We start from the raw sequence: 57,671 nt of genomic DNA on the forward strand, positions 1-57,671 counted from the left end.
TGCGCCGCCGATAGACTGCCGGCAAGGCCTCGTCCTCGGACGCCGCCGGAATATCATCATCGATCAGATACACGATACGCCCGAAGATCTCACGGTGACGCTCCAGCCAATGCAACACCCTGTTCGGCAGGGTACGACACAGCACCAGGTTCGCCCCCAACTGGCGCGACAGCACCCAGCGCGCCAACCGCCAGCGCCAGGAGCGCACATCCAGCCGCCCCACGTCGTGGCCTTCGGAGCGTAGCTGGGGCGCGACCGACTCGAGGAAATAGATATCCTCGGTCGGCCGCGCCCCATCGCTCAGCAGCAACCAACGCTCACCGCTCATTGGCCATCCCGTCGACTCTCGTTTCCCTCATGCTGTCCATCCCTCTCCCATCTTCTTTCCTCGCTCATCTCCATCACCTCAAGGAGAAGTCCTCATGCACGAGCGTCAGGTTGGGATTGTACGCAGGGTCATGATCGAGTTCGCTCCCCCAGGTATTTCGCATATAGGCGGCTTCGCCGTGAGCCCTGGCCCGCTTCTTCGAGTTATTATCCGCGCCACGAGAAATCGACTCATGATGATAAAGCTCGGCATGCGGGGTCCAGAGGTTTCGATACCCTGCTCCCCTGACCCGGAGACAAAAATCCACATCATTGAAGGCGATCGGTAGATCTGCCGCGTTCAAGCCGCCAACCTCATCGAAAACGGACTTGCGCACCACCAGGCAGGCCGCGGTGACCGCCGACATGTTTTGCGTCAGGAAAAGACGAGAGAAGTACCCGGGCGAATTGCGACTGAAATACTTGTGCGCATGGCCAGCCACCCCACCGACGCCAAGAATGACACCACCATGCTGAACCGTATCGTTCGGGTAGTAGAGCTTGGCGCCCACACAACCGATCTCCGGCCGACAGGCATGGCTGACCATCTCCCGGAGCCAGTCCGGATTGATCGGCTCGATATCGTTATTCACCAGAGCCAGGATCTCGCCTTGCGCATGTGCAGCGCCAAAATTATTGATCGCCGAGTAGTTGAAGGGTTGGTTCCAGCGCAGTACACGCACCCTGGCGTCACGCTGCTCGACCTCCTCCATGTAGGCCAGGGTCTCCCTGCACTCGCTCTGGTTGTCCAGAATAAGCAACTCGAGATCGGGGTAATCCGTGCGCTCCAGAATCGCATCGACACAAGGCTTGAGAATCTCCACGCGGTCACGCGTGGGCACCAGCAGAGTGACCCTGGGAACGGGATCCGGCAACGGCCACAGCACGCGGTACGTATTCGGCAAGCTGCCATGTATCGCCCTCGCCTGCGGATATGACGCCGCCAGGGCACTCTGCACGGCCCGCAACCCAGCCTCGCTGGTATAATCCTTTTGCTGGCTCGCCAGTGCCGTTGACCCGGCACCGGCCCGCCAGTGATAGAGCACATGCGGGATATGGATGACCCGATCCGCGCCGAGTCCTGCCGTGCATCGCAGCACGAGATCATGGTCCTGGCTGCCCTCATAGCCTTCCCGGAAGCCACCGACCTCTTTTACCCGGTCGACACGATACACCCCAAGATGGGACACATAGTTCTGGGCCAGCAGGAGGTCCGGGTTCCACTGAGCCTTGAAATGAGGATCGTAACGCTCCCCCTCTTCATTGAGCTTATCCTCATCGCTGTACAGCACTACGGCATCCGGATGGCGATGCAGGGCCTCTGCCACTCGGAAAAGCGCGCGGGGCGACAGACAGTCATCGTGATCCAGCAAGGCAACGTACTGGCCCTTGGCCAGGGCCAAGGCACTGTTGCTTGCCGCACAGATATGGCCATTCCGCGGGCGATACACGACCTGGATCCGCGAATCACTCTCGGCGAACGACTCAAGAACCTCATGCACACGAGGGTCCGTCGAGGCATCATCGGCGATGCATAGTTGCCAATGCGGATATTGCTGCGCGACGACCGAATTCAGGCACTCGCGAAGCCAGTCCGGCCGAGGGTTGAAAACCGGCACCAGAATCGAGATCAGAGGCTTGTCAGGCAGCTTCTCGATCACCCGACGCACCTTGTCCGCCCCCAGCACCCTGCGATTTTCCAACCATTGCCGGTAGCTGCGGCGTGCGGTGAGGCGCTCGAAGGTGGCTTCGTAATCCCTCAGTGCTATATCTCTCCAATGGCAGCCTTGCTCACTGGCCTTGCGCTTGAGTTCAGGCAACACCTCCGCCTTGCCCATGCTGCGCCAGGCATGGTGCATGTTGGCCAGACGCTGAGCCAAGCGATCATGAGCAAACCACGGGGTCAACCAGGCAATCCGCAAATGGCGAATAGAGAAATGACCCGCCTGTTCCATGGGGTCAAAGCGTATCGCCTTGAGCCTGCCCGGCACAAAGAACAACCGCTTCGTCACCCGGCCACTCTTCAAGGGCAGATAGACGCTCTGTTCAGGATCGAACCCCTGACCAAAATTCATGTACAACCTGACCGCGGCACTAGGCTGGTCATGATCCATGGCGACTTCGAGCATATGCCAGCCCGGCAACGGAAGCTGCTTACGTGTATATAGCTGAGGATCGTTACCGGTAGCTCGCCAGGTAAACCTGTCCCCCCCTTCCGAGGGCTCGATCTGTTGACGGGGAAGTAGTGAACGTTCAGGAAAACGCACCCAAGGGGTAATGGATAACGACCTCGCTAACCCGCTCGACCCTTTGTCAATGCATAGACGCTTGAGTATTTTCATTTCGCCTCAGGCTTGACCACAGAGCGGGGATTGACAGGAAACAGTTGACCTGTACTGGCCACACGACACTGGACCTTATCACCGACGGCAAGCTTTACCGGAAGATGGAAGCCCACATACCCACCTCGAGGCGGAAGGTGTCGGCAAAGCGCAGGCCGAAACTCGATAGCCGAGACGGTATTCAGGTACTCACCATTAGCCCAGACTTCTATCTCAACGGGATCATCGCAATCGCCTTCCCACCATGCCCAGCCGGCAATACGACCTGGCTTGGCCTCTACCAACTTGGCATGAGCCCAGGCCTTTCCTTCGCAAAACATTTGATACCGCAAATCAAAAAGCGCTGAAGCCCGGTTATACAACGCAACATCATGTTTGTTGAGACGATTGAATTCTGCCACATCTTCTGAAGAAACATCATGAGAAGACTCAGACTTCTTCCTCCCTACATTATCCTTCCTTCCAGCTATCTCAATACTATAACGCGCATTAATCATTTCCAGGCTTTGCGAATAATGTTCGGTCAGCCCCAGGAAACCAATAGCCTCAATATCCACGCCCTGCAATATCTTGTTCTGGCGATTGTGCATGATCGGGCGGGAGTAAAAATCATGAAAACTTCCCTTGTAGGCATAGTGTCGAACAAAATGTGAATACTCCGACGCCATTCGTTGCAAGGGATCCCGCAGAAACGTCAATGTATTCTTGACCCCAAACAATGATAAAAACCGGTTAGCATTGACATGCCCGCCAACCATAGCCGCATTGTTTTCAAGACATGCCTTTTTGAAGCCCCAGAAGTCTTTTGGCTCCTCATAGAGAAATTGACTGACAAAAGATGTGGTCGCTGGAGACTTTATGCCATAATCATATACTATTCCCTCTTTATAGAAAAACTTTTCGGCGCCTAATCTGAAGCTGGTGCCAGCTGTTTTAGGTATATGAACAAAAAAAAGTGGAAGCATAAACATTTAAACACTCAAAAACCAATGAGGGAACTTAAAAATCATCAAAAAAACCGGTACTCACAGAAAAGCATGGATCAATACACAAACGACATCCATGAACGGGCATAAATAACACCACCCTGTCTTTTCAAAGGCCTCTCACTAGAAAAAATACACCTTCTAAATCGAATAGCCATTTCAGCGAAATTTTAACTTAACTTCACAGCCCTTCAAAACCCTAAAGAAAAAAATAAAAAATCAACAACTCTCCTTGCTCAACTTCGTTACATTAGATCTCGGCATTTCTAAACTACTAAAAACATGAACATCCGAAAGAAAATCAGATATTTTTTCGGGAGAATCTTTTTCGATATTATAAATCAAGAGCCTTCCCGGCTTGTCCCTGAAAAACCTCAACACATTAGCATGATGTTGGTAAAAATCTATGCGCCAATACTCCTTAACCTCTTCATCAGAAGTTAATCCATAGTGGTATTTGTACCACTTAAGGTACATTCCATTTGAATGCCTCGACCTACTATCAACCCACCTCTGAACATCTCTAGTATTCAATATGAACTTGGCATCAGGATTCCAGGCATACAAGTCTTCGAAGTACTTATAAGCTTCAATAAGTGGCTTGCTATAAGAATTAATGCATTCCATATCCAAAAAGCATCTATACTTTTCATAGCCAGATATTGGATTCTCAAAATTCCGAATATTTTTCAAAATGTCAGAGGCAAGCCTGCCTCGATTATAGTGTAATGACCTTAAGCCATTTTTATTAAAAAAGTAATTTAAGCTACTTGTTCCACACTTATTAAAGCCTATTGCAAATACTTTAATCTTGTCACTTTTTCTCATATCTAACACCCACCAAAAAATATCATCCACCAACTCTTTCGTAGGCAGATTTCAAAGCAACAATAAGATTCAAAATTGCATCATTAGCAGTCGCCTCGCTCCACTCATCATTAAATACTTCTGGATAAACATTAAAATCATCATCAAAGATAAATTCATTCCCGGAGACGCCGAACCTATCATTCAATTTTTTATTTGACTCTCTAAACTTCTCATAAAAAAGCTTGGCATCATCTCGAGATGGCAAGAGCTTTCCTTCATTGCTCAAAAAACTATTAACAAATTTTGAGAAATCTGACCGTGGATCGACTCCAGATTTATTCAAAATATGGTTGACCTTTGTCCTTTGCCAACCATAACTAGCATTTGACGGCTTAGACTCTTCAGGAATATCTGAAATACCAAGTAACGAGAAAAAGTGCTTAGTCAAGCTTCCACTTAAGCTAATGGCCTCATCCATAGCAGCTACGTGGACATTCTGATCTCCAAAGACATCGCCCCAGTTCGATATCCTTTTATTATAATCAAGATAGAGATATATGTTTTCAGTAATATATGGCAAAGCCTTTGCAGAACCAGTATAAAATTTCTGCTCAGCTATCGTCTTTGTGGCTTGTTGGTAATGGGATACAGCATGCACATCTTGCCGCCTGATATAAAAGATAACAACAATCTTGTCAAAGAAATTATCAAGGGATTCCTTTAAAGAAAGCAGTTCCTCTTTGCAAAATATCCAAGAAAAGCATTCAGATGATATAACTACATCTTTCCCCTTGGAAAAATCAGAAACTGAAGCAACAAATCCATTCTTAATTTTGGCACCTTCCATCGCCAGGGCAGAGTGATCAAACCACCATGATAGATTCCCGCGCCTTTTCCTTCCCTGTAAATCTTTTGAATAAACCCAAACATCGGACTCAGCGATTTTTCCCTGGTGGTCGTGAAGAAACCTTTGTATAGTAGTAGAGCCACTCTTATGGTTCCCCGCATGAACATAAAGAATCGCCATAACTTCACTCCTCGCTAACAAAAGAGACTATTTTTTCCATATTCTCTTCAGATAAAAGTAGATTCATTGGATGAAGAACAGGTCTATCATGCTCGTAATTTATAGTAGAAAAGTCCACATACTCACCATCAGGAGATAGTGCTTGGATACACAAATAATCAAACCCATTCTTTTTTGATATTTTATAGTACTCGGGAGACATATGAGCTGAAAAAAGCTCTACGATTTTTACTCGAGAGTTGCAAAAGACTATATTTGCCAAACCAGCACCATGCGGTGCGATAACGATTTCTGCTTCCGACATGATTTCAGCCACCTTAGTGACCGAGTGATCTTCGCAGTACAAAACTTCAAACCCAAGAGGAGAAATTTTCCTGACAAGACTTGCTTCATTTAAAACCCTTCTCGTCTCTCCCTTGGACCTAGATATATAAATCCGACGATTTTTTTTAACTTGATTATATATATTAGTCTCTAAAAAAATAGAACGGACAAACTCCTCAGCCCATTGAGGTGTATACAGAGCATTCCTACAAGCAGAAACGGTTGTAATTTTTGAGCACTTGAAGATTTTTGGGGCTGAAGGAAAATCCAGAACTTTTTCGACGGGTATTCCAAGCTTTTCGAAGGTCTCTTCTTTAAATTTAGAGTTATAATAATTTACATAAACATAATCAAAATCCTCAAGATTATACCCTGCCTGCTTCACAGCACTCAATTTGGGAAGCAAATCAAGTAACCAATGACTATATAGATTAGCTCCCGGAGACACCAAGTCCAGGATATGCCCTTTAATTTCTTTTACATTATTTTTTTTGTTTTTTAACTCACTGACTGCAGGCTTGGACGATATCTCATCATAAAAACGACCAGTTTCAGTACAATAAAAAGCCTTTTTGATCCCTATGCAAACAAGTGGGCTTTCAATAGTGTAAACATTTACATCAGGCTCAACCTCTTCACCAATTGAAACCCTTGGGTGCTTATAAGGAAAATCATTTTTGTAAGAGATGGATCTCTTTTTCTTGACAGGGGTCTTCTCAATATTCATGCTTCACCATAAATAAGCCTATTCTTTATAAGAGCACGTCTTCATCAAAGAAATCAACAATTCCGTTTGGACTGCCACCTGCCTTTTTAACATTTGTACCTCATCATACCCCTCCTCTGATGTAACAGTTGAAGAACTCAAAAGATCATTGGGAGTGGCACTTTCCATATAATTTTTGCATATCAGCCTTGCATCATTGCCAAACGAATGAGCAATTTTATCTGATGTTTCTTTTGAAACAAAACCAGGCATTTTTTCAAAAATCAGTGAATTTCTCCCAAGATACGACGACAACAAACCCTTTACGGATTCATCATGTATATCCTTAAACAACCCCGGAGAATATGAAAGAAGCTCACACAAAGCAGGACTTAGGCTAACATTGCTTTCACTTGATTTTAAATCCAGCTCACCAGGAGGGACGTCCAGCTTGTAGAAAAAGTCGTTCAGAAGACTGCCATCTTTCAAGAATTCTTTCTTAACAATAGTTATGCTAAGATTTTCTCTTCCATAAGTATAACTGAAAAACTCTGCAGCAAGCTTGAAGGAGGGATTGTTAACTTTTATAGCTTCATCTACAAAACCCTCAAATGACTTTCCCTTTTTATACCCCCATTGCTGCCATGCCGAAAGCAAAAATTCATCAAATGGCTTTATATAATACAAAACCTTCACTTCGGAAAAATATTTCTTAAGAACATTATGTATATTATAACCAGAAGGCCTTTTAAGCTGGTTGACTAAGTTTTCCGCCGACAAGAGTAAAGTCTTATCTGAAAACTCTTTCTTGGAAAGGATTCTGTCAAGTTTTACTGAAAGCTCACTAGTATCATTGGACTCCATCACCTTACGAAAGAAAGGTCGTGGCGTCTCTCCATTTGGATTAAAACCTTGATCTCCTCTCACTCTCATTTGAGGGTCTGGTATAACGTAACCAGACTTTTCCAATATGAGCCTATTTTTAATAATGGCTCTTTGTATGCTAGTAGAACCACATTTTGAATGACCGGGGTGCAGCACCAGTTTCATTTACCAACTCCAGCTAACTTCTCTAAATCTACACCAGGGGGAAGAACTTTTACAGGCTTATACGTACTCTTCTGAAAACTGGAAAGATCTATGCCATACGTATCAGACAGAAGTTTATTACCTTGCTTAAAATAATCCTCAAAGGCTTGTTGCTCGGGAACTGAAAACAACACGTATCGATCACGCTCCTCCGGAACCTGGCTAGCAAGGTGAATCACATCATTTCTGATTCTGGAAAAGCTTGCATTATCCGTTGCCTTTCGCCCTCTCGCCTGAAGCACAGCTAAACACCGTGTCGGAAGTGAAGGGTTAACCGTCCTGGAGGTTTCGATCTCTTGGTACTTTACTGGAACATTGAACTCGGAAAAGAAATCATCTACCACAGACTTGCTATAGGGAATAACCGTGACGTTTTTTGCGCCAACCATATTCCCCCACTGCTTAATATTTTGATAGAAATTAAGCCAGTTAATATTCCGCATCGCTAAAGAAAACAGTGATGCGCTATAGCGAACATTGGGGTCTTTAACCAACTGATTGAAAAGTGACAACAAGAGCTCTGACTGAGAGCGAACAGTAAAAACCACTCTCACGTTATCGAAATACTGGCTCACAAACTCTTTGAACTTTGGGTTGTTGAAATAAAAAGGTGAGAGCTCTGAAGACACCAAAACATTAGGAGATGGTGAGGCTTCCATCTCCAGCCGAAGAGTTTCTAAAGCCTCGGCAGGTGACATATCACTTTGATAAGCCCCGCTACCCTTGAATGAAAGGGCGAAGGGGTGGTGAGAATGATCCGGCCACTGCAGGCTCTGCGGATAAAGAATACCCTTTTCCAAAAAATCAGCATGTTGTTGCTGAATTTGCGACTGAATTGCAGAAGTACCAGTTTTGGACCAGCCAACATGCAAATAGAGAGTGTCTTTTTTCATCATTCACCAATAAAGGGGTTACGTCCAACCTGGCTGACCAGCTTGCCCCACTTGAGGATTTGGGTTTCATCGAGCGCATCATCGCCCTGCAGGACGTCGGGGAAACCCAATGCCTTCCACTTGTCCATTGGGTGCAGGATATGAAAGGTTTTAAAGCCCAGGTCGCCAGGTAATTGTGCGTCGGCTACCACGTTGTCGCCAATATGTAGATGCCGCTGAATGCCTTCATCAGCGAGATCCTGCTTGACCATGTGCCACATGGTGCCATTGTCCTTGCGTTTCTGCTCGGCGCTGGAGACCATCAGCCGGTAAGGAACACTGACCCCGGCTTTCTTGAGCATCAGGCCTACCTGGCCACGCGTGTAATAAGTGTCCGATATCACCCATAGCTTATGCCCAATACTCCCGAGGTGGTTGAATAGCTCGACCATCTCGTTCTTCGCCTGAATCATTTTTAGATCCAGTTCGAACTCTTCCTGCATCAAGCGCGTAGCGTCATGATCCGAGATACCGAGGGTCTTCCCGACTTCCTTGTATATATTGCGTATATCGACATCGCCCTTGAAATTCGCTTGCTTCCTGAGTGTCAGCTCTGCCTCGTTGCGAATATCCACGAAGGCTTTGGCTGAGCGAACACGGCCACTGTCGACCAGTTGCTGTCCGAGCTTGAGCTTGGCGTAGTCAGGAACCGTATACTCTCGCCTGACAAGTGTATCGAAGACATCGAAGCTGATACATTCATGCGCCTGAATGGCCGGTAAATGCTGCTCCAGCCCGGCCCCCTGGTAACTACTGAAGATATAAGAGTAGTCACGAGTAAACTGCCCCGTCGGAGGGTAATAGAAAAACTCTTTATATCCTCTTTTCTCGGCGACATTACCCACCACACGCTCCAGGGCATGCAGCATGGAACCATCATTGGGTAGAGGCTCTTCGGGGAAGTCCTCATAGGCCCAATGCTTCGACAGAAGGTCTTTCAGTGCGTGCGGGCGCGCCCAGAACATTCCGCCAGCGGGATAACTCAAGAAGCCGCTGTTGTGATGCAAGTCGAGTTCTTCTTCCCACTTGCGCATGTAGGGCGTATTCATGGTCAAGTGATTGACCCAGGTTGGCATCATCCAGAATGTCGTTGGGTAATAGACGCCAAGCTCATCGTCTTCCGCAAAGCTGTTCAAGATACCAGCTGCCACCGCCGGATCCCGCAGCAGATATTCTGTCAGGTAATCCGCCCACTGGGTCTGCTCTTTCCCCGAGTAAAGCGATTTCTTTGAATGCAAATGGCAGAAGAGATCGTACTCCTGGAGTATTTCAGCATATTCGACCAACATCGGGCCGAAATTACGACCGCGGTTGGGTACGACACGGATTTCCAGATTCTTGACTTTCGGGTGTTGCCCAAAGGTTCGCTTCGCATGCGCTACCAGCTCTTCACTGGCGAGCGTCAAGAGCACATCCAGCTCTATCGGAAACTCATTGAGCGCTTGAGCGAAACGGTCGATAAAATCGTCATAGAAAATATGCAGGCAAGCCGCTACCTTCAGCTTTCCAGCTTCAGGAGTGACTTCACGCTCTGGCCTCAAGGCATTCCGTGGCGCCCAGCGCGGCGCATAGGGTGCATAGGTTCTACCTTCTTGCTTGCCATGCAGTAAATAGTGGAGAAGCGGACTCACCTGCCCATGAAACACATCCATGTACGTGCGATGGTAGGTTTCGGTATCAAAGGCGGGTGAAGGGTTGACCGGCGCGAAGCGTGATTTGCGCACATAATCCTTGAAGGCTTCAACATTGCTGGAAAATGTTCGGCCGTAATGTTCTTCATACCAACCCGGGTTGAAAAGCCCCAATGATACCGCTTCATCAGTCAGCTTCTCGTAATTAATGCCTCGTGCAGCACCCGCCTTCAACCTCTTTCTCAGCGACTTAATATCCTTGATCATATCCATTCCCGATTAGATGCCGAATATCTGCAGAGGAGACACCATTCCGTTACCGGTAATATCATCATCGGCCGTGAACAAGTGCCAGGCGGCTTGAGGTATCGCGCCGGGGCGAGTAGAAAACACCTCGAATAAGGTCTCCACCTCATCCTTGGTATAGGTGACGTCATTCCGGAGGTTGTCTGTTACCGACTCCACGGCCCCTTCGAGAACAGCCTGAAGGTTCTGGTAGTAGCGCTGGCTCGATGCCTCCCGACCGTAGAAGAAGACATATTCACCATCCTGTGACTCTCGAACATCGACGACCTGACCATGTGGTGCCGTCATCATGCACTCCAGCAGCAGCGAACGTTCCAGCATGGTGTAATTCTGTTGCCAATCGACACCTTCACGGAAAACGCCGCTGAGCCGAGCCGTGTTATCGCCGATTTCTTGCTTCCCGGGCTTCGTGGCAATGAAATAAAGGCCTTCCGTATCACGACCCAGGAAGCTCGTGCAGAGCTTCTGAATAGAACCGGAGTAGCCAACATCCAGCATCAAGGGAACGGGATTTTCTTTACTGAGTCCCTGAGTATGGAAATAGTTTTCCACGGCTTCGCGCGTGTGCTCGACTTGCTTGCTCAACCGATCATTATGAGGCTCGAGCCATTCGCGCACATTATCAGCATCGTCCGGCAAGGAAACACCGAAACCCAATACCTCCTCGGGCATACAGGCGAAGGCCTCGTGCATCTGCAGACCGAAGCGCTTCATCAACAAATCGAGGACCGTTCCCTCGAAATCCATCTTCAGAGCAACAGTATACGTTAATGGCTCCCCTAGCATGGCCCGGAACAACAAGGTTCGGGAAAGCCTCAGGTAGACCGGGGGATGATCCAGGTGAATCAGCCTTTCCTCGGAAAGGCGCGTCAGCAGCTGATGGATCAACCAACCTTCCCTGGCCAGGCACACAGGCAACTTCCCCTCTGCATGCTTCTCCACCTCTCTTACATAAGCCGTAAGGGAGGGGCCCAGAAACGCAGCGCCGAATTCTTTCAGCGCAGTATAGGTTTCTTTCATATCATCCCTGTTATATGAAATGTGATATCAATCAAGCGAATTTCGCTGCGGCATCAAAGGTATCACCTTGAGCATCCTTTTCGGAAACGCCTGGTGGTTGACCATTTACCAGTGGCCAGTCAATGGCCAGAGACTCATCATCCCAGCGAATGCAGTATTCGTCGCCGGGATTATAGTAATCCGTACACTTGTACTGAAATTCTGCCTCGTCGCTTATCACGTAGAAGGCATGCGCAAACCCGGGCGGTACCCACAGCATCTGCTTATTGTCTTCGCTGAGACGAGCCCCCACCCATTGTCCGAATGTCGGGCTATTCTGGCGCAGATCAACCGCTACATCGAATACTTCGCCACGAGTCACGCGGACCAGTTTCCCCTGGGGTTTTTCCAGCTGATAATGCAGCCCCCGCAGAATGCCGTGGCTGGACTTGCTATGGTTGTCCTGCACGAAGGTGAAATCCCCACAGTGCTCCTCGAACTCTCTCTGGCGAAAGCTCTCCATGAAGAACCCGCGCTCATCGCCAAACACCTTGGGTGTGAGCAGTACCACCTCGGGAATATCCAGCCGAGTGTAATCCATCGTATATCATCCTCATCAGCAGCAAGGGTGGCCAAGCCACCCTCGCGATCGACGTTGACCAGCTTTAGGGGGGCTAAATCACCTAGGTCGACAATACATGCAGCAGGTACTGGCCATAGCCCGTCTTTTTCAGGGCCAGGCCACGCTGCTGCATGGCGTCACTGCTGATCCAGTCCTGGTGCCAGGCGATTTCTTCCAGGCAGGCAATCTTGAGGCCCTGACGGTGCTCGATGGTCTGCACGTACTGGCTTGCCTCCAACAGGCTGTCGTGAGTGCCGGTATCCAGCCAGGCAAAGCCGCGCCCTAGGCGTTCTACGACCAGATCTCCGCGTTCCAGATAGGCATTGTTGACGCAGGTGATTTCAAGTTCGCCTCGATCCGATGGCTTGACCGACTTGGCGATTTCCACCACGTCATTATCGTAAAAGTACAGCCCGGTGACTGCGTATGGGGATTTGGGCTCCTTGGGCTTCTCTTCGATCGAGATGGCTTTGCCGTTATCGTCGAACTCAACCACACCGAACCGCTCGGGATCTTTTACCAGATACCCGAAAACGGTCGCACCGCTTTCCTGGCTTGCTGCGCGTTTAAGCTGCTCCGAGAAGTGCTGACCATGGAAGATGTTATCGCCAAGCACAAGGCAAACCGGGTCATTGCCGATAAAGTCTTCACCGATCACGAAGGCCTGGGCCAGGCCATCCGGGGTGGGCTGCTCGGCGTACTCGAAGCGGACACCAAATTGTTCTCCGCTCCCCAGAAGATGCTTATACTGGGGAAGGTCTTCCGGCGTCGAAATAATGAGAATTTCCCGGATGCCTGCCAGCATGAGTACCGAGATCGGATAATAGATCATCGGTTTGTCATAGACAGGTAAGAGCTGCTTGGAAACGCCATGAGTAATCGGGTGCAAGCGGGTACCGGAACCACCGGCCAGAATAATGCCTTTCCGTGCCATATAAACACTCCTTATTTAGTTCTGATTGCAACCAGTCTCTCGACGCGGAAGGACCACGTTCAAACGCTCAAGTATACGCCTAGCACTTCAAAAATTCGTCGAGAGTGAGCTCTAGCTGTGCCTGCCAATCCGGCAGCGAAATGTCGAGCGATTGCTCCAGTTTATCCAGTGCTAAACGTGAGTTGAGAGGCCGTGTCGCCGGCGTCGGATATTCCGTCGTCGGAATACCGGCAACTTGTGCAGGGTCAATGGCGAGCGACTCCCCCGCCTCACTGGCCATGCGGAATATCTCGCTGGCGAAGCCATGCCAGCTCGTTTCCCCACGCGGTGCGAGGTGGTACAAGCCGCTTTCGACTTGCCCCCGCTGCAGGCCATGCAAGGCCATCAACGTCACATCCGCGATCAACCGTGCCGGCGTCGGTGCACCGATCTGATCATTCACGATCTTCAGTGCGCTACGCTCGCGAGCCAGGCGCAGCATGGTCTTCATGAAATTATGGCCACGGGCACTATAGACCCAACTGGTGCGCAGGATCAGGTGCTGGCAGCCACTGGCCTGTACTGCCACATCACCTGCCAGCTTGGTGGTGCCATAGACCGATGCCGGCCCGGTGGGGCTTCCCTCCTGCCAGGCCTGATGACCATCACCGGGATAGACGTAGTCCGATGAGTAATGCACCAGCGGAATGTCACGCTTGCCCGCGTAAGTGGCCAGTTGCTCTGGCAGCTCGGCATTGAGCCAATGCGCCAGCTCGGGCTCCTCCTCCGCCTTGTCCACCGCGGTGTAGGCTGCCGCATTGACGATCACACCCGGCGCCAGTTTTTCGAGGTAATCGGCCACGGCCTCGGCATCGGCAAGGTCCAACTCATTGCGACTCGGGGCGATCACCTCACCCAGAGTGGCAAGGCGACGCTGCAGCTCGAAACCGACCTGGCCAGATGCACCCAGTAACAATAGCGTCATGTCAGCACTCCCAAACGCTCACCACGATAGCTGCCATCCTGCACGCGCTGCCACCATTCCCGGTTCGCCAGGTACCAGTCAACGGTCTTGCCCATGCCGGACTCGAAGGTCTCGGCAGGCGTCCAGCCAAGCTCTCGTTCGATTTTTGAGGCATCGATCGCATAACGCACATCATGCCCGGGTCGATCGGCCACGAAGGTGATCAGATCCTCGTAGCGGGCCACACCCCCCGGCTTGTCAGGCACGCGTTCCTCGAGCAGGGCACAAAGCGTACGCACCACCTCGATGTTGGCCTTCTCGTTGTGCCCGCCAATGTTATAGGTCTCGCCGACCTGCCCCTCGCTCGCTACCTTGATCAGCGCTCGAGCATGATCCTCCACGTACAGCCAGTCACGAACCTGCTGACCGTCGCCGTACACCGGCAGCGCCTTGCCTGCCAGCGCATTGAGGATCATCAAGGGAATCAGTTTCTCCGGGAAGTGATACGGACCATAGTTGTTGGAGCAATTAGTGATCAGCGTGGGCAGCCCGTACGTTCGCTGCCAGGCCCGCACCAGATGGTCCGAACTCGCCTTGCTCGCCGAATAGGGCGAACTGGGCGCATAGGGGGTCGATTCCGTAAACAGCTCGTCGGTACCCTCCAGATCCCCATAGACCTCATCGGTCGAGATATGGTGGAAGCGAAATCCGGCCGCCTTCGCCGGGTTGCTGGCCTGCAACCCCTGCCAATACGTACGAGCCGCCTCCAACAGCACCGTGGTACCCACCACATTGGTCTGGATGAACTCGGCCGGCCCATCGATGGAGCGGTCCACATGGCTTTCCGCCGCCAGGTGCATCACCACATCGGGCTGATGGGCCTCGAGAGTGGCACGCATCGCCTCGGCGTCGTCGATATCCGCCTGCACGAAATGATAGCGCGGCTCCTTCTCGACGCTTGCCAACGATTCGAGATTACCCGCGTAGGTCAGCTTGTCGACATTGACCACACGATGATCGGTATTCTCGATCAGTTCGCGTACCACCGCGGAGCCGATAAAGCCGGCTCCGCCAGTCACTAGAAAGGTTTTAGTCATGGGTTACACATATCTCTACAGTGAGTGAGTCAGGATCGGCAGACTGCCTCAGCATTCTATAGCGCAAATAGCCTTCCGCTTTTCATGCCTGTCACACTGTGCTTTTTCTACAGTGTTTAAAAATAATCTCTGAAAATTACAATGCCTACACAGCGAGCCCGAAAGCTCATAAGATCTCTGTGTGAAATTGGCCAACATATGGTATAGCGCGTCTAGTTGTAATGCCCCTAGTTTCTACACACCCTACGCGACTAACGCCGGGTGTGATCGGGGTGCCACATAGTCCAGAGACTGATGTGGCTGCTCTTCGTTGTAGTACCGGATCCAGCGGTCAATCACGATTCTGGCTTTGCCCAGAGACTCGAAGCGATGGAGCCAGATGCACTCTTCCTTCAAAGAACGGAAGAAACGCTCGACGAACCCGTTCTGCTCCAGGGTATACGGCGTCGTGAACTCCTGCGTGAGGCCATAGGCCTTCACCGTGCCCGTCTAGTGGCGACTGCTGAAAACGAGCCCGTTATCTGACCGAAGGGCCAACGGTTGATACACACGTACCAGCGCCCCCAGCCGATAGATCAGCGCTTCCTCTAGCGCGGCCTCCGTGGTCTTGTGCTGCCATTGTCCGATAATCGCCAGCCGAGGATTTCTCGTGTGCAGCAGTCGATGATCACCGCCAGGCTGGCTCGCCGATCCTTTCCACACCACACGTCGGTGAGAGTGATCGCCCATCACTCATCAGGACTCGAGGCGACGGATGGAAGACTCCTGCCACGAGGGGGAAGCCCTGAGGCCGCTTGCGCACTTGCCGGCCTTTGAGTTGAAGAATGCGCTGGATCGGCTTGCGGCTCTCCCCAGGACGCACATAGCCATAGCTCCAGGGCCAGCTTCAACTAAGCCGCCAGATCGGTATTCATGGCACACTGCCGCGGTTTGGGCTAGTAATGCAGGCTACACCGGGGCAACCCCAGCCAGCGGCAGAGCTTGGCGAGCGATACCACATGGCCCTCTTGGACCAGTTGCACCTGTAGCGACCTTACGAGTTTTCGTCCTCATCGAGCAGGCGCTTGCATTTTTTAGCTCATAGATCTGCAGATGGACCTCGCCCAATGCCTCCTTGGTCGCCCGGAGCTCGGACTCACACGTAGTGTTTACCTTGCAAGACACCTATAACCACGAAAAAAGTTTTTCTTGGTGGCTCATCACTTAATCAAGTTATTTTTCTCCCCCCCCTTCCTTCTAGTGGCTTAATTATTACCTGCATCACTCGCAGGGGGGGGGGATATTTTATCTTGCCCAGAAAACTCTAAAAACTATATCCGAATATATAAAATTTTTTTCTCAAAATCTTTTTTCCTAAAGACAGACAAAAAATGTAGAAATGAGAATTATTAAAAAACTGCAACCAAGATCTTAATATCAAAAACAGCCATAGTCGAAAGCAATTAGCTATAGCACTTAAAAACCACAAGCATTCAACTTAAAAGTCAAAACTAAAAACTAACAAACTGAAATTCGACGAAAAAACTCTTCTCGGTACTTATCAACCCACTCAGAATTCACCGAACCAGACTGTTTCTGCAATTTAACATTAACATCTTCTGTCCTGATCAAAGGCTGCACTCCCAGGAAATCAAACACCTTATTCATCACACTAACTGGCTCATGATTTAAATCTTCATACATTATAGGGAGGAAGCAAAACCCCACACTTGACATGAAGGAAAACTGCTCAGATAGGGTTCTGGAAAGATTTTTAACAGTCAAGTTAACTGAGTCATAATCAAAATCATCACCAGAGACCGAAGCTCTACCCTCTACATTCGATACCCATTGTTTAGTTCTTTTTGCTATTTCAAAGGAAATTGCTTGGCGCAAAACATCTTTTCTGTATGTCAGCAAAAACTCACAACCTTCAAAAGAAACACCATTAGAAACCAACTCTTTAAGCTGAACTAAGCTTACTTTTATCACACTTCTTTCATGACACAGTGTGGCGACATAATCTTTAAAGCTTTTAACCCCTTCATTTTTAGCTTTAATCATGGGCCCTGGGTTAAAAACCTCCATGCCGCCGCTCAGATTAAGCGATCCTTTTAAGTACTGGACCAACAAATTAGAACCTGTCCTATTAGAAAATAAAACGACAACAGCATTCTGTATTTTAACACCATCATTCCAACTCCCTCCCCATATTTTCTCAAAATGCTCATACCTCATACCTTAAACCTCTCAACCAAAAGGAAAACTTAATAAGAAAATAAACACAACATTTTATTAAAAATAACAAGCCAAGTCGTTAATGGCCTCTAGTAACTACTTCCTTCTAAGAAGCTAATGACTAGCATAAAGGCAATTGAGGGTCATTACAGCTTCTGCGACTTAGGCCTCTATACAATCGGAAAAGCTTGATAAAAGGTGCTGCATTATCTTCCTCGGCTAGTTGCCCTTCAGCAACTTTCGAACCTTCATCCTTATTAATAATAACGCTTGATTTTTTTAGTACGTCGACCTGAAGATCGGGATTTGACTAGGGCTTCTTGGGATCTTCCAGTGCTTGAGCTCTCACTGCTTTTGAATATCCCTGAGATGCGCATTGCCTTCGCTCTCTATGGCTGCTTAGTCCCCCGTTAAACTCGCCTCTCGACTTCAGGCACAGCGAGATTATGGCAGCGAGCCTCATTCTCAAACGTGATCTTGCCTTTTAAGATATTCATAACCATGACGGCACTTATAATCATTTAATGGAATTGCCGTAGGCTAACCCTATCTTTTGGGTGATATACACTATATCTTTTACAGGTCTTTATAGATCACTTTAAATCAATCAAGAATGGAAAGCTAAAAATCATTAGTCGGCAGAAAAAGCCCATCATGCTTTTTCATCAACCACCAGTACAAAAGAAAGTCTTCTTGGTTATCATCTTTTATTTTTTCTAATGTTTTTGGAGAAATTTTCTCGATTATTGAGTCACCTTTAGAAGATCTATTCTTTGCAGGGTACTGATCCGGGATCAATAATGAGCCATTCTTTTTTGCTATCTCATTAAAACTCGAAGTAAAGCCTCCCAACTTGGAAACATCTCCGACTAAAGAAAAATTCTCTCTGATTGCCACCAGGGCGTCATAAAACCTCTTAGATTTTGAAAAATAAGAGCAAGAAATATTAACAAGCCCTGCTTTCACAATAAAACGATCATAAAAGACATCAAAACCAACTCCCCATTTATCCACTGAGCAAATTTCCTCCCGGAAAACCTCATTATCTCGATATGCCATTTCAAAGTAAGATATTATTCGTAAAAGTGGATTCCTCAATATCGAAACATGGGAAACCTCTACTTGTATCATATCTTTTACGTCAGGGAACGGAAGATGACCACCGACAAAATCATAATCATTGATATTTTTTCCTTCTAGAGCAGAAACCCCCTCTTGCCCTACGATAAGGGTTTTATCAGGATTGTTTTTAAAGATAGTGTCATTAATCGTTGTGCCAGCTGTTTTGGGTATATGATGAAAAAATATCATGCAAAACTCCTTAATAAAAGTAAACAAACTTATTATTGATTAAACACCAATAAATTTTTGCCAAATCAATCCCTTCCACAGTGAAACCGGACCTTCTAAAGCGATCTCCCTTTAGATTCGCTATATCTTCACGCTCATAAACATTGGCACAAACGGTTCTTTCCCCATCACAAACAACAAAGCTATTTAGAGGCTCATGGAAATCCACCCAACCAATAGCTTTATCACTCTCTTCCACATCAACATGAACAGGATCTTCCCCCCCCCCCTTCAACTCCTCCAAAGAAACCTCTTGGTCTTTTATTTCCGCAGCGACCTCCTTAACAGGAAACGCAGAGCTTAACGTTATCATAAATCCTGAAAAAAGTGCTTTTCCATAACTTTGGACATCAGGCCTAGGATAAGAAGAATAGAAAATGGGCATCAAACCGGATTGCCCACCAAGTATAACCTTAACCTCTGAAGGAGCCCCATTTGGTAACGGATCTGCCCAACCGCAAAAATGGCCGCTTTCATTTATATCTATATAGTAACTACTCATACACCACCTCAACTATTTTTTTTGCAGCTACTTCAACATAGTGGCCTTCAAAGGCATTATGAGCTATCCAGGATTGTTTTTTCAAGGAATCATAGCTCGATCTCATCTCTTCAATTTTATTTACAGATGATAAGATATCGCCATAATCACCTATTAAACATCCGGCATTACAATCTTTAAGTAACTTAGAGCTCCCCCCATTGGACCTATAAATCGGTACAGCACCACATCTTACACTCTCCATCAACAATAAGCCGAGGCCCTCATAATGGCTAGCATCTAGATAAAACTCCACCTTATTAAACAGGTCAATTTTACCCTTGTAATCTAAAAACCCTAAATTTGTACAAAAATTACTTACCGAATTTGACTTTTCAGCATCCCCAAAACTATAAAACTTATACCCATAAGGCTTAAGCGCCACTATCATTGCAGCAATATAGTCTGCACCTTTATCTAACCGCCCATTAAATTGGACAGCTACTGATTTTTCCTCCCTTCTAAACCCCATATCATAATATCTATCTTCCGCAGGGCCATATGGGACTACAATGGGGGCTTTATCACACCATGGCTCAATGATTTCTTTTAAGTATTCAGAAACAGCCCAAATATAATCAAATCCACTATACCCTTTTACTACTTCGCGCAAAGCCCTACCCTCTGAGAAAGAGAACTCTGGCCCCTGAACAAAATAAGCTGTTTTTAACGCTCTCTCATTTGCTGCTTTTTTTACAAAGGAAACGGTGTCACTTGATGTGGCGACTAAAAATTTGGTTTTATCAAGAGTAGCACCTAATAAGCTTTTATCCTCAACATGAATGCACTCACATTCATGTTGATGGAATCGTTGATATGGCTTACTAAAGACGATAACCCGTGCAGGCGTGCCTAATTCGCAGAGCTTTTCACAAAGATCAAAAACCGCCTTTACACCTCCAATTCGACGGTCATTGGTTGGTAGTACAAAAGTGACATACACTGACTCAACATTTAACTGCCAATACAACCTAGAAATTTTTTGTATTTCTTCTTTATTTTGAGTTATGAGAAAGCTTTTTTCTGATAGCCTAGAATCAAGCGCATTCCCCCACTTCCTCATAAATGCAGCAAAGTTATTCCTTTGATATACCTCGCGATCTCCAGTGTGCGAGAAGCTAGCACCATGCTCATGGTAGACACAGAGGTTATCTACAACTACTCCTCTATAGCCTTTATTTATAGACCTGTAGTATAAATCAGAATCATCACCATATCCATTATCAATAAACTCATCGAACAACTTTTCCATCTGAAGTTTAGAATTATCTATACCTAGTAAATAACCAACATTGGTCTCAGCATCAGGATACGTTGGCTCTATCATTGACAGTGCTCTATCGAAATCCCGCCAGTTTTGAAATATATTCTCTGGAGCTTCGAGATTTTCTCCGCCATAAGCATAGGGGGTAGACAAGGCAACTGCATCTAGCTCACAAAGTGGCTTTAACAGCCTATTCACCCCTCCACTAGGAACTTTTACGTCACTCGTCCATAAGATAAAAAAGCCATCTTGACATTCTTCAAACATTGAGTTGCAATTCCTAACAAACCCAACATTCTCTTTCTGCACCTTTACTTCTAAGGGAACCAAAAACTCTTCTGAAAAAATTTTTAAATGCTTTTTTGTCATCTCCTCATTTTGAAAGTCAATAGAAACAACTACTTTACAGCCTATATCATAAAGCTCGCGCTCTATATCCCTAAGGTTATTAACTATGCACCTTGAATAATAGGTGCTTCCATAAATCGGTATCCCCAGAATAACATTTCTGGCTTCAACAGGTGGGTAACTTGATATTCTTTCTTCAATGTTGACAGGATCTTCTTTTAATGGACTACCATTTTTATATGCAAAATCACACTTGCTTGAAGCTAGATAAAGATGCTGCTCTGAATCGACAAACTCATACTCACCATCTATGTCAGAATAATCCTTGCTCCTCCTGAAAAAAATTGTTGTATTCAAGAAATGAACAAGAAACTCTTTTTCCTCTGGGAAAGCGGACGCTAACGATGAAACATCCTTGTGCGTATAGTTATCGAAGGGGATTTTAAAACTTTTTACACTCACAGCACATCTCCACAGATTAAGATCATCATAAAGAAACAAGGGTAAATATGATTTAGGCTATAATATATAGGATATCTATTTCACATCAGCCTGCCACCTTGCGTATGGAGGGTTTTATCTTCCTTTTTTTATATACCCAAGTGAAACAGGGCACGACATTGGACTTCATCCCCAGATACTTATTTATTTGTACATTATCTTCCTACCGATGGGCTAAAACATCGAAACCCACGACCGCGAAGTTTCTCATAACTTTTCATATTAAAAGCATAAGCTTTTCATGCCAAGATTCCGGTGATAAATGAAGAGATATACTGGGCACTGACGCGCTCGGATCTAGTACGTTTCCCTCTTCTTACTAATGATGATAAATTGCAAAGGCCTGACATCAGTCTAATAAAGATGTTACACCTCCAAGCCCACGCCCCCCTTTAATCGCGGTGGTCACGAATGATCAGCACCAGCATGCTGAGAATGAAGGCCAGAAAGATGGTGACCAGGGCAAAGACGGTGGTGTTGTAGAGGCGATCCGGCTTGGTCGGATATTCCGGCATCAGCGGGCTCTGGAGGATGCTGACCTGCTTGAGCTTGCGGGCCGCTTCCAGGCGGGTGTTCTCCAGGGCCGAGAGTGCGCTGGAGTAGGTTTCCTGGGCGAATTGTGCCTGAAGCTCGAGGGTCTTGTACTCGGAGGAAACCCGGTTGAGCGATTCCCCGGTGGCCTGGGCCAGCCGGTCACGCTGCTTCTGGATTTGCTCGCGCATGGCGTCGATTTCGCTCTGTACGCGCTGCATATCGGCCGAGCGGCTGCTCTGGTAGCTGGAAATGGCCTTGCGCTGGGCCTGCAGCTGCGCCAGGTTGCCTTCGAGCATGGCCACAACCTGGTTGATGCTTTCCACCGTCTGCGTGGGTGATACCAGCCCCTCACGGTTCTGGAACTCCAGGAGGTTGGTACGTGCCTCTTTCAGCCGTTCGTTGAGGCGGTCGAGTTGCGTCTCCAGAAAACGCATCTGCTCCTCGGCAAGCCGCTGGCCCATGTCGTTCATGTGGCGCTCGCCGGCATCGAGCAGCAACTGCACCATTTGATGGGCAAACTCCGGCGTATAGGCCTGTACTTCGATATTCAGTACACCGGAGTACTCGTCCATCTCCACGCTGACACGCTTCTGGTAGTACTCGTGAAGCGATTCAATAGGGGCATCGGCATCACGCAGCCGAGCGAAAACATCACCGTGCTCGCTGTAATGGGCGCGGAAATCGAGCTGCTCCTGAATTTGCTTGAGCATATCCACCGAGAGCAGGTACTCGCGCAATAGCAGCAGGTCCGTATCGCTGGAGGTACCAGTGAGGATCGAGGAGAAGCTGACATCCGGCTGTGAAAGCTGCGGGCTTTCCAGCACCACAGTGGCACGCGAGACATAGCGGTCCTCGGCCCAGAACGCCCAGTAGAAGGCAACCAGCAAGATGGCCACACAGGCAAGAACCCACTGTGGCTGTTTCTTCAATACGCTTTTGATGTGATCTTTTGAGGCCATATGGTTAGCAACAAACCTGGTAACGTGAAGACTTCTGTACTCTTGAAGGCTGCTTCAGGGCATTCCATGGAATGCCTGAGGCCGCTTCATTGACAGACGGTGAGAGTACGCTTGGCGCTGCAACAGCTTTCGAATCAATAACCAGGGACCATCGGCGCCCTGCTATTCGGCACTCTTGTCCTGGTTGTTCTGGCGCTGTTTCTGAAATGCCTTGAGTCGCTCCTGCGCATCCTGGAGATTCTGCTGGGTGGTTCGAAAGGCGTCGCCATAGTGCTTTCGCTGACGAGGGGGCAGGTCCTCTTCCCTGGCTTCTTCGAACTTCGCCTTGGCACTCTGCAGCTCCTGGCGCCGTTTCTGCAGCTGCTGACGCGCCTGCGCGAGTGTCGACGGCTCGGGAAGGCGCTTGGGCCGTACCGGCGGGCCGAGCGGATGGTCTTCGCTATTGCCATCTGTTTCGGCATGGTACGCCTCGATGGCATCCTCCACGTCGTCATACCAGGTGGCTTCGCCGTCGCGGAGGTACACCCCGGCCTGGCAGAGATCCTTGAGAATGCCTTCGCCGTGGGACACCATGATCAGGCTCGCCTGGCCGACCTTGTCCTTGAAGGCCTTGGTCGCCTTGGCCTTGAAGGCACGATCACCGACGGAGGTCGCCTCGTCGGAGAGGTAGACATCGAAGTCGAAGGCCAGGGAGAGCCCGAAGTTGAGCCTTGAGCGCATGCCGGAGGAATAGGTCTTGATGGGCTCATCGAAGGCATCGCCGATTTCGGCAAAGGCTTGCACTCGGTCGATGATTTCCTGTTCCTTGTTACGCCCGCCATGAACGCGCGCCACGAACTTGACGTTCTGGCGGCCCGTCATCGAGCCCTGAAAGCCGCCGGCCAGGCCGATCGGCCAGGAAACGCGACAATTGCGCTCGATACTGCCCCGCTCGGGGTGGTCCATGCCGGCAATCAAGCGCAATAACGTCGATTTACCCGCTCCGTTACGCCCCACCAGGCCGACACTCACCCCTTGCGGGAACGAGAGGTTGATGTCCTTGAGCACCCAGGGACTGCCATGGTGATTGTGGTAGCGCTTGTAAAGATTACGAATTTCGATCATGAATTGCCTGTGGGGTCTAGCGCCTGGTTATCTGGCCTTCAGCCGGTCCTTGAAACGCATATGCATCAGCAAGCCCAGTGCGAGAGTGCTGAGCGTCCACATCCAGTAGTACGTCATGCTGGTGCCATGCACTACCTGGTAGCCCTCGAAAAAGCTGGCACGCAGCATTTCCAGGCCATGCACGATGGGGTTGAGCATCACATACTCGAGCAGCCAGTGCGGCAGGCTGTTCAGGGGAAAGATCACGCCGGAGAGAATCAACAGCGGCATGTTGATCATCCGAACGACCTTGGCGATTTCCGGCACCAGGCTGCCGGCCACCGAGACGATCAGGCCTAGCCCGAGGCCCAGGCACCAAAGGGCGAACCAGTCCCACATGGCATATAGCGCATGATCGGGAGTGAGATCCATCCCCAGCATCAGGGCGCCGGCGATGAACAGCAGGAAGATCAGGGTACGCAGCATCACTTCGAGGAAGTTGCGCACCAGCACCGAGTCCACCGGCTGTACCTGGCGATAGGCGAACAATGCCTGATTGGCTTCGATCGATCCCAGGGCACGCATCATGCCTTCACGGATCAGAAAAAAGCCCATCAAGCCGACGATCATCCAGGGGATGAACTCGGCCCCCACGATCAGGCGATCGCCGCGGATGAAGCCTCGGATGCCCACCATGATCAGGGTGAAGGCCATGGGCTCGGCAATCATCCAGAACCAGCCCATGCGGTCGGTCATGGTGCGCGAGATGGCCTCGCGCATGAACATGGCGTACCAGACGCTACGCGTGACCTCCCATGCCGAACGTTCGGTGCCATGGGCCCCGCGTGAGAATATTTGAAACATGGCTTAATCCACCGGTCGGAAAGCGGTCAAGCGGCGTAAACGCCGCTTGACCATTCGTGCTTCGTTGCCGATAGAGAACATCACAGGTCGAGTGCCACCTTGGTGGCCACGGCAACCTGATAGAGGATCTGCGTGATCGACTTGGCGAGCTCGAGGTTGCTGGTCGGTGCCCTCGGCAACACGATGATCTCGTCGCCGGCACGTAGCTTCGCATCGTCGGCCGGGATGACCGCCCCATTGCGATGCGCCACCAGGATCTTGTCGTCGTTGGCGCGCGGCGTGAAGCCACCGGCCTGATCGATGTAATCCTCGACGGACATGCCCGGGGTGTAGACCACGGCCTGGGGCATGGTGACCTCGCCACTGAGCAGGATGGCATCGTTGGTCTCGGGAATCTTGACGACGTCACCATCCTGCAGGCGCACATCGGCGATTCCGCTGTTCCCGCGAGCCACGACCAGCTGCCCGGAGGGCTCGACCTTCGAGGCCTTCTGCACGAAACGCTCGATCAACTCAGCCTGTTGTACCTGGATCTTGCCCTCTTCGGCGGTACGCGCCGGATAACCCAGGTAGGTCGTCTGCAGACGCTGCAGGCTCTTTTCGAGCGCGGCTTCCTGCTGTGTGGCGACGCTTTCACGCAGAATCGAGATGTCCCGAACACTGGTCATGTCCTTGGGTACGTCGATCGCATCGAGGAACTCGCCAAGCCGTGCGTTTCGCGGCAAGGCGTAACGGGAAGGGCCGTAAAAACTGCCTTCGAGCTCTACGACGATTGTCTCTTCGCGCTGGTCGGAACTGAACAACACTTCATCGCCGCTGCGCACGGTCTGGCTGCCGAAATCGTTGAGTGCGATGTACTCGGCAAAGGGACCATCGGCACGGTCGCCCCGCAACAGTACATGCGAGACCCCGCTCTGCAGGCGCGCCAGGCGAGTGACTTCCGATCCCGTCAGTTGTTCGCCCTGCAGCTCGTAACGGTATTCACGGTGTACGTCACCCGTCACAGCGATCGCCGGCCCACGCTCTTCGACCACGATGGTATCGCCGTCCTTGAATTGCGGGCGCTCGATTTCACCGTCGAGCAGGAAATCGTACAGGTCGACGTTGGCGACTACGCGACCATCACGCTCTACACGAATCTGGCGGTAGCTACCGAGCGACTTGTCGATGCCCCCCGCCTGATCGAGGAAGTAGAGTACCGAATCCGACGGGGTGCCGGCATAGCGGCCCGGATTCTCGACATAGCCAGTGACGAACACGCCCACCGGCTGGACGCCTTGCAGATTGGTGTAGACCTCGACGTCCTGGGGATAGACGTTCTTGATGGCCTGCCTGACCTGCGCATCCAGTTGCTGGCTGCTCATGCCCTGTACCGGCACCGGACCGATCGAGGGAATGTAAATGTTGCCCTGGGCATCCACCGGCACCGTCTGGTCGAGTTCCACGGCCCCCCAGGCGCGTAGCGTGACCTGATCGCCGGGCTTGATCTGATAATCGGCGTTGAGGCCATCGGCCATGGTGCCCCGAAAGCCGCCCTCGAAGAGATTGGCACCAAACGGCGACAGCTCTTCCATTTCGGTCTTGGGCGGATTGGCTTTCAGTCCATAATCCGGGTTGGGCACCGGGCCATAGTTGGCACTGTCCCAGTTGGCGCGGGGCGTCGCATCTACGTTGCTGCTTTGCCCTCCGCCCTGGGAAGCGGATGACTGCCCCTGGCTCTGTTGCTGTTGTGGCTGGACGGTCGTGCTTGACTGCAAGAAGCTTTGTGCACTGGCCAGACCGGGCAGCAGCAGCAAGCCCGCGACCAACGCCGCTCTCAATGTCGAGGTATCGCGGTTGATCACCGGCTCGTCCCCCCTGCCTGAATTTGTGTCACCAGTCGCTGCGAGACCCAACTGTCATCGGCCGTCTCACAGGCCACGGCGGAACGCACGTCACTACGCTGCAGATTCATGACCTGCAGTTGCCGGCAGGTACGACCACTCGCCGCGTAATAAGGCGCATCCGCCATGACTTCGACGGTGCCACCCCAGGGGCTCTGCTCCAGCACCACGGTCGAACCGGGAGCGGACTGACTGAGGAAGCCATTGAGATTCGCCCCCAACGGCGTGCCCTGCGACCCGACGATGACCGAGCCGGACGTACCCTGGCCCTGCTGGGCGGCACAGCCCGTCAGGCCAATCGCCAGAGCCAGCAGCAATACGCTGGCACCGCTTCTGGCTCTGCCGTTTCGTTGTTGATGTTCCATGATGGTTTCCTTGCGCTTTCAGCATGACACCGCCCGCCCGAGTGGCGCTTCATCGAAGCGCCACTCGAGGCCCCTGTTTGCAAGGCTCTGCCCGAAGGGCCGTTCTAGAAGGCCGCTCTCGAACAACCTTGCAACAAGGTTTTACAACGCCTTGAGCAAGTGGGTGATGATGTCCTGCTGACTCATGGTTTCGGTGTTGACCGTCACCTCGGCGTTCTTCGGCACTTCGTAGGGGCTGTTGATCCCGGTGAAGTCCTTGAGGCGCCCCTCGCGAGCCTTGTGGTAGAGGCCTTTCGGATCGCGCTGCTCGCACACATCCAGCGGTGTATCGACGTGGACTTCGATGAAGTCGCCCTCGTCGAACAGCTCGCGGGCTGCATCGCGATTGGAGCGGAACGGCGAGATGAAGGCGGTGATGACGATCACCCCGGCCTCGGCGAACAGGCGAGCCACTTCACCGACCCGGCGAATGTTCTCGGCACGATCCTCCTCGCCCATGTCCAGGTCCTTGCACAGGCCATGGCGGATGTTGTCGCCGTCGAGCAGCATGGTGTGGTAACCGCGGCGATTGAGCTCCACTTCCAGGGCGTTGGCCAGGGTCGACTTGCCGGAACCGGAGTAGCCGGTCAGCCAGACGCACTTGCCTTCGTGGCCGTTGAGCTGCTCGCGCATGGCCTGGGTGACGCTGGTGCGGTTCCACACCACGTTGGCCTTGCTGTCGTTGTCGCGGAACTCGTAGGGCAGCTCGCTTTCCAGCGGCTGGTGGATCATGCCGACGCCCACGGTGATGTTGGTGAGGCGATCGATGATGATGAAGTTGCCGGTGCCCGGGCTGGTGCGGTAGTCATCCACCGGCACCGGTGCGGTCAGCTCCACCTGGCAGCGCGCGATGGCGTTGAGGTCGAGGTGATCGGCATGGCGCTGTTCGAGGGTGTTGACGTCGACCTGGTAGTCGATGGCCTTGACCTTGCCGGCCATGTCGCGGGTGGCGAGCTTGAGGTCGTACAGCTTGCCGGGCTCCAGGGCCTTCTCGTGCATCCAGACGATGTCCGCCTCGAAGCTGGTGGCCAGCGGCACCTGGGCGTCCTCGGCGACGATCCAGTCACCCCGGGAGATATCGATCTCGTCTTCCAGGGTCACGGTGACGGCGTATCCCGGATAGGCGACGTCGAGATCGCCGTCCCAGGTGACGATGCGCTCGACCTTGGAGGTCTTGCCGGAAGGCAGGGCCCGCACGGCCTGGCCGGGCTGCAGGACGCCGGCGGCCAGCGTGCCGCAGTAGCCGCGGAAGTCCAGGTTCGGCCGGTTGACGTACTGCACCGGCAGGCGAAGGTCACGCAGGTTCTGGTCATGACGGATCTCGACGGTCTCGAGCAGCTCGAGCATCGCCGGGCCGTCGTACCAGCTCATGGCCTCGCTCTTGTTGACCACGTTGTCGCCCTTCAGCGCCGACATCGGCACGAAGCGGATATCCGGGGCATTGAGCTTGTTGGCGATGTCCTGGTATTCCTCGACGATCTCGTTGTAGCGCGCCTCGGAGTAGTCGACCAGGTCCATCTTGTTGATCGCCACCACCAGGTGCTGAATGCCCAGCAGATCAGCGATGAAGCTGTGCCGGCGCGTCTGGGTCTGCACGCCATGGCGCGCATCGACCAGAATCACCGCCAGGCTCGCCGTGGACGCCCCGGTCGCCATGTTGCGGGTGTACTGCTCGTGCCCCGGCGTATCGGCGATGATGAACTTGCGCTTGTCGGTCGAGAAGAAGCGATACGCCACATCGATGGTGATGCCCTGCTCCCGCTCGGACTGCAGACCATCCACCAGCAACGCCAGATCCACCTCATCCCCGGTGGTCCCGCTGGTCTTCGACGCCTGCGTGATCGCCGCCAACTGATCCTCGTAGATCATCTTGGAATCATGCAGCAACCGACCGATCAGCGTCGATTTACCGTCATCGACGCTACCGCAGGTGATAAAACGGAGCAGATCCTTGTTCTCGTGCTCCTTCAAATACGCTTCGATGTCGTCAGCGATAAGACTCGATTGGTGGGACATAGCTAAACATCCTAGCTGTAAGCTGGAAGCTGGAAGCTGGAAGCTGGAAGAACTTCCACCCCCGTTCGCTACACAGCAGATTTATTCATTGGTGATTTTACCTACCAGCCCGGAGAGCATGGAGGCAATTTCACGGGTTTCCTGTATCCATCGGTGACCAATAGCCTTGTCGATATAGCCAATGTCGATACCGATGTAGATTTGTGTTCGCAATTCGGAGCATGACCCTTTGGCGATCAACAGAAACCTGCATTTATCCCTCTGGGTTCCACGAGTCATGCCTTCCGCGATGTTGCTGGGAACTGATAGGCCGGCGCGCGTAATCTGATCCTTGAAACCAAAGTCACGTAAATTACGCATTTCCTTGTACAGCTCGGCCGATAACCTAGCCGACCGCTTCCACACTTGCAGCTTTTCGAAGTCCATCTCATTTCCTCGCCTCCATGGCTATCTTTGCAGACTAGCTCATATGGGGAGGTGTGAACTTCCAGCTTCAAGCTTCAAGCTTCCGGCTGCTCTAACGCGCCGGAGGCGCGTTAGAAGTAGCCCTCCCTCTTCTTCTTCTCCATCGAGCCGGCTTGGTCGTGGTCGATGGCGCGGCCGCTGCGTTCCGAGGTTTTGGTCAGGAGCATTTCCTGGATGATTTCGGGCAGGGTCGTGGCTTTGGATTCCACGGCGCCGGTGAGGGGGTAGCAGCCGAGGGTGCGGAAGCGGACCCATTTTTCCTCGGGGACTTCGCCTTCTTCGAGCGGCAGGCGGTCGTCGTCGACCATGATGTCGATGCCGTCGCGGTGGACGACCGGACGCGGGGCGGAGTAGTACAGCGGGACGATGGGGATGGATTCGAGGTAGATGTACTGCCAGATATCCAGCTCGGTCCAGTTGGAGAGCGGGAAGACGCGGATGGACTCGCCCTTGTTGACCTTGGAGTTGTAGACGTTCCACAGCTCCGGACGCTGACTCTTGGGGTCCCAGCGGTGGTGCTTGTCGCGGAAGGAGAAGACGCGCTCCTTGGCACGGCTGGCTTCTTCGTCGCGGCGCGCACCGCCGAAGGCGGCGTCGAACTGGTACTTGTCCAGCGCCATCTTGAGCGATTGGGTCTTCATCACGTCAGTGTACTTGGAACTGCCGTGATCGAAGGGGTTGATGTTGGCTTCCACCCCTTCCTGGTTGATGTGCTCGATCAGCTCCATGCCGGCCTCCTCGGCCATCTGGTCACGGAACTTGATCATTTCCTTGAACTTCCAGGTGGTGTTGACGTGCATCAGCGGGAACGGCGGTGTCCCGGGGTAAAAGGCCTTGCGGGCCAGATGCAGCATCACCGAGGAGTCCTTGCCGATGGAGTACAGCATCACCGGGTTACGGAACTCCGCAGCCACCTCGCGAATGATGTGAATCGACTCCGCCTCGAGCTGTTTGAGGTGAGTCTGACGTTCGGGGGTTATTTCCATATCGGTTGGTCCGTTGGGTCAGAAATATGTCTGTGAGCTTGAAGCTTGAAGCCGGAAGCTTGAAGCTGGAAGTAACCCCAAGGTCAAACCCGAGTACTTCGGTTTTGGGGTAGGTGTTGCTTTTTCTTCCAGCTTCTAGCTTCCAGCCGCGAAGCGGCGCTCTTCCAGCTTAAACCAGCTTCTAGCTTCCGGCTTTCAGCTCGCGCTGAGCGCTTCACTCAGTGCGCTCGTCCACCGTTCGTGGCGTTGTCCGCTGACGATGAACCAGGGGTTGAGGACGGAGTCCTGCTGGTTGCAGCGCAGGGGTTCGAGGGTTTCGGCGTTGAGGACTTCGCCGCCGGCGGCGATGACGACGGCCTGGGCGGCGGCGGTGTCCCATTCGCTGGTGGGGGCGAGGCGGGGGTAGAGGTCCGCCTGCCCTTCGGCGACCAGGCACAGCTTGAGCGAGCTGCCCATGGAGACTCGCTCGTGTTCCGGCAGGCCGGCACAGAAGGCTTCGAATGCTTCGGCGCCGTGGGAGCGGCTGCCGACGACCTTCCAGGGTTCGCTGCCCGCTTCGGGCAGGGTGCGCACTTCGATACGATGGGACGTGCCCTTCTCCATCTTCCAGGCGCCCTGGCCGACCTGTCCAAACCAGGTGGTGTCGAGCACCGGGGCGTGAACGATGCCGAACACCGGATCGCCATTTTCCACCAGAGCAACGTTGAGCGTGAACTCGCCGTTCTTCTTGATGAATTCCTTGGTGCCGTCGAGCGGATCGATCAGCCAGTAACGCTCCCAGGCGCGACGCGTCTCATAGGGGATGTCGCCGGATTCCTCGGACAACACCGGCACCTCTGGCGTCACGGCCTCGAGCAAGGCGACCAGGGCGTGATGAGACGCCATATCCGCCTCGGTCAGAGGGCTATCGTCCTCCTTCGTCTCCACCTGGAAGGTCCGATTGTAGATCTCCAGCACCTCGCGCCCCGCCGCCTCGACACCGGCAAGCAAGCGATCGCGGATATCGTCCGTTACGAAATGGGTCAAAAGAAACTCCTTGTTGATTAGCTGTAAGCTGGAAGCTGATCTGAGCTGGAAGAGCGCCGCTTCGCGGCTGGACCATAGCTGTAAGCTTGAAGCTGGAAGCTGGAAGTAAACCCAACGTCAGACCCAATCAATGTGGTTCTGGGGTAGGTGTTGCTTTTTCTTCCAGCTTCAAGCTTCCGGCTTCAAGCTAAGGACGGCTTCAAGCTAAAGATTACTTCCGGCTTCAAGCTGAAGATGGCTTCCGGCTTCCGCTCCGTGCGTACATCACTTGTCCGTGGCGTTGGATATGCGCTTTCAGTTCGTCGTTATCGATATGCTGGTAGATCGATAGATCGATCTGGTACGGCAAGAGCAAGTCATCGAGTTCGGTGGTGAGCTGGTTGAACATCTGCCAGTCAATTTCACCGATGATAGTCAGGTCGATGTCAGAGCCGGGTCGGTAATTTCCTTTGGCTCGGGAACCATACAGCAGCACCTGGTCTATTTTTGGGTAGCGCTCAAATACGCCACACAACCTGGCGATGTCATCTTCTAAAAGCCCGAACCTAGTTGCCATTATACCTCACCCCCCGGCGGGCGACTTTCATTGGCTTCCAGCTCGTCGAAAGTGTTGCTGAGTTCTTCAAAAAGCACGCCATAACGATTCTTCAGGTGCTCGAGAATCTCATTGGCAGTGGCCTCGTTATAGGTATGCACGGTCCGGTTTCTATCCTGCAGCATCGCCATCCAGGCATGACCGTCACTGATCAGCTCCAGCTTGAAAGCTTCACGAATTGTATCGCGCGACCCAGAGATCATTTGTGTACCCTGCCAGATCAGGTAGTCGCGCAGCAGGTTCCAGGCCAGCTCATAGGTGAACTCGAACGCCTGTATCGTGCCTTGCTTCTCGAGGTCGCTGAGGCTGCGCTGCTCCATCAACGCCAACGCACCCGCCAGCTGAGCATACGCCCTCTTGAAGTTGGCAAACCGCTGCTGCCAACGCACATCATCATGCTCTGACATTAGAGGCTCCTTGGAGGTTAGCTGGAAGCTGATCTGAGCTTGAAGAGCGCCGCTTCGCGGCTGGACCATAGCTGGAAGCTTGAAGCTGGAAGCTGGAAGTAAACCCAACGTCAAACCCAATCAATGTGGTTCTGGGGTAGGTGTTGCTTTTTCTTCCAGCTTCAAGCTTCCGGCTTCAAGCTAACGATCAGAACCCCCACACCATCGGTATCAGCCCTATCGCGGTGCTGCCGACGAGCAGGCTGAGGGGTGCGCCGAGGCGCAGGTAGTCGAGCAGTCGGTAGCCGCCGGGGCCGTAGACCATGAGGTTGGTCTGGTAGCCCAGCGGGGTCATGAAGCTGGCCGAGGCGGCGAACATGATGGCGATGGCGAATGGCATGTAGCTGACGCCGAGCTGGTCGGCCACCGACATGGCGATGGGGAACATCAGCACCGCCGCGGCGTTGTTGGTGATGATCTCGGTGAACAGCGTCGTCAGCAGGTAGACGACGGCCAGGGCCAGCCAGGGCGACATGCTGTCGCTGACCACCGCGCCGGCGATGGTCTGGGCGGCGCCGGAGCTGGTCATGGCGGCGCCGAGCGCGAAGGAGGCGGCGATCACGGTCAGCACGGAAATGTCGATGTAGCGGCGTGCCTTGCTGACGGTGATGCAGCCGGTCACCAGCATGCCGCCACCCGCCAGCAAGGCGGCCTCGAAGATCGACAACAGGCCGATCCCGGCGGCCAGCACCATGGCGCCGAGAACGCAGAGCGCGATCGGCGCCTTGTGAAAGCTGGGCGGCGTGGAGTCGTTGAGCGCGCTGACCAGCAGGAAGTCGCGGCGATAACGGTACTGATCGACGAAATCGTGGCCGGTTTCCATCAGCAGGGTGTCGCCCGTCTGGAGGCGAATGTCGCCGACCTTGCCGGGCAGGCGTCGCCCCTGGCGGGAGATCGACAGGATCACCGCCTGGAAACGCGACCGCACCCGGGCCTCGCGCACCGTGTGGCCCACGCCGGTGAAGTCCGGGCCGATCACGGCTTCCACCAGGCAACGGTGGTGATTGGCCACGTCGAGTTTATGGATGTCGTCGCTGCCGGGGCTGATGCCACGCACCTGGCGCAGCTCGCGGGCGCATTCGGGCGCGCCGATGAAGACCAGGACATCGCCGCTTTCGAGCTGCGTGTCGGGCGGCACGGCGGTCATCAGGCGGCCATCGCGCTCGATGTCGGTGAGATAGCCGTATTGCAGGTTACGCAGCCCGGCTTCGGCGATGGTCTTGCCGGCCAGCGGGCCACTGTCGTTGACCACGAACTCGACGCTGTACTCGCGTGCCAGGTCGAGCTGCTCGATCACCCCTTCGCGACGCGGCAGCAGGCGGTCGGCGAACAGCATCAGGAAGGTTCCGCCGACCAGCAGCATGGGCAGGCCGACCTGGGCCAGATCGAACATGCCCAGTGCCACGCCCTTCTCGCTCTGCAGGAGGCCATCGACGACCAGGTTGGTACTGGTGCCGATCAGGGTACAGGTGCCCCCGAGGATGGCCGTGTAGCTCAACGGCAGCAGCAGCTTGGAAGGGGGCATCTTGAGCTTGCGGGACCACTCTTGCAGCGCCGGGATGAACATGGCGACCACGGTGGTGTTGTTCATGAAGGCACTGAGGCTGGAGGCGGGCAGCATGACCCGCAGTTGTGCCTTCTTGAGCGTATCCGGATGGCCCAGCAGGCTATTCGCCACCCACTGCACGGCGCCGGTCTCCTTGAGTCCGGCGGCGACCACATAGAGGGCCGCGATGGTCATGACGCCAGTATTGGAGAAGCCGACCAGGGCCTCGGCGGGCGCGAGCACACCACTGACCACCAGAAACGCCATCGCCGCCATCAGGATGGCGTCCGCCGCGATGCGCGTGGCCGCGAGGGCCACCAGTACGGCGATCACACTGAATGTACTAAGCCAGGCATCCATTGCCATGGTGATAAAAGACTCCAGGTTTCTCCGAGGCACGCTACCGCCCCGGGATTGCTCCGGGCGATTTCCCTTGCCCTGTCGCGTTGAATTGTATGGCCGCTTCCTGCGGGGTCCGGTGGCTACGCGCCGAGGCGCATGTCGGCTCGCCATTCTATGGATTTACGGCGGTGACGGCCAGCCGAAAGACGCAGTTAACGGCCCAGGGACAGCACGGAAGTGCCTGATCGATACGTTATTTTTCGTAACCTGCCTAACAATATCGTCGTTCATTGCCGCCGTTGCCCGCTCCCGGGTAGAGCCCGGCTCAACATTCTGTTTCAACATTGTGCTTCAGCTTTCTGTCTCAACGTCCTGTCAGCCCTCAGCCCCCAGGTCCCCTCTCTCGACCCCCTATCTCAACACAAGGGAGACGCGCTTTGTATTGTCTCCATTTGCGGACAATACCGGCGATGACCCAAGGTTCATCAGATGGCGATATAACTGTCATCCACTTCGCCTAGGCTCCCGGTTGCCGATAAGAACCCGAGGAGACCGATGACATGCTGACACGACGCCAGGTACTGGGCCTTGGCCTGCAGGGTGGCGTGGCGTTCGGCGCCACCATGGCCGCGCCCGCCATCGTGCTTGCCGAGACGCGCCGACCGGTGATCACTTCCGGCGTGATGAGCGGTGACATGCTGACGGATCGCGCCATGATCTGGTCGCGCGCCGACCGCCCTTCCAGAATGCTGTTGGAAATCGCCGACAATCCCGAATTCAAGGGTGCGCGCCACTTGCGTGGCCCCGAGACCCTGCCCGTGCGGGATCTCACCGCCAAGCTGGACGTCACCGGGCTCGATGGCATGGATACCCTGCACTATCGGGTGCGCTTCGCTGCCCTTGGCGACCATCGTGCCGTCAGCGAGCCCGTTGCCGGACAGCTACGCCTGCCCTCCACCCAAAAGCGCGATGTGCGTTTCGTCTGGTCCGGCGATACCGCTGGCCAGGGCTGGGGCATCGATGAATCACGCGGCGGCATGACCACCTACGAGACCATGCGACAGCAGCGCCCGGATTTCTTCCTTCATTCCGGCGACACCGTCTATGCCGATGGCCCCTTGAAGGAAAGCGTCGAGCTGGCGGATGGCAGCACCTGGCGCAACCTGGTCACGCCAGCCAAGAGCAAGGTCGCCGAGACCCTCGACGAGTATCGGGGCCAGCATGCCTACAACCTGATGGATGCCAATGTGCGGGGCCTGAACGCCGAGGTGCCGATGTTGGCCCAGTGGGATGACCACGAGACGGTGAACAACTGGTATCCCGGTGAAGTGCTGGACGACCCGCGCTACACCGAGACGAACGTTTCGCTGCTCTCGGCTCGGGCTCGCCAGGCCTTTCTCGAGTACATGCCGATGCGTCAGCAGCCCGAGGCACCCCAGCGGATTCATCGCCGCTTCCCCTACGGGCCGGGGCTCGAGGTGTTCATGCTCGACATGCGCAGCTTCCGCGGGCATAACGACGCCAACCGGCAGGAAGATGGCGCCACCCTGCTCGGCCGCCAGCAGATCGACTGGCTGATCGACAGCTTGAAGCGCTCCACCGCGACCTGGAAGATCATCGCCTCTGACATGCCAGTGGGATTGATGGTCGCCGACGGCGACAATGCCGAGGCGGTCGCCAACGGCGAGCCTGGTCGACCGCTGGGCCGGGAGCAGGAGATCGCCCGGTTGCTGGAGGCCATTCGCGACAACGATATCCGCAATGTGGTGTGGTTCACCGCCGACGTGCACTACACCGCTGCGCACCACTACTCGCCGGAGCGCGCCGCTTTCAAGAAATTCCGGCCCTTCTGGGAATTCGTCAGCGGCCCCCTGCATGCCGGCACCTTCGGCCCCAACGACCTCGACGCCACCTTCGGCCCCAAGGTCGTCTTCCAGAAGGCACCGCCCGACGGCCAGGCCAACCTCCCGCCCTCGGCGGGCTACCAGTTCTTCGGCCAGGTCGACCTCGACGGCGAAAGCGAAACGCTGACCGTCACCCTGAAGGACTCTGCCGGAAATGCGCTGTATACGCAGGAACTGGCACCGGAGATGAAAGCTTGAGCTAGAAGCCAGAAGCTGGAAGCTGGAAGCCAGAAGCCAGAAGCCAGAAGCTGGAAGCTGGAAGAAAAAGCAACACCTACCCCAGAACCACATTATTCGGGTTTGACCTTGGGGTTACTTCCAGCTTCAAGCTTCCAGCCGCGAAGCGGCGCTCTTCCAGCTTGGGACGACTTCCAGCCACGAAGCGGCTCTCTCCCTCTTCCTTCTTTCCGCCAGTTCTTGTTCGCGTATCATGTCCATCTACTTCAGGGAATGGCAGGACGATGGACAGCACTCCCAAACAGAATCTCGGTATCAGCGCTTATCGCGGCCTCAAGCACGACATCATTCGCGGGGTCTTCCAGCCTGGGGAGAAGCTGCTGATGAGTCGTCTCAAGCAGCGTTACGAGCTGGGTGTCGGGCCCTTGCGCGAGGCGTTGTCGCAGCTGGTCGCCGAGCGTCTGGTCGTGGCCATCAGCCAGCGCGGCTATCGGGTCGCGCCGATGTCTCGGGAGGAGCTCGCCGATCTCTACGATGCGCGGGCGCAGCTCGAGGGGCTGGTGCTCGAGCTGGCCATCCAGCGGGGTGACGATGCCTGGGAGGCCGACGTTCTCGCCAAGGCGCATACCCTGGCCAAGGTCATGGAGGTGAACGGCCCCGACGAGATGCTCGATATCTGGGATACCCGGCACAAGGCCTTCCATACCGCCATCGCCGCCGGCTGCAACTCCCCTCACCTGCTGCAGGTTCGGGAGAATCTCTTCAATCAGGTCGAGCGCTATCGGCATCTGTGGCTGTGCGAGACGGTGTTCTCCGACGAGGCCCTGGAGCGCAAGCGCCAGGAGCACTCCGCCCTGGTCGAGGTCATCCTGGCTCGCGACACCGACACCGCCTGCCGGATGATGCGCGACCACCTGATGACCCCGGTACCGATCATCCTGGAAGTGATGGAGCGGCGGGGGTTGGCGTGAGCTGGAAGCTTGAAGAGCGCCGCTTCGCGGCTGGAAGCTGGAAGTAACCCCAGGGTCAACACCCGAGAGGCATTACAGACATGTGATGGCACGGTGGCCCCGCGTCAGTTCCCCGATACGCCCCTCAGTGCTTGACTCCCAAAACGGGAGCACCTATAGTTCTCCCGAAAAGGGAGGACTCATGAGAGTCATCGCAAAACGGACGCTGCGGGAATTCTGGGAGCAAGGCTACGGCGATGCCGAAAGGCCGCTCACGGAGTGGCACAACATGATGCTGAAGGCATCCTGGAAGACTCCGCAAGAACTAAAGGCAGACATTCGCACTGCCAGCATCCTCAAGAGTGGCCGAGTCGTCTTCAACATCGGCGGCAACAAGTACCGGGTTATTGTCGCGATACGTTATACCCAACAAATTGCCTGGGTACGTTTCGTGGGCACTCATGCTCAGTATGACCAGGTTGACGCGGAGAGCATATGATGAACATCCAGCCTATCCACACCGATGCTGATCTTGAGCGGGCTTTTGCCCGGATGGAAGAACTCTGGGCCGCTGAAGACGGCACTGCCGCAGCCGATGAGCTGGAAGTGTTGTCCATCCTGATCGAGAAGTACGAGGATGAGCGCTACCCTATCGGGCCATCGGATCCGATCGAGGCCATCAAGTTTCGTATGGAGCAACAGGGCCTTACGCCCCGCGACCTGGAGCCCTACATTGGCCCGAGCGGCCGTGTTTCCGAAGTGCTCAATCGCAAGCGCAAGCTCAGCCTGCGTATGATCAGGCGGCTCCACGATGGGCTCAACATTCCGTACGAGAGTCTTATGGACGAGGCAGCCGCGTGACCTAGTCAGCGCGCGGCTTGATGGCAAGATAGTTCCCTTCACGGCGTGCTTTCTCCAGGTCATGGGCATTCTGTAGCCGGAGCCAAAAGCCTTCGCTGGTGCCGAAGTAACGAGACAGGCGCAGATCAGTATCGGCCGTGATGGCACGGCGGCCCCGGGTCAATTCCCCGATACGCGTTGCCGGTACATCGATTGCAGTGGCCAGGGCGTTCTTGGTCAGCCCCAGCGGTTCGATGAATTCCTCGAGCAGGATCTCGCCAGGGTGGATATTGGGCAGCCACTCCTGGTTGGTAGTGTGGTCAGTCATCGTCGTACCCTCGTTGATCCCGGTGATACTTTTTCGAACACCTACCAGGTGGCCGTCAAGGTTTTGTCACAACGTCGGGTTATACTGGGCATCATCGTGCCAGGAGACTGCCCCATGCCGCACTTTCTGCGTTTTTCCCAAGGGCTTGAAACCCGTCTGGAGCGCCTCGCCGAGCGTACCGGCCTTTCCAAGGCCGAGTTGATCGAGCGTCTGGTGAGCGAGGGTGTCGATGAGCTCGAGACCGAGCTGATGTTCGAGGATGCCCCTCGCCGGCCGCAGTCGGAGCTGTCTATCGATCAGTTGTTGCGTGAGAGCGGGCTCGGTATCTAGTGTCATCGCACTTGCTTCCAGCCGCGAAGCGGCGCTCTTCCAGCTTTTAGTCAGCTTCAAGCTGAGGTGCGGCTTCGGCGGCGCTTGCGCATCCGGTGCAGCAGCCGTTCGTAGCAGACCCAGACGTGAATCACAGCGAAGACGATGACGAAGTTGAGCCCGACGATCTGCAGCAGGTCGAGGAACATTTCGATCTTCAGCAGCAGTTCGGTGTTGGCCATCTGCAGATAGGTCTGCGAGAGGACCAGGCCCCAGAGGCCGAGGGTGAACAGCATCAGGGCGACGTCACGGCAGCGGTAGGTCCAGCTGCTGCGGCGCTTGTTGCTGATGACCATGCACCCCAGCACATTGGAGGTGACCCGGGCGGGAGCCGCCGTGTCCTGTGCCACCAGGCCCTGATCCGTCAGGTCCGCGGCCAGGATGTCGTGGTCCATCGTGCGGGTCGTGCCCAGTGTTTCAGTGTTCGTCACGGAATCGCTCTCCTCTATCAGGGCTGCTCCATATCGCGGGTTGGCCGGGTCGTCGTACCACGGCCTTGGGAAAGGCCACCACGACGGTGGCCATGTTCAACAACCAGTAAAAAACCGGGTACCAGATACACCAGAACATGCAGTGGATCATGCCGGGGTCATAGCGGCTGTCGATGGCGAAGCTGACACAGAACTGCACCAGGCAGAGCAGTATCAGGACGCCGCCGAACCACTGCAGCAGGTCGGTATCCGTCAACAGGGTATCGCTCAGAAAGAAGCCGATGAGGCCGGCCGCCAGCAGCGTCAGCATGGAGTAGCACCACACCACGCTGATGATGTATTCGGCGATCAGCGGCCAGAAGCGCCGGTTGCTCAGGCGTATGGCCTTGGTGAAGTGGCGCAGAAAGGCCTCGGCGGCGCCCTGTGCCCAGCGAAGCCGCTGCTTGTAGAGGCCGCGCAGGGTCTCCGGCATCAGTACCCAGCACAGTGCGCGCGGTTCGTAGCGCACTTGCCAACCGGATAGCTGTAGCTTCCAGCTGATATCGATATCTTCGGTGATCATGTCGGTACTCCAACCTTCCAACTCCAGCAGGGCCGCACGCCGGAACGCGCAGATGACGCCGGAGATGGTGAAGACCATGCCGTAGATGCGCTGAGCTCGCTTGATCAGACCGATGATCGACGAGAACTCGCCGGTCTGGATCTTGCCGATGGCAGTGGAACGTGTCCGCACACGGGGGTTGCCGGTCACGCAGCCGACGCGGGGGCTGTCGATGAAGTGGATGACCATCCAGTTGACGGCGTCATAATCGAGTACCGCATCGCCATCGATACCCACGATATAGTCCCCGGAGGCTACAGCCAGCCCGTGGTTCATGGCCTCTGCCTTGCCCTGGTTTTCCTGGTGAAGGACTCTGAGGCCGGGGTACTGCTTCGCCAGCCCATCCAGGCGCTCCCCGGTGTCGTCACTGCTGCCATCGTTGATGGCGATGATCTCCAGGTTGGCGTAGTTCTGTCGGAACAGGTGATCGATGGTCTCGTTGATGTTGCCGCCTTCATTGTGACAGGGCACCAGGATGGTGACCCGGGGCGGATCGACCATGTCCGCCAGGGCGGGACGCCGCGACTGCCCGCGCTCCCAGTGGAAGTAGTAGTAGACGCCGCCACAGGTCCAGACCACCGCCATGATGCTCGGGTAGCCGGTGGTGAAGGAGGCGAGAAGGTCGAAGAAGGCCATCATGGTGTCTTCCTCAGGTTGGTACCCAAGGAAAACTCGCGACGCAGCACATCGGCATCGGGATGATCGTTGTGGAAGTCGAAGGGATAGTAGCCGTACTGGTTGATGCCGGCTTCGCGGATGATGCGCATCCAATGCGCCAGCTTGTCGCTGTCGATAGGCGTCTGGTCACGCCAGTCCTGGGCCTGCAGCTCGAAAATCAGCGAAGCGGGTTCGACACGGCGGGCGGCAACTTCGGCGATGTTCTTCAACCAGGCCTCGGGATCTTCCGCCCCTTCCATGTAGGGCATGGCCATCACGGCGGTGAAGTCGTAGGCCCGCGAAAACGCCTCCAGATCCTGGGCGAACCACTGCTCGCTCTGCGGGTTCAGCACCACCGGCGCATAGACGTTGCGCGCGGTGTAGAGCGTGGTGGTGTCGTACATGCGGTAACGGCTGGCTTCCTCGACGAGACGATCCGTGAAGTCGATCAGGAAATCGGTCTTGTACCGGGCCCACCTGTCCATCAGGGCTTCGTCCTGGCGGATGGCGTCCACCGAGCGCGGCAGCCCCCATTTTTCCTGGTACCAGTCCAGCGCGGCCGGCGTGGCATCCTCGAAGTCGCTGAGCAGGCCGTCATCGTGGAACAGCAGGCCATCGAACTTGGCGTAGTAGCCCAGGTCCTTGTAGATGTCGGCGATTACCTCGCGATTGCGCTCGACGAAGGGAGACAACCGGCGGTAGCGCTCGGGGCTGGGTTTGCCCAGCCGGGCATCGCTGACGTAGGTAACGTCGTCCCCCAGGTCGAAGGCCATGACCGGCATCCAGGCATACACCGAAACGCCGGCGCGCTTCTTGAGCTGCCAGGCCACTCGGTTGAAGAGATCGGCCCGCACGGGCAGATGGTCGTTGGGAAAATACAGGCCCTCGGCCACGCCATCGCCATCCGCGTCGGCAAAGGCCTGCAGATAGACGGTACTGATCTCCTGCTCCTTGACCTTGTCGAGCAGCTTGCCGAGGTTTTCGACCTGCTGGGCCGGGTCGGGATCGTAGACGTAGTCGAGATCGACATGAATGACGCGTTCATCGGCAGGGTTCCAGATCGTGCCGCTCAGGTACTCCTCGACGGTTTCCAGGCTGGTTTCCTGGTCGATCAGGTAGCGATTGATGTCGTCGGAGCCTTCCGCGAGCTGGTTGGGCTCGGCGAGCAGCGAGAAGGTATGCGGCATGCCGAGCTCGGTGGCAATCTCGATGGCGGCCTTGCTGTAGCCGCCATAGGGCCAGATCACCGAGCGTGGTGCCTCGCCCAGCTTTTCCTTGAGCTGGTCTCTCGCCCGCTTGAGATCCGCACGGATGCGCTGACGATAGGCCTCGATGCTCTCGTAGCCGGACTCGCTCCAGCGCGGTGTACCGGCGGCGGGTTGCTCGTTGCCCTGCGGATTGCCGATGACGCCCTTGTGCAGGTCATGGGTATGGGTGGCCAGCTCGACCAGCGGCGATGCCTGCAGTTCGCGCAGTTGATCCCAGCTGAGAAAACGCTCGCGGGGCAGCATGACCTGGCCGTAAGGCACTTCGCCGCCCTCGGGCACCTCCAGCCAGCTGCCGACCGGGGCGACAACCGCCGGATAATCGTAAAGCTCCAGCAGGGGCAGCACGATGTCGTAGACGCTGCGGTAGCCATCGTCGAAGGTCAGCAGCACCGCCCTGGGTGGCAGAGGCTGCCGGCCGGCGCGGGCATCCAGGATGTCCTGCAGGCTGATCGGGTTGTAGCCCAGGGTCTCGATCAGGTTGAACTGCTGGACCAGCCGGTTGCGGGTGATGGTCTGCGGGTACACCTTGAGATCCGGCGTGCGCGTCAGGTCGATGACATCGTGATAGCTCAGCACTGTGTACTGCGTGGCCACACCGCCCTCCTCGGCGGTCTCTGCCAACGCCGCTGCGGATGCCAGCAGGCTGGCCAGCACAAGGGAACCGACCAGGCCGAGCCCGCGGACCAGGGCCGCGACGGTTTGCACGGCGCTTGGCATGCTCATGGGAGCCTCCAGTCGAGACCGATGCTGAACACGGTGCTCAATTCGGCGTCGCCGTCGTAGACGGACTTGTCACGCCTGATGCCGTATTCGAGATCGAGGGTGGGCGCGAGCTCCCAGCGATGCTGGTAGCCGATCTGCCATGTATTGGCGGCCGCTTCGTCCTCTTGCCAGTAGCGCCCCGTTCCGAGGCTCAGCTCCTGGACGAAGGACTGGCGATAATCCAGTGGGGTATGGTGCTCGATGTCCAGTTTGCCGCTGAGGCTGATGTCACGCTCGGGATTGAAGTAGCTGGCCGGTACATCCTCGTTGCGCGAGGTGCCGGCATAGACCTCCCCGGCGACTCGCCATTCATCGTACTGGTAGAGGATTTCCCGCCAGTGGCCGGTGAGCGAGCGTCGCAGGTTGCCGTCCTCGACGTCCATGAGGCTGAGCCCGACGCTGCCGGCGCCGGATTCGTCGCGGTGATAGTTCAGCGAGACCTGGTAGAGATCGGCCGAAAAACCGTCATTCAGGGCACGCAGTGGGGTCTGTGCGGTGTTCTTCTCGGCCTTCAGGGAAGTCGACCAGTGGTCATTGACGGCCAGGTTCAGCTCGCCCCTGAGCAAGGGGGCATCACTAAGCTGGGCGCCCTGCCCGACACTGAACGAGAAGTCGGCCGGATACAGGGGGAACTGGTAGCCGATGGTGGTGTAGGCGGCGCGCAGGTCCTGTTCGAAATATTCGCCGAACATAGCGATGCGTTCGGCGAAGAAGCGTCCGCCATCATCGGCCCGTGGGGTTTCCACTCGGGTGGTGAACTGCCAGTCTCGGGTGCTCTGCACGCCACTGCCGTTGCCCTGGCCTGTCGAGCCCGAGATGGTGAGCCCCCCGGCACGCCTTTCGCGCAGGTCACGCTCGAGACTGTCGCGGCTGACGCTCGGCAGATCTTCCTCGAGGCGATGCTCGATGCGCTCGACGGTGCCACGCCACTGGCCCTTGTCCAGTCGGGCCATGAGGATGCCGTGCTGCGGTGCATCGCGATCGTCCGGCGAGGATAGCTGAGCGGAACGCTCGTAGGCGTCGATGGCCTGGCGGGGCCAGCCTCGCCAGCGATAGAAGTCCCCCTGGGTCTTCCACAGGAAAGGGTTGGACGGGCCCTGATGCAGGAAGTCGTCCAGCCGGGGCTGGGCCTGGTCGATATCACCCCGCCAGGCCTCGAGCAGCATCTCGAGATTGAGGATCTGCTCATAGCTCGGGTTGTTCATCCGGCGGGTGCCGGTAAAGTTCCAATGGGTGGGCGGCTCTTCGGCTTTCCAGTCGGCGAGCAGACGCTCGGCTCGGTCATAGGCCTGGAGATCGGCATAGGCATAAAAAAGCGGCGCACTCAGCGGTTGCGGGCCAGCATGCGCCCGCTCGGGATTGTCCTCGACCAACTGCCAATAGATGGCAATGGCGTCGTCGGGACGCCCCATCCCGAAGAGCGCCTCGGCTCGCGCCTGACGCAGATACACAGGGAGTTCGCCGTAGCGCTCCGTGAGCTCGGCGGCGACAGCTTCCGCTTCGCTGAAGCGACGCAGCTTGACCAAGGCCTGCACTTTGTCGAATTCGACTCGTTGTATCAGCGTTGGAGCCGCCTCCGTCTCCGCAAGAAGAGAATTCAAGCCTTCCAATGCCTTCTGGTATAAAACGGGCTTGTTTGCGGACTGAGCCAGACGCAGCTGGTCCCTGGCGTCGTAATAGCGCAACCAGAGACGATCCTTGGCATTGAAGGCTTCGGGATACCGTTGCACCAAGCGTTCGGCGCCTCCTCTGGCACCGATCGTAACGGCAAGACGGTACAGGGCTTGTATGGCTTTCCAATCGCCAGAAGAACGTTCGACCTGCCACTGTAGGGTCTGAAGTTCCATCAGAGGATCATTACTGCTGGATGCGAGATAAGTGCGTGCTTGCAGCCAATCGGCTGAACGGCCATTGCGCTCTTCGATGCGCTGAAGAACCCTATCAGCCGCCGCATAGTTGCCCAGATCGATCCGAGTCAGTGCCAGGCCAAGCCAGCCCTGAAGATTGTCCGGTTGCCGTTGCGTCAACGCCTGATAATAGGTGTTTGCCTTCCCCAGAGCATTAACCTGGCGCGCCGCCATCCCCAGCATCTCGAGACCGGCGCTGGATAACTCACCAGTGATGCAGTCCAGACACAGATCCAGTACTTGCTGGTAGCGTTCAGCCCTTACGAGCAGCGCCATCAAATCATCCCGGACACGTACATCACCAGTCTGGGCATAGAGCTTACCGAGACCTTCGATACCGGCATCGAGCTGCCCCTGACGGGCCTTGATGACCCAGGCTTCTCGCTGATCATCCAACGTTCTGTCCCGGGAGTATGCAGCTTCCATCTGCACTAGACCCAGGCAACACATCAGCAATCCAATTGCTTTGAACATAGGGCTCCTTTCCATGCTTATGAAATCTCTCCCATAAGCACGCATCAATCCCATTCCCCTGCTTGCGTAAAAGACACACCAAAATCAAGGCCGCTCTTTCAGTCCAGGCCTGACTCCATGGGTGTTTAATATGCATGGCACACAAAGGAGTAGAGTGAAAAAACGCTCGACAGAAATCTCCAGGATTAACCCGAGAGTCGCCTGCGCTCATCCATTCGGCGTCAAAAATCAGATCAAATTTTTCGTTTCACTCGATGACCTTGCTTTTTCTCTTATTTTTCTTTCCGGTCATTCACCCGCCACTCTACCAGGGTCTTATAGACAGACTTGCAAAACAGACTTCCAAACACCTCTAATTTATTTGAATAATTTACCAAAGCAGAAAAACCAGTTAAAAATTGGCATCCCGGCAGCCTCCAAATAAAAGGGCCAATGAGCGACAGACGTCATCATTCCATCTTGCGAGACAAGCCGATTGGTTTTAAAACGCCTGCATTAGAAGCCAAAAATTGTAAACCGTCAACACAGATCCTCTTCATATCCAGCCAATCTACCGATAAAACGCATGAACAATTGTAACTTCACGCTCATCCATCTTTTCATGCTTTCAGGTTGTGCCCAAAAGTCGGATTGTAAATATTCCCCATGCCGAACCTGCATACTCTCCGATCGAAGCTGGAAGATGATCAAGGACATCGTCTCGCCCTCCCAGCCAATAGGCCGCCCACGCCGGCCGACGCTATGCCCTTGCGCGCCGAATTCCTCACCTATACCTCATGGGCTCCGGCTCCTGCGCTCCGGGCGCCTTGCGTGACCCAAGAGGAAGTGGAAAATGCGATGGCCCGTCGGGAACGGGCCTAGCCTTCACTATGTATGCTCGGCGATTTATGCAGCACTTCCCGAGTGTACGAAAAGTGACTCAGCGTTCCCCCGCCTTGGCGACGTCCGGGGCTGGTGTCCAGAAGCTATCGAAAGCCGGCGCGGAAGCGTCGGTGTTCGCTGTGGGCGCGTTCCCGCGAAGTTGCGACCAGGTGCACGTCTTGCCCTGGCAGGCATTGCGCCAGTCGTCCGCAAGCGAGGGGTGTCAGAGCGCCGAGGCGCGGGTAGCCGCCGATGGTCTGGCGGTCGTTGAGCAGCGCGATGGGTTGGCCGTCGGGCGGTACCTGTACCGCGCCGAGCCCGATGCCTTCGGAGATCATCCCGCCGAGTCGGCAGCGTAGTTGCGGCCCGCGCAGGCGTACGCCCATGCGATCGGCCCGTTCATCGACTCGCCACGCCGTATTGAAGGCCTGATACAGGCTGCGTCCTTCGAATTCGGCGATCTGGGCGCCCGGGAGCAGCGCCAGTCGCGGGGTCGTGGCATAGTCGGGCCGCACGTCGTCGGGGGCACGCCGGCCGGCATCCGGCATGCCCGTCGGTGTCTCGGTTCCCAGGCGGTCGCCCTCTTCCAGCTTGTGACCGAGGCCATCCAGGCCGCCGAGCCCCTCGCGAGGCACGCAGGCGGTGCTGCCGAGGACCGGTTCGGCGGCGAAGCCACCGGCAACGGCCAGGTAGGCCCGCAACCCGTTGACCGGCTGGGCAAACGCCAGCCGCTGTCCCGCGCGGACTCGCACGCTCTCCCAGAGCGGCAGGGAGTTTCCCTCCAGGGTCGCGCCGAGATCGGCGCCGCACACCGCGATGACGGTCTCTTGAGTGACATCGAGTTCCAGGCCGCCCATCGTGACCTCGAGCGCGGTGGTGCCCCAGGCATTGTCGACCAGACGATTGGCCCAGGCCCAGGCGTGCGGGTCGGCGGGGCCGCCCTGGGTAACGCCAAGGCGCCGCACGCCGAAGCGCCCGGCGTCCTGCAGCAGCGCCAGCGGCCCGGCACGACGCACCTCGAAGCGCGTCTTCACGTCACTCATTGATTCGCCTCCATGCCCCGGGTGTCACCACCCAGCCGTTCGAACTCGGCCCGCGAGACGGGCACGAAGCGCACCCGGTCGCCCACGGAAAGCAGGCTGAAGCCCTCGCGGTGGCGATCGAACAGCACCGCCGAGGTACGGCCGACCAGGTTCCAGCCACCCGGCGATACCAACGGGTAGGCGGATGTCTGACGTTCGGCGATGGCCACGCTACCCCTGGGCACGCGTCGGCGCGGTGTCTCCAGCCGCGGGCAGGCAATGCGCTCGTCGACCCGCCCCATGAAGGCGAAGCCCGGCGCGAAGCCCAGTGCGAAGACACGATATTCGGCCTGGCTGTGCTGTTCGATCACCTGCTCGATGCTCATGTTGGCCCGTTCGGCCAGACGCTCGAGTTCGGGTCCCACCGAAGGGTCGTACCAGGTCGGCAACTCGCGGGGCTCGGCATCGTCGCCCGCCTCGTCGGGTTGCAGGTCGGCCAGGAGGGTCATGAGTCGCCGCCGGGCTTCGTCCGGGGCCATGGCCAGCGGGTCGAACACCACCAGCAGCGTGGTGTAGGACGGGACCAGATCCACCAGGGCATCGCCAAAACTGGCTTCGCAACGCCGCACCAAAGCGGTCAGCCAAGGCATGTTGGCCTCGTCGATGGCATCGAACAGCCGGACCATCCAGCCGTCCAGGCCGGCGGGCTCGAGCCTAGGCAGCACGGCGCTCATGAAGACCCGTTCTCCGTCGAGTGGCCGTCTTGCGGCGCCCTGCCCTCGGCGACCAGTGCCTGACGAATCGCGGCGATGGCGGCGATAGATTCGGCGTTGTCGCCATGCACGCAGAGGGTGTCGGCCTGCAGCACGAGCCGGCTGCCATCGGTGGCGGTCAGCGGCTCGCCACGGGCGATACGGCGGGCCTGATCGACGATGATGTCGCGCTCGTGATGCACCGCCCCTGGCTCGCGTCGCGAGACCAGACGCCCATGGCCATCGTAGGCGCGATCCGCGAAGGCCTCGCACCACAGCGTCACGCCGTGCTGGCGGGCCAGCTCCCGTTCGGCAGTGTTGTCCCGGGTAGCCATCACCATCAGGGGCAAGCCGGCATCGAAGGCCGCCAGGGCCCGCATCACGGCGGCCAGGATGGCATGGTCGCGCATCATGTCGTTGTAGAGGGCGCCATGGGGCTTCACGTAGCCGAGCGAGCGTCCCTCGGCACGGCACATGCCGGCCAGGGCGCCGACCTGGTAGAGCACCAGGTTCTCGATCTCGGCGGGTGAACAGGCCATGGAACGCCGCCCGAATCCCGTCAGGTCCGGATAGGCGGGATGTGCGCCCACCATCACGCCGTGGCGCCCGGCCAGGCGAACCGTTTCGCGCATCACGTCCGGGTCGGAGGCATGGAAACCACAGGCCACATTGGCCAGGTCCACATGGGGCATGACCTCGCTGTCCAGACCCATGGTCCAGGCGCCGAAGCTCTCGCCCATGTCGGCATTAAGGAGCAGAGGTTGCATGTATCTTCCTTTCGCTCGTCGAGCGTTTCGACGGCGTTCAGTCCGAGGTCAGTGCCATGAGGCCGATGGGCGTCAAGGTGTCACCGAACCATTGCTGCTTGAGCCCGCGCTGCTCGTCGAGCAGTAGCGCCAGATAGCCACGCAGTGGATGCGAATCCGGTAACTGCTCGCGATGCTTGCGCAGTACGGACTGATCCGGCAGCTGCTCGGCTGGCACATGGTGCTGTGTGGCATGTTCGCGCAGCCACTCCAGGGGTGGCAACAGCATCTGCATGGCTCCACTGCCGAGGACGATACCCACGCCGCGAGGATCGAAGTCGCCAAGCCCCAGATGGGGCTTTCCGCCGGCCCTCCAGGCCTTGGCCAGTCGGCTGAAGCCTCCCCCGTAATGCGTGTCACCGCGATACACCACCAGCGGCTGTTGATACGCCGACAGCGCCTGGATATCGGGTGTGAATGCATGGAAGCTGTCGAGGTTCTCGACCATGACCAGGACATCGAAGGCCGACAGGTCCAGGTCGCGCCAGTCGACATCGAGAATCTCGCGATCGCCTTGCACGATTCCCGGACGGGAACCCACCGTGGCGGTGTTCAACAGCACACGATGGGTACGCGGGCGTTCCCCGCGCCCCTTGTCTTCCAGGTCGCTCAGCGTGGCCTGTTCGGTGGTTGTCTTGCCCCTGGTGCTCGTGCCCAGCGGCGGATGCCCGAGGCTTTCGAGCAGCCCCTGTACCCTGGCGATCAATTCCCGGTCAAAACGCAGGGCCCGGTGGCGCCGATAGAGCTCGAGGTCCAGGCCGTGCTGGTCACACCAGGCGATGAACTCCCGGGTGGCGGCCAACTCGTCATTCTTCTCGACATAGGGCTGGCGGCGCAGCTTGTCGTGAATCTCGCTGAGCCAGCCATGCGTGCGGTTCTTCAGTACATCGGTCATGCAGTATTCGCCAGTTGCAGGGTCACGTCGTGTATCAGCCGCAGGTCGTTGAAGCGGCTGGCGGGGCTCTCCGCTTGATGGAGGCGGAATGCGCGTTGCTCGCTGCGCGGCAGGCCCTGGTATTCGGCGATGACCTGGAAGAGCCAGATTTCCTCGCCCCATTCCATGTCGCTTGCCTGCAGGTAGGCGAGCGCGCTGATGCCCGCGGGGTCGGAATGGTCGATCACCGCCAGGTAGAAGCTTTCCACGTCCTGCTTGAGCGCCTGCTGGCGAGCCGCCACCAGACTCTGTTCCTCGACCTCGGCGGGCCTGGCGGCGGCGACCTCCTGGGGCTTGTGGATCGGCGCCGGCAACTCGTGCACGAGCTCGGTCAGAAGCCGGGTATCCGGCTCGTGGTCCAGGGCGGGCGCGGCGGCGGCGGTCAATGGCGTCGCCTGGTTGATCAGTTCCGGCACCTCGCTGCGGCGGGCATAGTTGCCCGGCACGAAATGGGGGTGCTCGCGCAGGAAGGCGGCCATGCCGCTGACCAGCCGACTGCGCGATTGCTGCTGGCGAAAGCGCGCCATCAGTTCGGTGAGTCGGCTCTGTACCTCTCGCAGGCTGGTGTAATGCTGGCTGAGCTGACGCTGCAACTGGCTGATCAGCAGCTTGCGCAGGGCGCCATCGGTGCCGACGAGCTCGATCAGTTCGTTGAAGTCGATCAGTTGCAGGCCGTCCAGCAGGCGCACGATCTGCTTCTGGGCCCGGTCGTTCTCGCGGATCTTGTCGTTGAGGCGGCTGACGAAGCCGAAGTCGCTGTTGAGGCGCTGCCAGAGGCTGTCAATGGCGTCGGCGAACCGACCGTTGAGGTCATCCACCGCCTGACGCAGGCGCAGCAGCTGCTGTTCCTGCCGCCAGTGCTCTCCCTGGCTCAAGGCCTCGCGGTAGCTCTGCACCAGGGTGCGCAGCAGTTCCAGGGTCTCGCCCACATCGGCATTGACCTGGCGGCGGGTTTCGTCGGCCAGCATCTCGGCGATCAATTCGCGCACCCGGGGCGCCAGCTTGACGCCGCCCTGGTCGTCGGGACGCCAGACGATGCGCGCGGCCAGCAGGCGGCGCAGCGCCGTGTCGCTCAGCGTGTCCAGCGGCACCTCGTCACGGCTGTACCCCTGCATCAGGGCATCGGCGTGCTTGCCGAGCAGCGCCAGCCGCTCGACGCCGGTGGTGATCAGCCGGCTTTCCAGCTCGTGATCGTCGCTCACAGCAAGCTCTCCTGCGCCCTGGGCGTCTCGTCGTCGACGGGCAGTTTCTCTTCGTCGCGGATGAAGCGCACGAGGTCGACGAGGTAGTCGATCTTGCCGGTGACCAGGTAGACCTGGCGGTCGGCATGGGGCTGCAGCAGATAGCCGTGTTCCTTGAGCCGTTTGAAGACCTGCTTCATCTGGGCATCCAGCTGCTCGCTCTGCGAGCCGAAGAAGCTGTCGCCGGCGAGGCGCTCGAGCTGTTCGCGCAGGCTCTGGTTGTCCTCGCAGCGGGCGCTCAGTTCGGCGGGCTTGAGCACATCGCCGGGCGCCACCAGGGCATCGTGCCCCAGGGCTTCCTGCATCAGCTGGAGCCATTCGAGCATCGGCATCAGGCTATGCAGGGTCTCGCCCAGTTGCCGGGACAGTTGCTCGCGTGCCTCGTCGTTGAGCTGCCGCCAGGCCAGGAAGTAGACGCTGCCTTCGGTGTTGGTGGCCAGCCGGCGATTGAGCGGGCGCAGATAGGTGTCGATCTGCTCGCGCACGTCGTCGTCGGCGAGGCGGCGAAAGGCCCTGTCATCGCTGACCTCGCAGATGAACTCGCCGGCCAGCAGGCGTTCCAGCAGCGGACCATGTTCGATCATGACGGCACCTCCTCGTCAGCGCGTGCGGTCGTGCGTTCCTGCAGGCGCTCGGCCAGACGGCTCAGGCGCGGCTCGATGCGTTTCAGACGACGCCGATTGGGTTGGGCGGCGTCGCGGTCGATCAGGTAACGGTTGTGGAACAGCAGAAGGACGTCGGATTCCGGGTTGGGAAAGGCCCCCACGATATGGATGCGGTTGCTGTCGCAGGCGTCGAACAGCGTCTCGACGTTGTGGTAGGCCAGGGTACCGATCTCGTCGATGGGCCAGTGAATGGCGATCTCCGAGGGCCCACGCAGCAGCCGCGTGAAGGCCAGCAGGAACTTGCACAGGATCAGATAGGCCATGCCGTGACTCGAGGATTCGAGCAATTGGCGGTCGCTCTTGATCACCAGGTCGGTGCCGCCCTCGTTCAGGTGCAGTTCAAGACGCAGCAGGCTCTCGAAGCTGTACTGCTGGTCGTGACGCAGCAGATCGACGACATCGGCCAGGGCGTCCAGGTAGTCGTCGCCGGGCAACGTCTGGGTGGAGTTCTCCCAGTCGCGGTAGAGCTGGGCGAAACGCTTGAGCGGCTCCCAGAAGCCCAGTTCGTCGATGGTCGACTGGATGCGCACTTCGGCCTTGCCGATGCCGTCGAGGCGCAGGTCGTCGGCGACTTCCTCGGACAAGCGGCGGCTCTGGGCGCTGATGCGCCGGTTGAGATCGCGGAAGACGGTAAAGAACTTGTCCAGGTCCGCACCGAGGTTGCGCCCCTGCTGGATCAATTGCTGCTGCTGGTCCTCGAGCAACTGGAGCATGCCACGCAACAATGGCAACTGGCGGCGCGGGCTGACGCCCTGCTCGTCGCCGTGGCCGCCGAGTTTGGCTCGCTCGGCATGCAGGGTATCGACGAAGCCCTGGCTGGCGCCCTTGATCAGGTCCCCTTCGACCTGCTCGCAGCCCTTGCGCAGCGTTTCCAGTTCACGGCCGCGATTGGTCAGGGCCTGGCGGGTGCGCTCGATGCGTTCGTGCACATCGCCGGGCACCTCGCCATCCGGCTGGCTGGCGGGCGCCAGGCCCAGCCCGTCGATCTGGCCCAGCAAGGGCTTGAGGGACTCGATGATCTCTCGCTCGCTGTCGCGGCGGGCCTTCAGTGACTTGGCCGATTCCTGGTGCGCCACCTTGGCGGCCTGGAAGTCGCTGCGGCATTGCTCACGCTGGTGCTGAGCGCTCTGCTTGTCGCGGGTCAGGGTCGCTTCGCGGTCGACCAGTTGTGGCTTGCGCTCGCCCCATTCGACGCGCATGAATCGGCTGTAGGCGTCGAGTTCCTCGCGACGGTTCTCGGTAACGCGAATCCGCTCCTGCAGCTCGGCGATGCGTCCGCGGGTGGATCTGAGCGTTTCCGGGTCGCCGCCCTGGTCCAGCAGCTCCTGGTCGAAGGCGGCTTCCAGTTCCTTGCACTGACGCTGGTGCTCGGCCTTGAGATCCTCGAGCTGCCGCCTGTGCTGCTCGATGCGGGCGTCGAAGCTCGCCAGCTGGCTCTGGCCGTCGGCCTTGAGCTCCAGGAGTTGCGCCTGGTGCGTCTGGTCGAGGGTGTCGAGGGCCTCGCGTTTCTCATCGCGCAGGGCCTGGTCGGCGGCCTGTTGGTTGGCCAGCGCCTCTTCGGCGACGCGCCGGCGTTCTTTCTGCTGCCGGACGTGACGTTCCTGGAGTTGATGCCGGGCATCCAGAGCGTATTCGACTTCGTCATCGGCATGCTTCAGGGCGAGACGCGCCTGGCCGAGGGTTTCCTCGATACCCTGCACCCGTTCGTGGCAGGCCTTGAGCTGCTTCTCGGCGGCCTGGAGATCGGTTTCGGCCCGGGCGTACTCGACCTCGGCGGCCTCGATGGCAGCATTGAGACTCGCCTCGTCACGGGCGTGGTCGGGCAGCTCGATGGCGGCCAGCTCGAGCGATACCCCGAAGAGGTCATCGTGTTCGGCCTCCGTCAGCCGTGGGGAGAGATCGCGTCGCTCGAGCAGTTCGGGAGCGATGACCTTGCCCAGTTGGTGCTCCCAGCCGGGACGGTGGTAGCGCATGAAATGACGCAGGCTGCCCTCGGCAGGATCGCGCTGCCGCTGGAGTTCCTGCCAGCGCTGCTCCGCACGATTGAGCTGCTGTTGGGCGTTTTCCCGTTCCTGCTCTGCCGTGTCGCGTTCGCGGCGCAGGGTCTCGTGCTCGCGGCGCAGGCCTTCGAGCCGACTGGCCGCGCCGTTGCGATCGCTCTGCGCCTGGTCGACCCGGGCCTGGGCCAGCTCGGCTTCCTGGACTTCCTCGGACGACTGGGCGGTCGAGGCAAGCTGCGCCTTGAGATCGGCCAGGCGTTCGATGCTCTGCTCGAGCCGTGACTGATAGGTGGCGTCCAGGTCGGCGCGCTGCGTATGGTACTGGGCTTCCAGCTCGCGCTCCGATGCCCACTGCTGCTCGTTGCGGGCCGACTTTTCGTCGCCCAGTTCGTCGATGAGCGCCTGGATTTCATCGGTGCGGCGCGCCAGGTGATCGGCGAGCTCGCGCAGGCGGCCGTCGAGGCGCGAGCGGTTGGCCGCGGAGGCCTCTTCCATTACCGTCAGGTGCTCCTGCCATTGCTGCACCTGTTCACGCCATTGGGGCAGCTCGGCCAGATCTCGCTCCAGGGCCGGCATATCGGCGTCGGCGTACTGTTCGTACTGCTGCTGAAGGTCGTTCAGGCTGCGCTGGGTGCGGTCCAGCTCGCTGGCGAGCTCGCTGATGCGGTCATTGAGCGCGTCGCGCGCCTGCTCGTATTCGCGCTCGCGGGCCTGGAAGGCTTCCTGTTGCGTGTTGAGCTCGGCCTCGGTGTCGGCCAGGACACGCTCGGCCCGGTGACGGTCCGCGTCCAGTTGGGGCCCCAGCTGCCACAACGTCGTCTCCAGGTCGGCGATGTCCCGATCCACTTCCTCCAGGCGAGCCAGCGACTGTTGAAGCGGCTCGAGGCGCATCGACTGGCGCATCTGGGCGATCCACTCGCGGGCCTTGGTGTTGCGGATTCGGGTCACCGGCAGCTCGACGCCGTCTTCTTCGAAGATCGCCGCCAGCATGGTCTTGAGGGTATCCATCTTGCCCTCTTTGGCATGCACCGCCGAGATCAGCTTCTCCATGTGGCGGATGCGCCGCTCGGGCTTGACCAGGCTGAACCGGGCGGCGATCTGGCGCAGCTTCAGGGCCTGGCGTCGATTGCCCTGCTGCTGGGTGAAGTCGTTCTGGATCACCGAGCGGTATTCCGAGGTCGCCTCGAGCTTGGAGGAAAAGTCGATGCCGGCACGGCGCAATCCGGCCAGCCAGTCGCCATATCCCAGGGCCACGACACCGTCGTCGCTCTCCACGAGATAGTCTTCGGGGCGATACGGTGCGCCGACGAAGCGGTATTCCAGCCCGCCTTCCTTCTTGCGCATCAACACGGCCTGACAGACATTGCCGGCCTCGCGACGATACTCGTAGATCAGGTAGCTGTTGCGATGCGGCAGATAGAAGGCATCGAACTTCATCCGTGTCTTCGGCACGACCTTGTTGGGCAGCTCGCCGTAGAAGACCGGCACCAGGCGCTGCAGGGTGGTCTTGCCGGAGGCATTGGTGCCGCAGATATTGGTGTGGCCATCGACATCCAGTTCGACGACGCCTTCCAGGTGACCGTGAATCATCACGATACGTAACAGGTGGGCCATGCGCGTCCTTGATTCTCGCTGATAACCGAGCGTCCCGGCTCGCTGCGATGTCGGCAACCGGCGGCGAGTCATCGCGAGGGGGTTGTCTCCCCCTCGTCGCCTCGTCCACGGTGCGCTCGTCCATCGGAGCCGGGAATTTGCCTTGGCCCCTATATTGCCAGACTGTCGCTATAACCTCATGTCCGAGTAGGGCTATGCCGTCAGCATTGTCGCTTGGGGCTGATCCATCGACAGGCCTGCGAGGAGGCGCTATGAACCCATCCATGAGCGCTACCTACGCCATCCATGGCGTAGGACCTCCTCTACGACCTGTCCCCGGCGCCCCTCGCCAGAACCTGCTGGGACAGTCCTCATGCCCGAAGTGGCATCGATCGCTTGGTCCTCATTCAATCACCGAGGCGAAACAATCGTTCATCCGTTGCAGTGCGGGCTTGAGCAGCGGTGCCGGTTTGCCGCGGCGCATCAGCGCCTCTTCCCCGGCATAGCTGAAGGTGATCGCTTGGGCGGCGAGCCAGCGCAAGGGTTCGACCTCCCAGCGCTTGATCAACTGCCGGTGACTGGCGTCGGCGAAGGCCCAGGGCATCCGCGCCAGTTCGGTATCGCGCTCGAGGATCATGTCCGCCAGGGTTCGACCGAACAGGTGCGAGGCGGCCACGCCCTCGCCGGCATAGCCGCCCGCGGTGGCAAGGCCGTTGCGACGGTCGAGAATCGCGTGCGGGCGGAAGTTGCGCGACAGCCCAAGCGAACCGCCCCAGCCATGCTCGATCCTCACCCCTTCCAGGGCGGGCAGGAGATCCACCAGCAGGTCCCGCCGCATGCGTATGGCATCGTCGCCGATCGCCTGGTCGGCCTTGGACCTGGCCCCGAATCGATAGCTGCCACGGGCACCGAAGACGATGCGTCCGTCGGCGCTGCGATGGCCGTAATTGATCAGCCGGCTGGCATCGGCGAAGGCGGGCCGCCCGACCATGCCGATTTCCTGCCAGAGGGCGTCCGATAGCGGCTCGGTGGCGATCACCAGGCTCTGCACCGGAATCACATGCCGCTTGAAATCATGGAAGCGATCGGCGTACCCCTCGGTGGCACAGACGATCATCGGTGACTCGACGCTCCCCTCGCGCGTGTTCACCTTGTTGTGCGCCAGGGTCTCGGCACGACTCTGCTCGTGGATCGTTACGCCCAGGCGTTCGACACGTTCGGCCAGGCCATTGACCAGCCTGGCCGGGTTCACGGTGGCGACCTGGCGATGGTAGATGCCGCCATGGCCGTTTCGGAATCGGGCCATCTCCGCGAGTTGGTCGGCATCCAGCCAGTGGCAGTCCGCCTCGCTGTGACCGAGTTCGTGCAGATGCTGCAGGTAGTCTCGCTGGATGGCGATCTGGTCCCGGTAGCGGGCCGCCGCGTAGATCGCACCGCCCTTGTTGAAGTCGGCAACGATCCCTTCGTGCGCCAGCACCCTGCCGATCTCATCGACGTTATCGGCCACCACGCCACAACAGGTTCGCCGCTCTTCCCGTGACAAGCCCCCGATGTGTCGTTCCAGCCCGGCGAGATTGCCCACGACCCAGCCGCCATTGCGACCCGAGGCGCCATGACCGACCCGTTCGGCCTCGAGCACAGTGACCTCCAGGTCGGGGGCAAGGCACTTCAGGTAATACGCGGTCCATAGCCCGGTAAAGCCGGCACCGACGATGGCGACATCGGCCTGGATATTCGCGGCCAGGTGCGGGCGCGACCGTGGCCGCTCGCCCAGGGTGGTGGTCCAGAAGTTGCGATGCGCGTCGTTGTGCATGGCGTACCTGCTCGTCTCGGAGATCACATGTAGCCCAGCACCAGGTAGCCCGCGGCGGCAATGCATCCTGCCAGGGCGGCATAGGGCAACTGGGTGAAGGCGTGCTGGAAGGGTGTGCAGCCGCTGGCCTGGGCGGTCAGCACCGTGGCGTCGGAATAGAAGCAGGCGTGGCTGCCGAAGGTGCTGGCAGAGAGCGTGGCGCCGATCACCAGGGTCATGTCGGCCCCGAGATTCTGCCCCAACACGGCGACGATCGGCAGGATGATCACGAAGACGCCCCAGTTGGAACCGGTGGCAAAGGAGACGAAGCCCATGACGGTAAAGATGATGAAGGGCAACATTTCCGCGCTGACCAGGGGCTCGACCGTGGTGATGACATAATCGGCGAGTCCCAGCGAGGTGTTGACCTCATTGAAGAGAAAGGCGGCGACCAGAACGGCCAGGGCATCCATCATCGACTTGAAGCCTTCAAGCACATTATCGAACGTCTGGCTGGGCGAAAGCTTCTTGAATCCGATGAAGGCCACGATCATGCCTGCCAGAGTAACGAAGATACCCATCAGGAAATCCAGATCGAACCACCAGGTAAAGAAAGCCAGCGAGGCCATCGGCAACAGGAAGGACCAGATGCTGCCTTTCGAGTTGGTATCCGCCTCGAGGTGGGCGATTTCGTCGTCGATGTGCTCGGCCCCGGGAGGCACGCACTGCCCCTGCCCTTCGGCACGCTGCTCGGCCTTCTTCATGGGGCCGAAGGCGGGAATCCAGCGGAAGATGAAAAGCGGCACCAGGATCACGGCGATCCAGGGATAGAACATGTAGGGAATGGCGCCGA

The 57,671-nt window shown here is 56.7% G+C and carries 50 protein-coding genes (2 of these 50 cut by a window edge); 5 read left to right on the forward strand and 45 right to left on the reverse strand.

Features of this window, described 5'->3' with window-relative positions; translation table 11 throughout:
* From LU493_RS07945 to LU493_RS08090, 31 genes are all read right to left on the reverse strand, one after another.
* Window positions 1–328 carry the start of a glycosyltransferase family protein gene (locus LU493_RS07945; RefSeq protein WP_275287250.1) on the reverse strand. 698 nt of this gene lie to the left of the window's left edge, so the window shows 328 of its 1,026 coding nt (coding positions 1–328); it begins with the start codon at window positions 326–328; its stop codon lies beyond the left edge, outside the window.
* Window positions 329–401: 73 nt separating this feature from the next.
* Complete coding sequence (locus tag LU493_RS07950) at window positions 402–2,480, reverse strand: glycosyltransferase family 2 protein (protein ID WP_275287251.1); 2,079 nt, start codon at window positions 2,478–2,480, stop codon at window positions 402–404.
* Between the two features lie 224 nt (window positions 2,481–2,704).
* The gene (locus tag LU493_RS07955; RefSeq protein WP_275287252.1) at window positions 2,705–3,679 is read right to left on the reverse strand and encodes a hypothetical protein; all 975 of its coding nucleotides are present in this window, start codon (window positions 3,677–3,679) and stop codon (window positions 2,705–2,707) included.
* A gap of 234 nt (window positions 3,680–3,913) precedes the next feature.
* Entirely contained in the window at window positions 3,914–4,552 is a 639-nt protein-coding gene (locus tag LU493_RS07960) for a sulfotransferase (RefSeq protein ID WP_275287253.1), read from the reverse strand.
* A complete protein-coding gene (locus LU493_RS07965; protein WP_275287254.1) occupies window positions 4,545–5,531 on the reverse strand; it encodes a hypothetical protein in 987 nt (328 codons plus the stop codon). The genes LU493_RS07960 and LU493_RS07965 overlap by 8 nt, the downstream gene beginning before the upstream one ends.
* A gap of 4 nt (window positions 5,532–5,535) precedes the next feature.
* On the reverse strand, window positions 5,536–6,582 hold the full coding sequence (locus LU493_RS07970; protein WP_275287255.1) for a glycosyltransferase family 61 protein: 1,047 nt from the start codon (window positions 6,580–6,582) through the stop codon (window positions 5,536–5,538).
* Between the two features lie 18 nt (window positions 6,583–6,600).
* Entirely contained in the window at window positions 6,601–7,611 is a 1,011-nt protein-coding gene (locus LU493_RS07975; RefSeq protein WP_275287256.1) for a hypothetical protein, read from the reverse strand.
* Window positions 7,608–8,543 (reverse strand): hypothetical protein, encoded by a 936-nt coding sequence (locus LU493_RS07980; protein WP_275287257.1) that lies wholly within the window; start codon window positions 8,541–8,543, stop codon window positions 7,608–7,610. Before LU493_RS07980 ends, LU493_RS07975 begins: the two co-directional genes overlap by 4 nt.
* The gene (locus LU493_RS07985; RefSeq protein WP_275287258.1) at window positions 8,543–10,480 is read right to left on the reverse strand and encodes a rhamnan synthesis F family protein; all 1,938 of its coding nucleotides are present in this window, start codon (window positions 10,478–10,480) and stop codon (window positions 8,543–8,545) included. Before LU493_RS07985 ends, LU493_RS07980 begins: the two co-directional genes overlap by 1 nt.
* A 12-nt stretch (window positions 10,481–10,492) precedes the next feature.
* Window positions 10,493–11,539, reverse strand: a complete 1,047-nt coding sequence (locus LU493_RS07990; RefSeq protein ID WP_275287259.1) for a hypothetical protein — start codon at window positions 11,537–11,539, stop codon at window positions 10,493–10,495.
* A 31-nt stretch (window positions 11,540–11,570) separates the two neighbouring features.
* A complete protein-coding gene (rfbC, locus tag LU493_RS07995) occupies window positions 11,571–12,119 on the reverse strand; it encodes a dTDP-4-dehydrorhamnose 3,5-epimerase (protein ID WP_275287260.1) in 549 nt (182 codons plus the stop codon).
* Window positions 12,120–12,201: 82 nt separating this feature from the next.
* Window positions 12,202–13,074, reverse strand: coding sequence for a glucose-1-phosphate thymidylyltransferase RfbA (gene rfbA, locus LU493_RS08000; protein WP_275287261.1), 873 nt, complete (start codon window positions 13,072–13,074; stop codon window positions 12,202–12,204).
* A 79-nt stretch (window positions 13,075–13,153) separates the two neighbouring features.
* Entirely contained in the window at window positions 13,154–14,038 is an 885-nt protein-coding gene (gene rfbD, locus LU493_RS08005; protein ID WP_275287262.1) for a dTDP-4-dehydrorhamnose reductase, read from the reverse strand.
* Window positions 14,035–15,114 carry a dTDP-glucose 4,6-dehydratase gene (rfbB, locus tag LU493_RS08010; RefSeq protein ID WP_275287263.1) on the reverse strand — a complete coding sequence of 360 codons (1,080 nt, stop codon included), beginning with the start codon at window positions 15,112–15,114 and terminating at the stop codon, window positions 14,035–14,037. The genes rfbD and rfbB overlap by 4 nt, the downstream gene beginning before the upstream one ends.
* A 243-nt stretch (window positions 15,115–15,357) precedes the next feature.
* Window positions 15,358–15,594, reverse strand: a complete 237-nt coding sequence (locus LU493_RS20040) for an integrase core domain-containing protein (RefSeq protein ID WP_428994547.1) — start codon at window positions 15,592–15,594, stop codon at window positions 15,358–15,360.
* Between the two features lie 1,017 nt (window positions 15,595–16,611).
* Window positions 16,612–17,331, reverse strand: a complete 720-nt coding sequence (locus LU493_RS08015; RefSeq protein WP_275287264.1) for a Stf0 family sulfotransferase — start codon at window positions 17,329–17,331, stop codon at window positions 16,612–16,614.
* Between the two features lie 621 nt (window positions 17,332–17,952).
* Window positions 17,953–18,642, reverse strand: a complete 690-nt coding sequence (locus tag LU493_RS08020; RefSeq protein WP_275287265.1) for a sulfotransferase family 2 domain-containing protein — start codon at window positions 18,640–18,642, stop codon at window positions 17,953–17,955.
* Window positions 18,643–18,652: 10 nt separating this feature from the next.
* Entirely contained in the window at window positions 18,653–19,183 is a 531-nt protein-coding gene (locus LU493_RS08025; RefSeq protein ID WP_275287266.1) for a hypothetical protein, read from the reverse strand.
* A complete protein-coding gene (locus tag LU493_RS08030; protein ID WP_275287267.1) occupies window positions 19,176–21,296 on the reverse strand; it encodes a glycosyltransferase in 2,121 nt (706 codons plus the stop codon). Before LU493_RS08030 ends, LU493_RS08025 begins: the two co-directional genes overlap by 8 nt.
* Before the next feature lie 431 nt (window positions 21,297–21,727).
* The gene (locus LU493_RS08035; RefSeq protein ID WP_275287268.1) at window positions 21,728–22,828 is read right to left on the reverse strand and encodes a chain-length determining protein; all 1,101 of its coding nucleotides are present in this window, start codon (window positions 22,826–22,828) and stop codon (window positions 21,728–21,730) included.
* A 162-nt stretch (window positions 22,829–22,990) separates the two neighbouring features.
* Window positions 22,991–23,932, reverse strand: a complete 942-nt coding sequence (locus tag LU493_RS08040; protein WP_275287269.1) for an ABC transporter ATP-binding protein — start codon at window positions 23,930–23,932, stop codon at window positions 22,991–22,993.
* 27 nt (window positions 23,933–23,959) lie between these two features.
* Entirely contained in the window at window positions 23,960–24,775 is an 816-nt protein-coding gene (locus LU493_RS08045; RefSeq protein WP_275287270.1) for an ABC transporter permease, read from the reverse strand.
* Window positions 24,776–24,855: 80 nt separating this feature from the next.
* Complete coding sequence (locus LU493_RS08050) at window positions 24,856–26,619, reverse strand: polysaccharide biosynthesis/export family protein (protein WP_275287271.1); 1,764 nt, start codon at window positions 26,617–26,619, stop codon at window positions 24,856–24,858.
* Complete coding sequence (locus LU493_RS08055; RefSeq protein WP_275287272.1) at window positions 26,616–27,023, reverse strand: DVU3141 family protein; 408 nt, start codon at window positions 27,021–27,023, stop codon at window positions 26,616–26,618. Before LU493_RS08055 ends, LU493_RS08050 begins: the two co-directional genes overlap by 4 nt.
* Window positions 27,024–27,164: 141 nt before the next feature.
* Window positions 27,165–29,078, reverse strand: coding sequence for a sulfate adenylyltransferase subunit CysN (cysN, locus tag LU493_RS08060; protein WP_275287273.1), 1,914 nt, complete (start codon window positions 29,076–29,078; stop codon window positions 27,165–27,167).
* 81 nt (window positions 29,079–29,159) lie between these two features.
* On the reverse strand, window positions 29,160–29,504 hold the full coding sequence (locus LU493_RS08065) for a four helix bundle protein (RefSeq protein WP_275287274.1): 345 nt from the start codon (window positions 29,502–29,504) through the stop codon (window positions 29,160–29,162).
* A gap of 110 nt (window positions 29,505–29,614) precedes the next feature.
* Window positions 29,615–30,529 (reverse strand): sulfate adenylyltransferase subunit CysD, encoded by a 915-nt coding sequence (gene cysD / locus LU493_RS08070; protein WP_275287275.1) that lies wholly within the window; start codon window positions 30,527–30,529, stop codon window positions 29,615–29,617.
* Window positions 30,530–30,724: 195 nt separating this feature from the next.
* Window positions 30,725–31,555 carry a 3'(2'),5'-bisphosphate nucleotidase CysQ gene (gene cysQ, locus LU493_RS08075; protein WP_275287276.1) on the reverse strand — a complete coding sequence of 277 codons (831 nt, stop codon included), beginning with the start codon at window positions 31,553–31,555 and terminating at the stop codon, window positions 30,725–30,727.
* Between the two features lie 223 nt (window positions 31,556–31,778).
* Window positions 31,779–32,111 carry a nucleotidyltransferase domain-containing protein gene (locus LU493_RS08080; RefSeq protein ID WP_275287277.1) on the reverse strand — a complete coding sequence of 111 codons (333 nt, stop codon included), beginning with the start codon at window positions 32,109–32,111 and terminating at the stop codon, window positions 31,779–31,781.
* Window positions 32,111–32,557, reverse strand: coding sequence for a nucleotidyltransferase substrate binding protein (locus LU493_RS08085; protein WP_275287278.1), 447 nt, complete (start codon window positions 32,555–32,557; stop codon window positions 32,111–32,113). Before LU493_RS08085 ends, LU493_RS08080 begins: the two co-directional genes overlap by 1 nt.
* Window positions 32,558–32,744: 187 nt before the next feature.
* Window positions 32,745–34,508, reverse strand: a complete 1,764-nt coding sequence (locus LU493_RS08090) for an SLC13 family permease (RefSeq protein ID WP_275287279.1) — start codon at window positions 34,506–34,508, stop codon at window positions 32,745–32,747.
* A gap of 536 nt (window positions 34,509–35,044) precedes the next feature.
* Here LU493_RS08090 and LU493_RS08095 point away from each other — a divergent pair.
* From LU493_RS08095 to LU493_RS08110, 4 genes are all read left to right on the forward strand, one after another.
* Window positions 35,045–36,586 carry an alkaline phosphatase D family protein gene (locus LU493_RS08095; protein WP_275287280.1) on the forward strand — a complete coding sequence of 514 codons (1,542 nt, stop codon included), beginning with the start codon at window positions 35,045–35,047 and terminating at the stop codon, window positions 36,584–36,586.
* A 263-nt stretch (window positions 36,587–36,849) separates the two neighbouring features.
* Window positions 36,850–37,536, forward strand: a complete 687-nt coding sequence (csiR, locus tag LU493_RS08100) for a DNA-binding transcriptional regulator CsiR (RefSeq protein WP_275287281.1) — start codon at window positions 36,850–36,852, stop codon at window positions 37,534–37,536.
* Between the two features lie 181 nt (window positions 37,537–37,717).
* Entirely contained in the window at window positions 37,718–38,014 is a 297-nt protein-coding gene (locus LU493_RS08105; RefSeq protein WP_275287282.1) for a type II toxin-antitoxin system HigB family toxin, read from the forward strand.
* Complete coding sequence (locus LU493_RS08110) at window positions 38,011–38,376, forward strand: helix-turn-helix domain-containing protein (protein WP_428994548.1); 366 nt, start codon at window positions 38,011–38,013, stop codon at window positions 38,374–38,376. Before LU493_RS08105 ends, LU493_RS08110 begins: the two co-directional genes overlap by 4 nt.
* 1 nt (window position 38,377) lies before the next feature.
* On the opposite strand, the gene LU493_RS08115 is transcribed toward LU493_RS08110, so the two are convergent.
* Window positions 38,378–38,683, reverse strand: coding sequence for a HigA family addiction module antitoxin (locus LU493_RS08115; protein WP_275287283.1), 306 nt, complete (start codon window positions 38,681–38,683; stop codon window positions 38,378–38,380).
* A gap of 114 nt (window positions 38,684–38,797) precedes the next feature.
* Between LU493_RS08115 and LU493_RS08120 the strand changes: the two genes are divergently transcribed.
* The gene (locus tag LU493_RS08120) at window positions 38,798–39,013 is read left to right on the forward strand and encodes a ribbon-helix-helix protein, CopG family (protein ID WP_275287284.1); all 216 of its coding nucleotides are present in this window, start codon (window positions 38,798–38,800) and stop codon (window positions 39,011–39,013) included.
* Between the two features lie 56 nt (window positions 39,014–39,069).
* Here LU493_RS08120 and LU493_RS08125 read toward each other — a convergent pair whose 3' ends face one another.
* The 13 genes from LU493_RS08125 to LU493_RS08185 form a co-directional block, all read right to left on the reverse strand.
* A complete protein-coding gene (locus LU493_RS08125; protein ID WP_275287285.1) occupies window positions 39,070–39,483 on the reverse strand; it encodes a hypothetical protein in 414 nt (137 codons plus the stop codon).
* Window positions 39,470–40,720 (reverse strand): poly-beta-1,6-N-acetyl-D-glucosamine synthase, encoded by a 1,251-nt coding sequence (gene pgaC / locus LU493_RS08130; RefSeq protein ID WP_275287339.1) that lies wholly within the window; start codon window positions 40,718–40,720, stop codon window positions 39,470–39,472. The genes LU493_RS08125 and pgaC overlap by 14 nt, the downstream gene beginning before the upstream one ends.
* Entirely contained in the window at window positions 40,720–42,732 is a 2,013-nt protein-coding gene (pgaB, locus tag LU493_RS08135; RefSeq protein ID WP_275287286.1) for a poly-beta-1,6-N-acetyl-D-glucosamine N-deacetylase PgaB, read from the reverse strand. The genes pgaC and pgaB overlap by 1 nt, the downstream gene beginning before the upstream one ends.
* Window positions 42,729–45,074, reverse strand: coding sequence for a poly-beta-1,6 N-acetyl-D-glucosamine export porin PgaA (gene pgaA, locus LU493_RS08140; RefSeq protein WP_428994549.1), 2,346 nt, complete (start codon window positions 45,072–45,074; stop codon window positions 42,729–42,731). The genes pgaB and pgaA overlap by 4 nt, the downstream gene beginning before the upstream one ends.
* A gap of 1,043 nt (window positions 45,075–46,117) precedes the next feature.
* Window positions 46,118–47,056: a biotin-dependent carboxyltransferase family protein gene (locus tag LU493_RS08145; protein ID WP_275287287.1), complete on the reverse strand. Its 939-nt coding sequence runs from the start codon at window positions 47,054–47,056 to the stop codon at window positions 46,118–46,120.
* Complete coding sequence (gene pxpB / locus LU493_RS08150; protein WP_275287288.1) at window positions 47,053–47,769, reverse strand: 5-oxoprolinase subunit PxpB; 717 nt, start codon at window positions 47,767–47,769, stop codon at window positions 47,053–47,055. Before pxpB ends, LU493_RS08145 begins: the two co-directional genes overlap by 4 nt.
* The gene (locus tag LU493_RS08155; protein ID WP_275287289.1) at window positions 47,766–48,554 is read right to left on the reverse strand and encodes a 5-oxoprolinase subunit PxpA; all 789 of its coding nucleotides are present in this window, start codon (window positions 48,552–48,554) and stop codon (window positions 47,766–47,768) included. Before LU493_RS08155 ends, pxpB begins: the two co-directional genes overlap by 4 nt.
* Before the next feature lie 37 nt (window positions 48,555–48,591).
* Window positions 48,592–49,488 (reverse strand): DUF7281 domain-containing protein, encoded by an 897-nt coding sequence (locus LU493_RS08160; RefSeq protein ID WP_275287290.1) that lies wholly within the window; start codon window positions 49,486–49,488, stop codon window positions 48,592–48,594.
* Window positions 49,485–50,729, reverse strand: a complete 1,245-nt coding sequence (locus tag LU493_RS08165; RefSeq protein ID WP_275287291.1) for a hypothetical protein — start codon at window positions 50,727–50,729, stop codon at window positions 49,485–49,487. Before LU493_RS08165 ends, LU493_RS08160 begins: the two co-directional genes overlap by 4 nt.
* Window positions 50,726–51,352 carry a condensin complex protein MksE gene (locus tag LU493_RS08170; protein WP_275287292.1) on the reverse strand — a complete coding sequence of 209 codons (627 nt, stop codon included), beginning with the start codon at window positions 51,350–51,352 and terminating at the stop codon, window positions 50,726–50,728. The genes LU493_RS08165 and LU493_RS08170 overlap by 4 nt, the downstream gene beginning before the upstream one ends.
* Window positions 51,349–55,047, reverse strand: coding sequence for an ATP-binding protein (locus LU493_RS08175; RefSeq protein ID WP_275287293.1), 3,699 nt, complete (start codon window positions 55,045–55,047; stop codon window positions 51,349–51,351). Before LU493_RS08175 ends, LU493_RS08170 begins: the two co-directional genes overlap by 4 nt.
* Before the next feature lie 382 nt (window positions 55,048–55,429).
* The gene (locus LU493_RS08180; RefSeq protein ID WP_275287294.1) at window positions 55,430–56,839 is read right to left on the reverse strand and encodes an NAD(P)/FAD-dependent oxidoreductase; all 1,410 of its coding nucleotides are present in this window, start codon (window positions 56,837–56,839) and stop codon (window positions 55,430–55,432) included.
* Window positions 56,840–56,862: 23 nt separating this feature from the next.
* Window positions 56,863–57,671 carry the 3' portion of a Na+/H+ antiporter NhaC family protein gene (locus LU493_RS08185; protein ID WP_275287295.1) on the reverse strand. The gene runs 556 nt beyond the window's last position, so 809 of the gene's 1,365 nt are visible here — the last part of the coding sequence; the start codon falls outside the window, past its right edge — the gene reads right to left on this strand; the stop codon is at window positions 56,863–56,865.

Source organism: Halomonas elongata (assembly GCF_029081005.1).
GTDB classification, from domain to species: domain Bacteria; phylum Pseudomonadota; class Gammaproteobacteria; order Pseudomonadales; family Halomonadaceae; genus Halomonas; species Halomonas elongata_B.

Excerpts from the sequence above, each read along its gene's own strand:
- rfbB (WP_275287263.1), bottom strand. The coding sequence starts at position 15,114 with ATGACTAAAACCTTTCTAGTGACTGGCGGAGCCGGCTTTATCGGCTCC.
- LU493_RS08020 (WP_275287265.1), bottom strand. The coding sequence starts at position 18,642 with ATGATATTTTTTCATCATATACCCAAAACAGCTGGCACAACGATTAAT.
- LU493_RS08090 (WP_275287279.1), bottom strand. The coding sequence starts at position 34,508 with ATGGCAATGGATGCCTGGCTTAGTACATTCAGTGTGATCGCCGTACTG.
- LU493_RS08025 (WP_275287266.1), bottom strand. The coding sequence starts at position 19,183 with ATGAGTAGTTACTATATAGATATAAATGAAAGCGGCCATTTTTGCGGT.
- LU493_RS07985 (WP_275287258.1), bottom strand. The coding sequence starts at position 10,480 with ATGATCAAGGATATTAAGTCGCTGAGAAAGAGGTTGAAGGCGGGTGCT.
- LU493_RS07990 (WP_275287259.1), bottom strand. The coding sequence starts at position 11,539 with ATGAAAGAAACCTATACTGCGCTGAAAGAATTCGGCGCTGCGTTTCTG.
- LU493_RS08110 (WP_428994548.1), top strand. The coding sequence starts at position 38,011 with ATGATGAACATCCAGCCTATCCACACCGATGCTGATCTTGAGCGGGCT.
- LU493_RS08105 (WP_275287282.1), top strand. The coding sequence starts at position 37,718 with ATGAGAGTCATCGCAAAACGGACGCTGCGGGAATTCTGGGAGCAAGGC.
- LU493_RS08065 (WP_275287274.1), bottom strand. The coding sequence starts at position 29,504 with ATGGACTTCGAAAAGCTGCAAGTGTGGAAGCGGTCGGCTAGGTTATCG.
- LU493_RS08115 (WP_275287283.1), bottom strand. The coding sequence starts at position 38,683 with ATGACTGACCACACTACCAACCAGGAGTGGCTGCCCAATATCCACCCT.
- LU493_RS08055 (WP_275287272.1), bottom strand. The coding sequence starts at position 27,023 with ATGGAACATCAACAACGAAACGGCAGAGCCAGAAGCGGTGCCAGCGTA.
- LU493_RS07950 (WP_275287251.1), bottom strand. The coding sequence starts at position 2,480 with ATGGATCATGACCAGCCTAGTGCCGCGGTCAGGTTGTACATGAATTTT.
- LU493_RS07970 (WP_275287255.1), bottom strand. The coding sequence starts at position 6,582 with ATGAATATTGAGAAGACCCCTGTCAAGAAAAAGAGATCCATCTCTTAC.
- csiR (WP_275287281.1), top strand. The coding sequence starts at position 36,850 with ATGGACAGCACTCCCAAACAGAATCTCGGTATCAGCGCTTATCGCGGC.
- LU493_RS08080 (WP_275287277.1), bottom strand. The coding sequence starts at position 32,111 with ATGGCAACTAGGTTCGGGCTTTTAGAAGATGACATCGCCAGGTTGTGT.
- LU493_RS08180 (WP_275287294.1), bottom strand. The coding sequence starts at position 56,839 with ATGCACAACGACGCGCATCGCAACTTCTGGACCACCACCCTGGGCGAG.
- LU493_RS08145 (WP_275287287.1), bottom strand. The coding sequence starts at position 47,056 with ATGAGTGACGTGAAGACGCGCTTCGAGGTGCGTCGTGCCGGGCCGCTG.
- cysD (WP_275287275.1), bottom strand. The coding sequence starts at position 30,529 with ATGGAAATAACCCCCGAACGTCAGACTCACCTCAAACAGCTCGAGGCG.
- LU493_RS08015 (WP_275287264.1), bottom strand. The coding sequence starts at position 17,331 with ATGAGGTATGAGCATTTTGAGAAAATATGGGGAGGGAGTTGGAATGAT.
- LU493_RS07980 (WP_275287257.1), bottom strand. The coding sequence starts at position 8,543 with ATGAAAAAAGACACTCTCTATTTGCATGTTGGCTGGTCCAAAACTGGT.
- LU493_RS08155 (WP_275287289.1), bottom strand. The coding sequence starts at position 48,554 with ATGCAACCTCTGCTCCTTAATGCCGACATGGGCGAGAGCTTCGGCGCC.
- LU493_RS08095 (WP_275287280.1), top strand. The coding sequence starts at position 35,045 with ATGCTGACACGACGCCAGGTACTGGGCCTTGGCCTGCAGGGTGGCGTG.
- pxpB (WP_275287288.1), bottom strand. The coding sequence starts at position 47,769 with ATGAGCGCCGTGCTGCCTAGGCTCGAGCCCGCCGGCCTGGACGGCTGG.
- LU493_RS07955 (WP_275287252.1), bottom strand. The coding sequence starts at position 3,679 with ATGTTTATGCTTCCACTTTTTTTTGTTCATATACCTAAAACAGCTGGC.
- LU493_RS08120 (WP_275287284.1), top strand. The coding sequence starts at position 38,798 with ATGCCGCACTTTCTGCGTTTTTCCCAAGGGCTTGAAACCCGTCTGGAG.
- rfbA (WP_275287261.1), bottom strand. The coding sequence starts at position 13,074 with ATGGCACGGAAAGGCATTATTCTGGCCGGTGGTTCCGGTACCCGCTTG.
- LU493_RS08085 (WP_275287278.1), bottom strand. The coding sequence starts at position 32,557 with ATGTCAGAGCATGATGATGTGCGTTGGCAGCAGCGGTTTGCCAACTTC.
- LU493_RS08035 (WP_275287268.1), bottom strand. The coding sequence starts at position 22,828 with ATGGCCTCAAAAGATCACATCAAAAGCGTATTGAAGAAACAGCCACAG.
- LU493_RS07965 (WP_275287254.1), bottom strand. The coding sequence starts at position 5,531 with ATGGCGATTCTTTATGTTCATGCGGGGAACCATAAGAGTGGCTCTACT.
- LU493_RS08160 (WP_275287290.1), bottom strand. The coding sequence starts at position 49,488 with ATGACCGATGTACTGAAGAACCGCACGCATGGCTGGCTCAGCGAGATT.
- rfbC (WP_275287260.1), bottom strand. The coding sequence starts at position 12,119 with ATGGATTACACTCGGCTGGATATTCCCGAGGTGGTACTGCTCACACCC.
- cysN (WP_275287273.1), bottom strand. The coding sequence starts at position 29,078 with ATGTCCCACCAATCGAGTCTTATCGCTGACGACATCGAAGCGTATTTG.
- pgaC (WP_275287339.1), bottom strand. The coding sequence starts at position 40,720 with ATGGCCTTCTTCGACCTTCTCGCCTCCTTCACCACCGGCTACCCGAGC.
- LU493_RS08170 (WP_275287292.1), bottom strand. The coding sequence starts at position 51,352 with ATGATCGAACATGGTCCGCTGCTGGAACGCCTGCTGGCCGGCGAGTTC.
- rfbD (WP_275287262.1), bottom strand. The coding sequence starts at position 14,038 with ATGACGCTATTGTTACTGGGTGCATCTGGCCAGGTCGGTTTCGAGCTG.
- LU493_RS08175 (WP_275287293.1), bottom strand. The coding sequence starts at position 55,047 with ATGGCCCACCTGTTACGTATCGTGATGATTCACGGTCACCTGGAAGGC.
- LU493_RS08045 (WP_275287270.1), bottom strand. The coding sequence starts at position 24,775 with ATGTTTCAAATATTCTCACGCGGGGCCCATGGCACCGAACGTTCGGCA.
- pgaB (WP_275287286.1), bottom strand. The coding sequence starts at position 42,732 with ATGAGCATGCCAAGCGCCGTGCAAACCGTCGCGGCCCTGGTCCGCGGG.
- LU493_RS08040 (WP_275287269.1), bottom strand. The coding sequence starts at position 23,932 with ATGATCGAAATTCGTAATCTTTACAAGCGCTACCACAATCACCATGGC.
- LU493_RS07975 (WP_275287256.1), bottom strand. The coding sequence starts at position 7,611 with ATGAAACTGGTGCTGCACCCCGGTCATTCAAAATGTGGTTCTACTAGC.